This is a genomic window from Streptosporangium sp. H13245 (genome assembly GCF_055690525.1).
Map to the genome: position 1 here is coordinate 1 of NZ_JBSZKT010000042.1, position 56940 is coordinate 56940.

Below are 56940 nucleotides of genomic sequence, written 5' to 3' on the forward strand. Positions count from 1 at the left end.
CGATGTGTTGTCGGGGGTGTTCACCAAGGGCACCATGCGCAACGTGGGCGGCATCGGCCGCGACGCGGCAGGCAAAACCGGCACCACCGACGCCTACGCCACGGCGTGGTTCGCCGGGTTCACCCCCGACCTGGCCGCAGCGGTCAGCATCGGCGACCCACGCGGCTCACAGAAACACAAACTGACCGGCGTCACGATCGGCGGTCGCTACTACGGCATCGTCGCCGGTGCCAGCATTCCGGGCCCGATCTGGAAGGACACGATGCTGGCGGCGCTGAGGAACGTCGAGCCGACGCCCTTCACCCCGCTCGACACCGAACGGTTCGGCGGGTGCGGCCAGAGCTGCCAGCCCGCGCCGCCCCAGCGTGACGACACCGCGGACGAGGGCGGCGTCGAGGTCAACGGTCCCGACGATCCCGGCGGCTTCGACAACCAGGACGGCTAGGAAGCCTCGCGAACCCTCCCACCACTGATTGGAGTCGAACACCGTGAGTCACACTCCCCCCGACCACGACCGGCTGGAAGTAACCGACTCCCCGAGGCCGGGGTGGACCGAGATCGGCGTCGGCCTGGTCGTCCTGGTCGTCGTCGCCTTCGGAGTCCCGCTGCTGTTGCTCGCGCCCCTCGACTTCAGCCCGGCGGTGGGCGGCCTGGTCGAGGCCACGCTCTCCGGCGTCGCGGGGATCGCGGCGTTCGCGGCGGCGGCGCTGGTGCGGGTCCGTTCCTGGCGGGCCTTCGGCGTGTGCCGCGTCTCGTGGCGCTGGCTGCTGATCGGGCTGGCCGGAGGACTGGTCGCACTCGCGGCGAAGATCGTGATCGTCCCGGCCTTCGTCGCCCTCACCGGCGCCCCCACGGACACGCAGGCCGGCTACGAGGCCAGCGCCGGCGGCGGGGCACTGTTCCTGCTCCTGTCCTTCCTGTTCCTCGCCGTCCTCACGCCCATCGGCGAGGAGCTGTTCTTCCGCGGTGTCCTCACCACGGCACTTCTGCGCTACGGCCCGTTCGTCGCGGTCGTCGGCAGCGCCGTGATCTTCGCCCTGCTCCACGGCGTCAACGTGGTCCTTCCCGTGGCTCTCATCGTCGGACTCATCGCCGCCGAACTCCGACGCCGCAGCGGATCGATCTGGCCCGGCGTTATCGTCCACGCCGTGAACAACACCTTCACCGTCATCACCTACGCACTGCTCCCCACCCTGACCTGACCCACGCGACCACTCTCACCCGAAGGCCGACAGAGTGCGTCGTAGGCTGCTGATCGTGATCAGAGCTGTGGTGTTCGACGTCGGTGAGTGTCTGGTGGACGAGACGCGTGAGTACGGCACGTGGGCCGACTGGCTGGGCGTTCCCCGGCATACCTTCGCCGCGACCTTTGGCGCGGTGATCGCGCGTGGGCTGGACTACCGGGAGACGTTCCAGATTTTTCGTCCGGGCTTCGACCTGTACGAGGAGCGGGAGAGGCGTGCCTCCGAGGGACGGCCGGAGTGGTTCGGTGAGGATGACCTCTATCCGGATGTACGACCGTCGCTGAAACAACTCCGCGCCAACGGCCTGTGGGTGGGCATCGCGGGGAACCGCATCTCCGCCGTCAACGCCGCAGCGCGATGAGAGTGGTCTTCCACCCGTAGAGCCGGTCGTCCAGGTGCTGGACACATTCCTGATCGGCCCACGGCTGGAGCGCCCGGCGCACGTCGCGGACGCGCTCCATGCCGGTGGCGTACCAGGTGATCGCCTTCATCCCCGAGGGCGGAGGCGCTCGTGCCAGGGGTGGGTGCCGTGCTCGGTGGCCAGGGCCTCGTCCAGCCAGGTCCGCTGCGCCTCGTCCAGCCGGGGCAGGACCTCGGTGAAGTCGAGCTCGTCCTTGGGGCGTCGTCCCTTGGCCTTGTACAGGAGCTGGATCTCCGGCGCGATGCGCGAGAAGCCGTCCTCGGCGACCGTGAACGACGCCAGCGAGCGGCGGATCCTCGGGTCCCGCCGGTAGACCCAGTCGTGCCCGTCGGCCTCGTCGAGCATCAGCTGGATCCGCCACGGCCCTTCCGCGTCCTCACGGACCCAGATGTCGTGGACACCGTCGGGAAGGATCTCGTCCGGCGGCCATCGGCGCAGCGTGCCCGGCGGGTCGGCGGCCCAGCAGTCCCACCCCGCGAGCAGCTCGCGCGCCGCGGCCTGGTCACGGCGGAGGAGGCCCACGTCGATGTCCCCGTGCTCGCGGTAGACGTGACCGACCTCCAGCTCGATCGCGTATCCCCCGGCGATCCACCAGGGTGTCCCCAGCTCGCGGAACAGCTCGACGACCTCGGCCCGCGAAGCCGGTTCCCACGGTCCCCACGGTGTTTCCGTACGTGGCATACCGCCATTGTCACCGACCCGAGCCGGGCGGGGAACGAGGCGTCACGCCGGGTCGGGGAGCGACAGGTGCCATCTGAGCCATTCGACGACGTTCTTGACGAAGGTCACCCGGTTGGCGATCTGCCGGATCTCGTGGCCCTCGTCTTCGAACAGCAGCAGCTCGCAGGGCACCTCGCGGGCTCGTGCCGCCCGGAGCACCTGCTCGGCCTCGTACAGGGGGACGTTGGTGTCGCGGGCGCCGTGCACGACCAGCAGCGGGGCGGCCAGCCGGTCGAAGGAGTGCAGGGGTGACAGGGCCCGCAGCAGGTCGCGGTCGGCGACGGGGTGGCCGTACTCGCTGACGGCCGCCGCGGCGATCCACGGCTCGGTGCGCTCGTAGAAGGTCTCGAAGTCGGCCATGCCGCAGACGTCGACCCCGGTGCGGAAGAGGCGCGGGTGGGTGACGAGAGCGGCCAGCGTCAGGTAGCCGCCGTACGAGCGTCCCATGCAGGCGATCCTGCCCGGGTCGGCGATGCCCGCCCGCGCCAGCTCCAGGGCGCAGTCGGCGACGTCGTTGATCGCGTCGAAGCGGAGGGCGTGGTTGTCGGCGTTGCGGAAGGCCCGCCCGAACCCCGACGAGCCCCGGATGTTCGGGGCGAGCACCCCGATCCCGGCGGCGAGCAGGTTCTGGAACAGCGGGTTGAAGGTGGGCCTCTCCTGGCTCTCCGGGCCGCCGTGCAGGTAGACGACGAAGGGTGCCGGGCCCCGGGCGCCGGGGACGCGGTAGAGCCAGCCGGTCAGCTCCATGCCGTCGCCCGCCTGGAAGCGCACCAGCTCCGCTCCGGCCGCCTCGGGGATCCGCCCGGAGCCCGCGATCCGCCGGTAGCCGCCGGTCGCCAGATCGCAGAGCAGCACGTGGGAGGGGTGGCCGGGTCCCTCGGCCGCCAGGACGGCCAGGCTGCCGTCCAGCGACACCCTGATCGAGGACACCACCTCGGCGGGCAGGGGCGGGAGCGGGCGCGTCTCGCCGGTGTCCAGCTCGATCACCGCCAGCTCCGAGCGGCCGGAGTCGTTCCACACCAGGACGGCGAGGCGGCCGTCGGCGCTGAGCGCGAACTGGTCCAGCTCGGCGTCGGAGCGTTCGGCCAGCACGACGCCCGCGCCGTCCTCGCCCACCGCGACCAGCGCGGCCCGGTCGCGGCCGACGTCGGACAGCAGGTAGGCGGTCCTCCCGTCGGGAGACAGGATGCCGTAGTCGGTGGTGCCGGTCAGCCCGGCCAGCAGCGGCCGTTCCCCGGGGCCCGGCAGGTCACCCGCGGCCTCGTCGGGAAGGCTCGCGGGCAGGCCGGGCGGGACGTCGGCGAGATCGCCGAGAGGGAGGTCGAAGCGGACCCCCGCGGGAGGGTCGGCGGGCAGGCCGGGCGAGACACCGGCCGGATCGCCGGGGGGAAGGCCGAAGCGGACCACGGCGGGAAGGTCGGCGGGGGACGCACCCGATCCACCCGATCCACCCGGCGGGCCTGCGGTGAGGTCGCCGGGGTGGGACAGTCCGGAGACGAGGCCGCCGGGATGGGCCGGAGGGGAGCCCGCCGGATCGCCGGGGAGGGCCGGACCGGGGACGGGGGCACCGGGAAGGGCAGGGAGGTGGCCTGCGGGATCGTCACCGGGGAAGGCGGGAAGACGCTCCGTGGGAGTGTCGGAGGTGCCGGGGAGGTGACCTGCGGCGGTGCCGGGGAAAGCAGGAAGGTGACCCGTGGAGGTGCCGGGGAAAGCAGGGCGATGACTCGCGGAGGTGCCGGGGAGGGCGGGGAGGTCGGCCACGTACATCCGGCGCACGCCGCGTGGGCCGCGCCGCAGCAGCATCCGCCGGTGGTCGCGGCTGACCGAGGCCGGGTGCATGAGCGCCCCGCCCGCGATGACCTCCCGGCTTCCGGTGCCCGCGTCGATCAGCACCGCGTCCGTACGGCCCGACGAGGAGACCTCCGCGACGAGGAGGACCTCTCCGTGGCCGGTCCAGCGCACGAACGCCGCCGACCCGCCCTCGGGCGCGGCGAGCGGGCGCAGGTCGCCGCCGTCGGGCCTGACCGTCCAGACCTGCGTGTGCTCCCCGCCGCCCGGTACGACGAGGACGGCGAGCCGCCGGGCGTCGGGGGACCAGCTCACGTCGGCGACGGGCTCGGATCCCGTGTCGACCGGCCAGGCCTCCGGATCCTCCTCCGGCGGCTCCTGCGAGGTCTCCCCAGGGAGCCACGCCTCCAGGTCCCTGCCGAGGGGCTGGATCCAGACGCGCGGCGAGCCGTCCCGGTCGCCGACGAAGGCGACGGCGCTCAGGTCGGGCGCCAGCGCGGGCGCCCGGCAGCTCCAGGCGGTCAGGCCCGTGCCCATCGAGGGACGGGAACGGGCGCCGAGAATTTCGGTCATCAAACTCCTTGTGCCTGCAACCACAGCTCCAGGAGTCCGAGTTGCCACAACGCGTTGGCACCCAGGGTAGTGCGGTGTTCGTCCGGAGCCGCGAGCAGCTTGTCGACGTACGGCTGGTCGAACAGCCCGCGCGACCTCGCGGCCGGGCCGGTCAGCGCGTCCCTGACGAGCTCCAGAAACGGGCCGTGGATGTGCCTGATGGCCGGGACCGGAAAGTATCCCTTGGGCCGGTCGATGATCTCGGCGGGCAGCAGCTTGCGGGCCGCGTCCTTCAGGACGCCCTTGCCGCCGGAGGCGAGCTTGAGCTCGGGCGGGCAGGCCGCCGCCAGCTCGACCAGCTCGTGGTCGAGGAACGGGGTCCTGGCCTCCAGCCCGAAGGCCATGGTCATGTTGTCCACCCGCTTGACCGGGTCGTCGACGAGCATGACGTTCGTGTCCAGGCGCAGCGCCGCGTCGAGCGCAGTGTCCGCGCCGGGCCGCGCGAGGTGGCGCCGGACGAAATCGCCGCTGACGTCCTCGTCCAGCATGTACTCGGGTGACAGGATCGCGCCCAGCGTCCCGTGCGAGCGGTCGAAGAACTCCCTCTCGTACGTGGCGGCGGCCTGCTCGCGCGGCACTCCGGCGAGCGGCGGGTACCAGCTGTAACCGGCGAACACCTCGTCGGCGCCCTGGCCGGACTGGACGACCTTGACGTGCCTGGACACCTCCTCCGACAGCAGGTGGAAGGCGACGCAGTCGTGGCTGACCATCGGCTCGCTCATCGCCGACACCGCGCGTTCCAGGGCGGGCAGCATGCGGGTGTCGTCGACGACGATGCGCCGGTGGTCGGTGCCGAACTCCCTGGAGACCAGGTCGGAGTAGGCGAACTCGTCCCCCCGCTCCCCTCCCGCCGTGGGGAACCCGATGCTGAAGGTCGACAGGCCCGCCTGCCCCTCCTCGGCCAGCAGCGCGACGATCAGACTGGAGTCCAGGCCCCCGGAGAGCAGCACGCCCACCGGCACGTCCGCGACCATGCGCCTGCGTACGGCCGTCCGCAGCAGGTCGAGCACGGCCTCGCGCCACTCGTCCGGGGTCAGCCCGGCGTACTCGGGCAGGGCCGACCGGGTGTGCAGCGGCTGCCAGTAGAGGTGGTCGGTGACGGTGCCGTCGGGCTCGACGGTGCGTACGGTGGCCGGGGGGAGCTTGCGCACCCCGGCGAGGATGGTGCGCTCGGCGGGCACCACCGAGTGGAAGGTCATGTAGTGGTGCAGGGCCACCCGGTCGATGCCGGTGTCCACCCCTCCCCCGGCGAGCAGCGCGGGCAGCGACGAGGCGAAGCGCAGCCGTCCGGCGTCCTGGGTGACGTACAGCGGCTTGATCCCCAGCCGGTCGCGGCCGAGGGTGAGCCTGCCGGTGTCGCGCTCGGCGACCGCGAAGGCGAACATGCCCTTGAAGCGGTCGACGCAGCCGCGCCCCCAGCGGTGGAAGGACTTCACCAGCACCTCGGTGTCCGAGGTGGAGAAGAAGCGGTATCCCAGGCCCTCCAGCTCCCGGCGCAGCTCACGGTAGTTGTACAGGCACCCGTTGAAGACCCCCGTCAGGCCCAGGTCGCTGTCGACCATCGGCTGGGCGCCCCGGTCCGACAGGTCGATGATCCTCAGGCGCCGGTGGCCGAGGGCGACCGGGCCCATCGACCACAGGCCCGCGCCGTCGGGTCCCCTGTCGTGCATCACGTCGTTCATCCGGGCCACGGCGGCGACGTCCGCCGGGCGGCCGTCGAACCGGAGCTCACCGCTCAGACCACACATCGAACCCCCCCGATGACCGGCTCACCGCTCCGGTCACCCATCGCACACGTCTCACTCGCCGGGCTCACGCCTGAGCTCACCGCCCGGGCCGCGCCTCGACGGGTCCCCTCGGAAGCCAGGTGTCCTTGGAACCACCCCCCTGGGAGGAGTTGACGATCATGCTTCCGGCCGGGGCGACGCGGGTCAGCGCCGTCGGCGGCACCGTCACCGTCTCACCGAAGCAGACGAAGGCCCGCAGGTCGACCACGCGCGGGCTCAGCCGCTCCCCGTCGAAGGTCGGGTGCGTCGACAGCCGGATCGTCTCCTGGGCGACCCAGCCCTCGGGCGCGGCGAGGATCGTCTTCCTGACCTGTTCGAGCTCCTCGGCGGAGGCGTCGGGGCCGACGACCACGCCCTGCCCGCCGAAGCCGTCCACCGGCTTGACGACCAGCTCGGCCAGCCGGTCGAGCACCTGCTCGCGGTCCGTGGCGTCGCGGCACAGGTAGGTGGTGACGTTGTCGATGAGGGGCCGCTCCCCCAGGTAGTACTCGATGAGGCGCGGCACGTACCGGTACAGGCACTTGTCGTCGGCGACGCCGTTGCCCGGCGCGTTGGCCAGGACGAGCGCGGAACGCTCGACGGCGTCCATGATCTCCAGCCCGAGGCGGCCGTCGAGCAGCTCGCTCTCGTCGATCCTGCGGTAGAGGACGTCGATCCTGCGTCCCTCGATCTCCAGGTGACCGTTCTTGAAGGACAGGTCCGCCGGTACGGCCAGGGTCACCCCCAGCTCCTCGGCGAGCATTTTGTGCTCGTAGTAGGCGGAGTCCTCGGGGCCTCCCGAGACCACGGCGAGGGCCGACGGGTCGCCGGAGCCCGCCGCGAGCAGTGCCTCCCGCAGCGTCCGCAGGCCCTCCCTCGGGTCGGCGACCCCGTCGCCGGGATCGAGTTCCGGCATCAGCTCGGTGATCAGCCGCCTGTTGGTCACGGCGTACCCGAGGCCCGAGGGCACCCGGAGGTTGTCCTCAAGGACCGCCCAGCGTCCGACGTTGTCGCGGACCAGGTCCAGCCCGGCCACGGCGCAGCGCACGGTGCCCTGCGGCACCCTGCGGCCCGGCTTGCGGTAGCCGGGGGACTCGTCGACCACCCACGCGGGGATCGTGCCGTCCCGGATGATCTCGCGTCCGTCGTAGATGTCGTGCAGGAACGCCTCCAGCGCCCGTACCCGCTGCGGCAGGGCCCGCTGGATCCCGGCCCACTCCCCGGCCTGGACCAGCCGGGGGATCAGGTCGAACGGGTAGATCCGGCTCTCGCCGCCCCCCTCGACCTGGAAGGTCATCCCGTTGCGGCGCTGGTAGGCGTCGCGCTTCTCCTCCCGGTCGCGCAGTCCCTCGGCGCCCAGGCGGTCGAGGACCCGCAGCACCGGCTGGTAGGACTCGCGCACCGTGCCCTCGATGATCGCCTCGTCGCCGGGGGCCTCGTACCCGTCGAGGAGGCTGGTGTGCATCCTCGGCATCGGCCCGCCGAAGGCGGTCTCCCACTCCTCGGACCGCGTCTCGGCGATGACGAGGTCGACCACGTCGGCGAGCCGGCCGCTGCGGGCGTACGCCTCGCGCTGGCGGGCCGCGGAGCTTCCCCTGGCGAGTGACTCCCTGGCCAGGGAGGTGACGAGCTCCCAGTCGCCGCACTGCTCCAGCTGCGGGCGCAGGCCGTTCACCATCCGCCGGATCACCTCGGCGGCCGGTCCCGGGGTGCCGTCGACCGGGTCGACGAGGTCGCCCTCCAGCCCGGAGCGCGAGGCCCGCCACGACGCGGCGCGGACCATCTCCAGCCGGACCGTGCGCTCGGGGCCGTTCTGCGCGGCCTCCAGCTCCCTGGCCACCAGCGCCCTGAACAGCCCGGCGATCAGCACGATGTCGCCCACGCGGGGGCAGGCGTCGCAGACCCGCAGCTCGATGGTGGGCAGGTGCGCCGAGGGCCGGATGTCGAAGTAGATCATGCCGGGGTCGGTGATCACCCCGGAGGCGACGAGCTCCCGCACCACCTGGTCGTACTCGGCGGCCGACTCGAACCTGGGCACGGGCCCGGCGGTGGGCCAGCGCTGCCACAGCAGCGGGCGGTAGCTGGCGTACCCGGTGTCGGATCCCAGCCAGTACGGCGAGCTGGAGCTGAGGGCGAGCAGCGGGGGGATCCAGGGGGCGAGGCGGTGGGCGACGGCCACGGCCAGGTCGCGGTCCTCGACGTCGGCGTGGAACTGCGTCCCGCAGATCAGCTGCTCGCGGGTGAGCAGCTGGTAGTCGGCGAGCATCTGCTCGTAGCGGGGATCGGGGGAGATCTTCAGCGCCTCCAGGTCCACCAGCGGCACGCTGCCCGCCGCCACGATTCCCAGGCCCAGGCCGTCCGCCGCCTGGATCACCGTGCGGCGCAGCGCGGTCAGGTCGTGCCCGAGGTCCTCCAGGTGCATGAAGGGCCTGCTGTTGGCCTCGACCACCGAACGCTGCAGCTCGTGGGTGAAGCGCTCCGCCGGCAACTGCTCCAGCAGGACTCCGGCCCGTGGGACGAGGTGCCGGGTGTCGACATCGACGACGTGGAACTCCTCTTCGACACCGACCGCGATCGGCCCCGCCAGACCCGCCATTTCATCACTCCTGAAGTACGCCGGTTGATCGGGTTTTTTATTCTTTGCCCGAAAAAAGGAGTTCCGCACTTCACGGGGCACTTTGGGCGAAAGTGAAACCGTGAACCCGCTCCCCGCGATCGAGACAGAACCGCTTCCCTCCCGGCGAAGGAACTCACCTTTTCCGCCCGGAAGATCTCATGGGGAATCGGGCGGTGCACCGCCGGTGACCGGCGTCGAGGCCCTGTCACGCCCGGTTCGGCGAGCGGGGGTGATCTGGAGGGGGCACCCCGGAGCCTACGCGGCCGGGGACCCGTCGCGTCCTGACGGACCGGCGTCCCCGGACTCGCCCGGCGGACCGGATGGGTCCAAGGGACCCGAGGCACCCGAGGGACCGGATGGATCCGCGAGCGAATCGGCCTCGTCCGGCCGCGGTTCGATCATGCGCGGCGGCCGGGGCGCGTCCTCCGGAGGCTCGAACGTGTCGGGAAACGCGTGGATCCCGAGCGTCTCCGGCCGGTCGCCCGACGGGCCGGGCGGATCGAGGAGCTGCCGCATGGGCGGGCTGTCGAGGAACGTGGAGACCGCGTCGACCACCCCCTCCCCCAGCGGCCGGAACGCGTCGACCATGGCCTGGGCGGGCGGGCCGAGGCGGGTGCCGACCTCCTGGATGAGGTCTTCCAGCACCTGCGGCAGCGGCGGCACCGGCAGGCCGAGCTGGGGCTTCGGCCGCGCCTTCTCCGGCGGCGTCCAGCGCATCGAGTCGTCGCTCATGGCGAGCCATTCGTCGACGGCGCCGTCGATGGAGTCGAGCACGTGATCGGAATCGTCTGGCATGGCGGCTCCCCTCATGACCGGGATCCGATAAGACGACGGTACCTCGCCCCGCCTCCCCCGGGCAGGGGCGGGTGGGAACCGCCACCGGCGGCGGACCGGGCCGCCGTCGTGATATCCGTTCCCGACCGGCGGACCGGCACCTGTACGGCGGCTGTACGGCAGCCGTACGGCGGCGGAAGTCCGATCATCAAAGCCCGTCAATCTGGCATAACCCCCTCAACAGGGGGAATAAGCTGTCGATGCTCTCTCAAACTCGTCCTGCCGGTAGTGACACGCTCACATTCCTCGGTGCGATCATGCGTAACCCCCACCAGCTGGGGGCGATCGCCCCCAGTTCGAAGGCCGTCGCACGCCTGGCGGCCTCGATCGTTCCCACCACCCCCGGAGCCGTGGTCGTCGAACTCGGCGCCGGCGGCGGAGTGATCAGCGACGCGATCCGCGACCGCCTCCCCCCGGGGGGACGGCAGCTCGCCGTGGAGGTCAACGAGGGCATGGTGGACCACCTGCGGCGCAGCAGGCCCTGGCTGGAAGTGATCCCCGGCGACGCGGGTGACCTCGGCAAACTGCTGCGGGAGGCCGGTCTGTCCCAGGCCGACGCGATCGTCTCCTCCCTTCCCTGGACCCTGTTCGAGGAGGCCCAGCAGCGGCGCGTACTGGAGGAGATCGCGGCCTGTCTCGCCCCCGGCGGCGCCTTCAGCACCATCACGACGCTGACCGTGATGCCGTTCCAGCGCTTCCGGCACTTCCGCGGCGTGATGAACAGCACGTTCGCCACCGTCGCCACCCTGGGCCCGATCTGGCGCAACGTACCGCCCGCCCTGGTGTACGCCGGGGTGATGGCGGGTGACGAACTGGCCGGGGAGGCGGCCGGCGGCTGGGCGGCCGGTGACACCGGCGAGTGAGCGGCCCGCCGGGGATCCATCCGGCGGGCGGACGAGCGAGAAGCGGCGAACGGGGATGACCGGCCCGGGATCCGTCCGGCGGGCAGGGCGGTCGGGCACATGACGGCCTCGCGGTGACGGCGGGCCGCCGTCACCGCGAGGTCAGGACCGGCCCCGCCCAGGTGAGGTCGTCCAGGTTGACCACGATGGCGTCCTGGGTGCTGCGGGCGATGACCACGATCGCCTCCAGCTCGGGGTCGGGGTTCTCCTCCCGGTGGGGAACGAAGGGCGGCACGAAGATGTAGTCGCCCGGTTCGGCGTCGATGCGTACCTCGACGGGCTCCTCCCCCTCGATGTCGGCGAAGACGAACGAGGGGTTGCCGCTGACGACGTAGATGGCGGTCTCGGAGTCACCGTGGTGGTGGTTCGCCGAGACGGTGGCGGGCGCCACGTGCGTCTGGCCCATCCACAGGCGGCTGGAGCCGACGGTGGCGCCGCTGATGGCCGCGCGGCGGCGCATGCCCCCGGTCTGGGCGGTCTCGGAGGTGAGACCGCCGGGCGCGATGTGGTGCAGGCGCCGGTGGAACGGGTCTTCGGGAAGGACGATCGGCATCAGTCGCTCCTGGTTCGGTCGGAAGGGCGCGGCGCGAGCGCGCCGAAACTCCCATCGTGGTACAGCAGCGGGGGGCGGGCGGGATCGGCGTGCCCCTCCACGACCCGGCCCACGACCAGCCGGTGGTCACCCGCGATGAACGCTCCTGCGTACGGCAGAGCAGCCACGCGGCCGTCCCGTACAGCAGCGGCTCCCCTCCGGGGAGAGATTCCCAGCGGTCCCGGTCGGCGAACCTGTCGGCGACCGTCCTGGCGAACAGCTCGGCCACGTCCCGCTGGTCCCCGGCGAGGACGTGGACGACGAACCCGTCCGCGTCGCGGATCGCCGGTCGCGCTCACGCGCCCACGCCCGCGGGCTCGCGCCGCCCGGCACCCTGCCGGAGCAGCGGGACCAGCTCGTCCCCCCACCGCACGACGTCGTCCACCGGGTCGAAGCCGCGGATGAGGAAGGTCGTGACGCCGAGGTCGTGATACCTCAGCAGCGCCTCGGCGACCTGCTCGGGGATGCCGACCACGGCCGTGGAGTTGCCGCCGGGACCGATCAGGTTGGTCACGCCGTACCAGAGCCGCTCGTCGTGCACCTCCCGCTCGGCGCCCTGCTCCTGGAGCCTGGCGGCCCCGACGGAGGTGGACTCGCTCTTCCCCTTCCCCCAGCGCAGCCCGCCGCCGGAGGTCCGCCCGGCGGTCGCGGCCCGGATCCGCTCGGCCTCCTGCCAGGCCTCGGCCTCGGTGGCGGCGACGATCGGCCGGGTGGACAGGCTGAAGGTGATCTCGCGGCCGTGCCTGGCCGCCTCCTCCCTGACGCGCCGGATCCGCTCGGCGGTCTCGGCCCGCCACCCGCAGGGGCACCCAGGCGATCGAACGCGCCATCGCGGTGCTGCGCGCGTTCGAGCGGTCGACGACCCTCTCCCCCACCGAGGTGGCCCAGCGGCTCCACCCGTCGGTCAGTACGGCTGGGCGACGACCGGCTCCCCGAGCTGACCGCCCGGCTCACCGCCACCGCCCAGCGGCTCGGCTCCGGCCACGACCTCCGCGTCGCCTCGCCCGCGCCGCACATCTCACACGCCTCCGCGGGCGGCTCCTGAACCGCCTTCCCGCACTTGACGGCGGTCGCTCCGGCGTCGTTCTCGCGTGCGGGGGCCTTCGGGGTGGATCGGTGCCGGTCTCGCGTTCCCGCGGGCAGGGGCTACCGAGATGATCGGGGCCGGACCCCGCCCTCCGCGGCTCCCTGGAACCTTACAGATAGCCAAATCCCAACCCCTGATCTTGCATAGGCGTGTCACCCCATCCTCGATCTGTTCATGATCACACTGACAAAACAGGGGGATTTCCTTGGGAAAGCTGAAGTACGTCGCCGCCGCGCTGCTCCTGTCCGCCGCGACGGCCACGGTGTCCACCTCACCGGCGCACGCGACCGGCGGTGACGTCTCCACGCTCGGTATATGCACCGATGCGGGCATAGACATCTGTGGCGTCATCTACAACCACCCCGGTTCGAACGCCTCGCTGCGCGTCACCAACAACTGGATCGGGACGCCCGACAACTGGGTGTGGGTGCCGCCGGGGCGGAGCTCCAAGGACGTCGGCGTCGTCGACGCGGACGGGTTCTTCGTCTACACCAACTGCCGGGCCAAGGACGCGGTGAACACCTGGCTGAAGTACCCGGGTCCGCAGTGGTACAAGGTGACGGACATTCAGCACGCCCGCATCGCCGTAACCTGCTGACCTGCTGATCGGCTGAACGGTACGCGGCAGGCCCGACCTGGGACGAGGTTCGCCCCGGGCCGGGCCGGCGCGAGCCGCACCCGGGGCGCTTCACTGGTCGTCGAGAAAGAGCTCTTCGATCCTCAGGTCGAACAGCCTGGCGAGACGAAAGGCGACCGGAAGGCTCGGGTCGAACTTCCCCGTCTCGATCGCGTTGATCGCCTGCCTTGACACACCGGCGCGCTGGGCCAGGTCGGCCTGCGTCCAGGCGCGTTCGGCCCGGAGGTCCCTGATGCGGTTCCTCATCGGTACCTGATCTTGCCGACGGCGATGGCGACCAGGTAGACGACCCCCAGGAGCGCGGGGAGGACCGCGACGTCGACGTCGTGGACGACGAGGTCGGCGGCGTCCGCGACGACGTAGGCGAATCCGCCGACCCACCCCGCCCCGAGGGTGACCGCCAGCGCATCCTGCAGGATCTTCCGGTGCAGCTCATCCTGTCCTCGGAGAAAGCCCGCGAAGGCGATGATCCATCCGATGCCAACGGCAAGGTTGGCGGCGACCGCGGCCCAGCTCGCCATCGGCTGCCGCGAGTCCCACAGGTCTCCGGGACCGAACTTGGCCAGGGCGAGGGTCGCCAGCCAGGCGAGTGTCCAGAGTCCGAGTCGGACGGTTGTCCTGATCGAGTCCCGATAGGCCCCGGTCTCGTCGTGTACGTGCACGGGTTGCCCTCCCTGCGGTCCGGTGGCGCTGCGACGAAAAGTCAAGTACACCTGACAAGCTAGAAGGCACCTGCCGGGATGTCAAGTACACCTGACACCGGCCAAGCCTGCCCAGGTCCGGGCGGCATAGGACCGCCCCGCGTCCCGATCACATCGACTCGCCGCCCGCTACTCGCCGCACTCGCCGCCTGATGCCTGCTTGAGCTGACCGGTGCTCCCACTGGCCGGTCAATGTCCTCTGGCCGTCCTCGATCGGCGCCGCACCCACATCCGTTGCCCGGCCGACTCCGGGCCACATCACCGGATGTGGTGACGGCCGGGGGCCACGGACCGGTCGGGCAGTCCTGTCGCGTGGCGCAGCCGGGCGAACTCCACCGCCAGCGCGGCGGGCGGGAAGTGGGCGTTGCGTCCGCTGGGGTTGGGCAGTATCCACACCCGGGCCCCGCCCATCGTCTCTGCCTGGGCTCCGACGCGGGCCTGGGGCACGCCGAACGCGACGCGGTATCCGCTCACGCCGAGAAACGCCACCCAGCGGGGAGAGAGGGCGTGCAGGCGCCGCGTCAGGTCGCGGCCACCGTCGGCCAGTTCGCGCGGTGTCAGCTGGTCGGCCCGGGAGGTGGGGCGGCGCACGATGCTGGTGATGCCCAGTCCCAGTTCCAGCAGGTCCCGTTCCTGCTGCGGACGCAGGACGGCCGGGGTGAACCCGCAGGCGTGCAGGGCCGGCCAGAACCGGTTCCCCGGGGTCGCGAAGCTGTGCCCGGCCGCGACGGAGACCGGTGCGGGATTGATGCCGACGAAGACGACGGTCAGCCCCTCGGCGAGGACGTCCGCCAGCTCTTGGTCACTCATGGCTTCCCCGGTCCGGTGTCCGACGGTGTTGAGCGTGCCGAAGTTCAGGCCGGTGCGGGTGCCCTCGTCGAGGATCCCGGCCGCGTGGACGGCGGCCCTTCGTCACACCCGGGTCCGGCGTGGTCAGAACAGCGTCGCCTGGCGCGGTGGTTCCGGCTGGCCGCGACGGCCGTGCAGGGCGAACTTGTCATCGGTGGCCCTGTCCGGCAACGGCAGCCCGTACCGGGTCAGGAGGGGGAACAGGCGGGCACGCATGTCCTCGCGGTACTCCGGGAGGACCTCCGAGCCCTTCGCGTACAGCGTGGTGTAGGTCTCCAGGAGCTCGGGACGGTGGGTGCGCAGCCAGGCGAAGAACACCTCCTTCACACCCGAGGCGAGATACAGCGGTGTCCAGTGCACGCCCGTCGCACCGGCCCCCGCCACGGCCCTGACCATCTCCTCCAGCTGGGCGGGGCTGTCGCTCAGTCCGGGCAGCACGGGGGCGAAGAAGACCGTGCAGTCCAGGCCCGCCTCGCGGATCGCCCGCACGGTGTCCAGGCGGGCCCGGGTGGTCGCCGTGCCCGGCTCGACGGACTGTTGCAGCTCGGTGTCCGGCAGGGACACCGAGACGCCCAGGTGCACCGCCGTCACGGCGCTCGCCGCGACCAGCAGGGGCAGGTCCTGGCGGATCAGCGTGCCTTTCGTCAGGATCGAGAACGGCACGCGCGCGGCGGTGAGCGCCTCGATGATGCCGGGCATCAGCCGGTAGCGGCCTTCCGCCCGCTGGTACACATCGGTGTTCGTGCCGAACGCGACGCGCGGCGGCAGTTTCCGCTTGCGGGCCAGCTCTCCCCTGAGCACCTCGACGATGTTGACCTTCACGATGATCTCGCGGTCGAAGTCCTCGGCCATGTTCAGGCTGAGCCGGGTGTGGGTGGGCCTGGCGAAGCAGTACTGGCACGCGTGCGAACACCCCCGGTAGGGGTTGAGGGTCCATTCGCCCGGCAGCATCCGCGCGTCGTCGGGAACCTTGTTCAGCGCGCTCTTGGCCAGGATCTCGTGGAAGGTCACGCCCTGGAACTCCGGGGTGCGCACGCTGCGGACGAGGGTCGACAGGCGGGCGAGCCCCGGCAGCGCGGCGTCGTCCACGGCGTCCCTGCGCTGGCGGTCCCACCGCATCGGCGCGGGCCCGTCGCCGGAGGCGTGGTCCTTCTTCGGGGAGGTCATGACGCCTTTCGTCTCCACTTTCCGTCGGCCCGGCGCACGGCGCGCGTCCCGCCCTGCCGCGTTCCCCAGCGGGAGAAAACCGCACGATGTTGCGAGCCTAAGCCTTTAGCTCACAACATCGCAAGCGGTATGTCCCGGTCTGGTTGCGCCCCTTCCGGCTACGGCCGCATCCCTGTACGGTGCATGGACATGGATGGAGCAGGCGGGTCGCCGCCGGAGCCGGAGACACCGGGGAACGCCGTGGAAACCAGGGAGACCACGGAGGCCGTAGAGACCCTCTTACGGTTCGTGAACACCCGGGCCGACGGCTCCGGCCGCGTCGAGCGGTTCGCCTCGGCGTCCGGCTTCGGCGCCTGGGCACGCCGGGAGGGCCTGCTCGACACGGACACGATCGTGACGGACTCGGACGCGTCCGCCGCACGGGAGCTGCGGGACGCGCTGGTCACGATATTCCTGGCCCACGCGCAGGCCCCCGGCCTCGACGACGGCGTGATCGAGGGCGCGCACCGCTACCTGCGCCAGGCCGGTGGGCGCTATCTCCTGGCAACGGTCATCACCGTCCGGGGAGCGCGGTTGCTGCCCGCGGCCACGGGTGTCCCCGGAGCGCTGGGCGCCGTCCTCGCCACGGTGACGACACTGGCGCGGCGGGGGGACTGGGAGCGGATCAAGGCGTGCTCCAACCCCCCGTGCCACGCCGGTTTCGTCGACCGCACCCGTAACCGGCGTGCCCGCTACTGCGGCCCCGGCTGCGGTTCGCAGGTGTCGATGCGGGCCTTCCGCCAGCGGCGGCGCCTCGATCGGCCCTGACCTCCCACCGACAAAAGCGGACACCTCTGTCTCAAACCACACAAGCGCCCCCCGGCCTGGAAAGACCGGGGGGCGCCTATCGCCGCGCTAGCAGGCGGCGCGGTCGTGCGGTCCCTGCCAGCCGGGGACGGTACGCCAGTCGCTGGAGACGACGGTCGCGCCCAGGCAGCCGAGCTGCCGGGTCCGGTCGAGTGCCTGCTGCGGGGTCGGGTTGTAGGTGTCCAGGGCGGGGGCGACGCTGTGAGCGTCGGTGACCGTGGTGAAGTAGTCGCGGTAGAACGTCCGCGCCTGGGCCGACAGCCCGGCGAAGGTCGTCGCACCGCCGTCGAAGACCACGAACCAGGGGCGCAGCGACTCCTCGTAGCTCTGGCGCGGGTCGGCACCGCCGTTGCCGTACGACCCCTGGGGAACCGGGAACACCTGCGCGTCCGCAGGGTGGTCGCGCAGGTGGCGGGCGTACTCCAGCTCGGTGGGCAGGCTGTCGTTCTCGACGGTGCCCCTGATGACGTAGACCAGGATCTTGCCGCGCGTGTCGGACGGCCAGGCACCGGCTTTGGCCGCCGCGTCGGGGGTGGGGTGGCCGCCCTTGAGCGTGGACGGTGTGATCATCGCCCCGGCGAAGCGGTCGCGCAGGACGGTGTCGAGCTCGTCGGGTCCCTTACCCCGGTTGTCGTGGAACCCGTCCTTCATCTCCAGCTTGACGACGAGAAGCTCGTGGCCGGGGTTGGCGTCGTGCCACGCCTTGATGTTGTCCAGGCAGCGGTTGAACGGCTGGCTGCGGGCGGAGTCGCGCAGTTCTCCGGCGGTCGTGCCCTGCTCGCAGTTGTTGTCGTTGCCGAAGGGGTTGGAGTGGCTGACGGTCCACTGGCCGAAGAAGGTCCACAGGTCGATCTCGATCATCCGGTTACCGGCGTCGAGCGCGTCGATCAGGTAGGGGTAGGCCGTCCTCTCGTAGGCGTTGTGGACGCCGCCGAAGGTGAGGCCGTTCAGGGTGGCGGCGCTCGCGTGGGCGGGGGCGCCGACGATCGAGGCGGTCATGGACGCGACCAGCGCGGCCACCACGGCGAGACGGGCGGGGAGACGGGTGGCGAACCGGGTGGGAAACCGGACGGGGAAACGCAAAGCGGCCTCCGAAGGGGGGTGGGGAAGCGTGCCCGCAGGCTGTGCGGTTTTCAAATTTCATGACAAATCCTGACTCAGGTCTGTCGAGTCATGCAAGATCAATCTCGGCTGGTCGACAGAAATAAACCCCCGCGTCGCCTGGTTGCCGCCTACATGGCTGTTGACGACATCCGCGGGACGGCCCGCGGCTCCTCCGAGGTACCCCTGTCGATCCTGGAGCTGGCAACCGTCGGCGCCGGTGTGACGCCCACCGAGACCCTGGAGGCGAGCACCGAGCTGGCCAGGCGCGCGGAGGAGTGGGGTTACCACCGGATCTGGGTGGCCGAGCACCACGGCATGCCGTCCGTGGCCAGTTCCTCGCCCGCCGTGTTGATCGCCCACCTGGCCGCCGCGACCAGGAGCATCCGGCTGGGCTCTGGCGGCGTCATGCTGCCCAACCACGCCCCGCTGATCGTCGCCGAGCAGTTCGGCACCCTGCACGCGCTGCATCCGGGCCGCATCGACCTCGGGCTCGGCCGGGCCCCCGGCACCGACCCCGCCACGGCGAGGGCGCTGCGCGGGCGGCACGGCCTGGACGCCGACGACTTCCCCGAGCAGCTGGCCGAGCTGACGGCCTTCCTCGACGGCACGTTCCCGCAGGGCCACCCGCTGGAGCGGGTCGTCGCGGTGCCCCGCTCCCCCGAGTCTGGCCGCCCGCCGATCTGGCTGCTCGGCTCCAGCGGCTTCAGCGCCCAGCTCGCCGGGATGCTCGGCCTGCCGTTCGCCTTCGCGCACCACTTCAGCGGGAACAACACCATCCCGGCCCTGGAGCTGTACCGGTCGTCCTTCGAGCCCTCCGCCGTCCTCGACCGGCCGTACGCGATGATCGGCGTCTCCGCGATCGCCGCCGAGACCCCTGAGCAGGCGTTGCGCCTGGCCAGGTCCGGCGGGCTGTCCATGCTGCGGCTGCGGCGCGGGGCACCGCAGCCGATCCCCACCCCCGAGGAGGCCGAGAGCTACCCGTACAGCCCGTTGGAGCGGGACTTCCTCGACGACTACCTGTCCAAGGTGGTGCTGGGGGACGTCGCCGGGGTGCGGCAGGGGCTGGAGGATCTCCGCAAGCGCACCGAGGCCGACGAGTTGATGATCACGACGATGGTCCACGACTCCGCCGCCAGGATCCGCTCCTACGAGCTCGTCGCCCAGGCGTACGACCTCACCCGGGGTCACTGACCCCGCTCTCCGCGTTGTCGCGGGCTCTCCCAGCTGGGCGGATAAAACCGTCAATCTCCACCGAAAATGCACAGGAAACCGTTACGCTCCGGGGGCATGATCGGATCGAGATGGGTGAGCCTGCTGGTCTGGCTGGCGGTGCTGCCCTTCGCGGCCTGGGCGGTGCTCAGGATCGGCGGGTGGACCCCGCTCTGGCAGTGGGTCGCCCTGGTGGCGTTCACGCCGTACGTGGCGGCGGCCTCGACGGTCCCGCTGCTCCTGGCGCTGGGGCTGCGCCGCTGGACGGCCGCGGTCCTCGCCCTGGTCACGAGCGCGACGCTGGCGACGGCCGTGCTCCCCCGCTACTTCGGCGACGACGACCAGCCCCCGGCCGACGGGGGGCGGCTCCGGGTGCTCGCCGCGAACCTCGCCGTCGGCGCGGGCGACACCGACGTCCTGATGAGGCTCGTACGCTCCCTCGACCCGGACGTGCTCGCCCTCCAGGAGGTCACCCCGGCCGCCCGCGACCGTCTGGAGGCGGCCGGGTTGCGCGAGCGCATGCCCCACACCGTGGACCGCGCGGTCGACGGCGTGTGGGGCTCGGGCATCTACTCCAAGCACCCCATCACCGAGAGGCCGCTGATCGCGCTGGGCAGGTTCCGGCAGGCGCGAGGGGTGATCGAGCACCCGAGCGGCCACGCGATCGAGGTCGTCTCGGTCCACCCCTGCGCGCCCCGGTACGGCGACAGGGTCCCGTGCTGGGAACAGGGACTGCGGGCGCTGCCCAGGGCGGGCGGGCAGCTGCGGGTGCTCGCCGGGGACTTCAACGCCACCCTCGACCACCGGCTGGTCCGCGACCTGCTCGACAGCGGCTACCGCGACGCGGCCGACGTCACCGGGCACGGCCTGACGGCCACCTGGCCGCAGCAGGGCTGGGAGCCCGTTCCCGGCGTGACGATCGACCACGTGCTCGCCGACTCGCGCATGGCGATCAGGACCTTCGGCGTCCACCGCCTCCCGTACACCGACCACCGCCCGGTCTTCTCCGAGCTGGGCCTGCCCCGCTTCGCGAAACGCTGACCCCGGCGCCGGGGGCGGGCTCCGACCGGCGTGAACCCGCCCCCACCGGCCCGTCTCACGGGTCGCCGAGCGAGGTCCGGACGGTCGCGGCCCTCCGCGCGCGGGACCCGCCGAGGAACAGGACGAGGGCGAGGACGGCGTACGGCACCGCGGAGACGGCGAAGATCACGTCATCGCCGGTCACCGACGAGGCCGCGGCGTAGCCGCCGTAGACGAGGACGGCGCCCAGCTCGGTGCCGAGCCCGGCCAGCGAGGTCACGGTGGCGCGGGCCCGGCCCGTGATGCTCTCCTGCAACCGCACGTCGGCCAGCACGCTCGCCATCTGGAAGACGCAGAAGGCCACCGCGAGGGCGACGAACCCCGCCGCGACGCCGCTGACCGCGCCCGCGCCGAGCGCCAGCGCCCCGAACGCGAGGAGCGCGGCGAACTCCCGGTCCGTGAAACTCCGCCCGGCCGCCGCGAGCACGCCACCGGCCGCGATCCCCACCGAGACCAGGAGCACCAGGAGCGGTACGACGTGCGTGGCGACACCGGTGCCGATCGCGAGCAGCGGGGTGTACTCCTCCAGCGAACCCCACAGGGCCGTCACCGCGGGGACCAGCAGCAGCGCCCGGCGCGTCGACCGGTCGGCGCGCGCCGCCCGCAGCCCCTCGCGCAGGATCGCGACATAGCCCCCCTCCGGCTCCTCCTCACCGGGGTTCTCGCCGTCCCCATCGGGGCGTACGCGATGCTCGGGGAAGGCGAGCGCGGTCACCGCGGCGAGCACGCACGCCAGGACGCTGCCGACCGCGACCAGCGGGTAGCCGCCCAGGGCGAACACCGGGGCGGCCACGGCCATGGACGCCATCGCGGCGCCCGTACCGATCGCGCGGGTACGACCCATGATCGCGGCATAGCGGCCGGTCGCGCCCAGCTGGTCCAGCTCGGTGTAGACGAGCGCCTCCAGCGCGCCCGACTGCAGCGCGCCCGAGGCGCCCCACAGCACGAAGCCCACGGCGAACGCCCAGTAGGAGGGGGCCACGGCCCACAGGCCGAAACCCGCGGCGGCGAGCAGCGGCGCGAGGGCGAGCAGCGCACGCCGCGACACGGCGTCGGCCCACACCCCCGAGGGAACCTCCAGCACGACGGAGGTGACCGACCAGATCGCCAGGAGCGAGGAGATCTCGGCGGTCGACAGACCCGTGTCCACGAACAACAACGCGTAGAACGGGTAGAACAGGACGAACTCATCAAGGAGGGTGTAGGCGTAAAGCGTCGCGGCCAGGCGTTTCGTACGACCTTCGGGCGCGCGAAGAGAAGAGGAAGTGGTCATGAGGTCCTTCTCGCGGGGGCTGTGCGGACTCGGGATGCTCGGCATCTCCGGGGGTCCACGGCAGCTCGCGCCGGACCGACCGATCGTTGAGGATCAATGTCGCCAGGTCATACCGCCGACCTTACAACCGCCCCGCCCGCCACGGCCTCCCCTTTTTCTGACCTTTTCCCGGATCTCCTGGCTTCTTCGGGCTTCGGACTTCTGACGGGAAACCGGACGGGAAAACGGACGGGGGCGGGTCAGAACTCGTCGTGCCCGGAGACCTGGCCGATCGGGAAGATGTGCCTGCTCGCGGCGCAGATGGTCTCCAGGACGTGGACGGGCGTGTCCTCGTCGGAGTACCCGGCGCGAAGGACCTGGACGACCCACTCCCCCGGTTCGAGCTCCAGGGTCTCGTACTCGAAGGACGTCGGCGGGCGGGCCGTCAGGTTCTCCTCGGCGTGGCCGAAGGTGTGGCCGAGGGCGATCAGCGCCGACTGGAGTGACGGTTCGACGAACCCGGGCTCGGCGAGGCGGGTCCCGCCGAACAGGTCCGCCCGGAAGTAACTGGTGGCGACGCGCACCGGGATCCCGTCGGCCGTCATCATCTTCCGGCGGGCGATCACCTCGGCGCCGGGTTCGACACGCAGGCAGGCGGCCACGTGTTCACCGGCCGGTTCAGGGCCCACGTAGAGCATCCTGCGGTCCGGCGTGACGCCCTGCCGCTCCGCCTCGGCGAGGAACAGGGACGCGGAACCCCGTACGGCGGGATCGGTCGGCAGCGCCCGCCGCACCAGGACCCTCGGCGCGCGGACCGCGGGTCCCTCGGGGGCGCGCGCCGCGGGGCCCTTCCTCATCTGGGAGATGCGGCCCGGGGACACGCCCAGGCTCGCCCCTATCTCCTCCAGGCTCATCCCGGCGTCACGGGCCTCGGCGATCGCCTGGCGGCGCATCTTCGCCGCCTCCGCGACGAGTCCCTGCTCCTCGGTCATGAGACGGCTCAGAACCCGCGCGCGCTCGATAGGGTCGCTCAGCTCGGAGACGTCGTGCAACGTCTTCAGATCCATCGGGGGGCCGCCTCCTCGCGCTCGACACCACCGAAAATTTTAGTCCCCCTATTTCGGCGCCGCGACAGTGCCCGTCTCAGCGGGCCGAAAACGAGACGCGGGCCGTTTACTCCGGGAGGGGATTCGCGGTCAACGGGCACTCTGGCCTGCCGGTTACAGCATGCCGACCGTCAAATCAGTTGCCGACGCCGTACCGGGGTGCGGAAACTGGAGGGTCGCCCGTGTCACGCGGGTGGCGGTGATCCGACGGGGCGGCCACCGGGAGCGGTGGCACGGGTGAGACCGGTTGAGAGGGGATGGCGTTCCGGCCTGCCCTGCCCCGGACGGCTCTCACCCCGTCAGAACACCGTGAGGAGCGTGCCGCCTGCCGATGCCCCCTGACACCGGAACCACCACAGCCAGTGCCAACAACGCCGACAATACCGACAACACAGACACTTCGGCCAGCACCACAGCGTCCCCGTCGTCCCCGGCCTCGCGGTCCCTCCCCGCGCGCCGGGCCGGAGCGGGCTCCCTGTGGCGGCTGAAGTCCTACCTCCGCCCGCACGTCGCCCGCCTGGCCGCCATCTGGGTGCTGTCCTTCACCGCGGTCGCGATCGGCATCGCCATCCCGCTGATCGGCAAGGAGATCATCGACGGCCCCGTCGCCCGGGGCGACGCCGGGGCCGTGCCACCCCTTGCGCTGCTCGCCCTGGGCCTGGGCGCGCTGGAGGCGCTGCTCGTCTTCCTGAGGCGGTGGCTGCTCGCCCCCGCCGTCCTCGGCCTGGAGACCAGCATCCGCGACGACCTCTACGGCCACCTCCAGCGGCTGCCGATGGGGTTCCACGCCTCCTGGCAGTCGGGCCAGCTGCTGTCCCGGGCGACGACCGACCTGTCGACGATCCGGCGCTTCCTCGGCTTCGGCCTGCTCTTCCTCGTCCTGACCACCGTCCAGATCGTGACGGTGACCGGGCTGCTGCTCCACATGTACTGGCCGCTCGGGCTGCTGGTCGTCGCCTCGGCGGTGCCGATCGTGGTCACCACCCTGCGCTTCGAGCGCGAGTACATCACCATCTCCCGCCGGGTCCAGGACGAGCAGGGCGACCTCGCCACGGTCGTCGAGGAGTCGGCGGCGGGCATCCGTACGATCAAGGCGTTCGGCCGGGGCCCGTACGTCTCCGGCGTCTTCGAGGAGGGAGCGCTGAAGGTCTACGGCACCTCAATGGAGAAGGTCCGCCTGTCGGCCAGGTTCTTCACCTTCCTAGAGGTGATCCCGAACATCACCCTCGCGCTCGTGCTGCTGCTCGGCGCCCTGGCGGTCGGCTCCGGCACGCTGACGCTGGGCACGCTGGTGGCCTTCGCCACCCTGATGCTGCAGCTGGTCTGGCCCGTCTCCGCGCTCGGCTTCATCCTGACGATGGGCCAGGAGGCGATGACCGCGGCGGACCGGGTGATGGAGGTGCTCGACACCAAGCCGGAGATCGTCGGGGGCACCGGCGCGATCGAACGACCCCGGGGACACCTGCGCTTCGAGGGGGCCGGGTTCACCTTCCCCGGCGACGAGAGACCGGTGCTCCACGACGTCTGGCTGGAGGTACGGCCGGGAGAGACGGTGGCGGTCGTGGGCGCGACGGGTTCCGGCAAGACCACGCTGACCTCCCTGGTGCCGAGGCTGCACGACGTCAGCGCGGGCCGGGTCACCATCGACGGGGTCGACGTCCGCGACCTGCCGCTGCCCACGCTGCGCTCGCTGGTCGCCACGGCCTTCGAGGAACCGACGCTGTTCTCGATGAGCGTCAGGGAGAACCTCACGCTGGGACGGCACGACGCGAGCGAGGAGGAGATCGCGCAGGCGCTGCGGATCGCCCAGGCCGGGTTCGTCCACGCGCTGCCGTGGGGGCTGGAGACCAGGATCGGCGAGCAGGGCATGTCCCTGTCCGGCGGCCAGCGCCAGCGGCTCGCGCTGGCCCGCGCGGTTCTCAGCCGTCCCGGGATCCTGGTGCTGGACGACACGCTGTCGGCCCTGGACGTCGAGACCGAGGCGCTGGTGGAGGAGGCGCTCCGGCACGTGCTGCGGGAGGCGACCGGGATCGTCGTCGCCCACCGGGCCTCCACCGTGCTCCTCGCCGACAGGGTGGCCCTGCTGCTCGACGGCACGATCGCGCACGTCGGCGAGCACCACGAGCTCATGGCGGGCGTGCCCGAGTATCGCGCGCTGCTGTCGGCGGACCCGGACGCGGAGGAGGCACGGCTGTGAGCGTGACCGAACCTTCCGGGCCTCCCGCGTCCTCTGGGGCTTCCGGCGCCGGGGTGCTGGAGTGGCGGGGAGTCGCGGCGGAGAACCAGGACGAGCTGTCGGCGCAGGTGTCGTTCCTGCTGCGCGACAGGTCCAGGCGGCTGCTCGGCGACCTGCTGCGTCCGTACCGCAGGGAGATCCTCCTGCTCGTCGCGATCATCGTGACCTGCAACGTCGCCTCGCTCGCCATCCCCTACCTGGTCAAGGTGGGCATCGACGCGGGCATCCCGCCGATGGTCGCGGGTGAGGGGCCTCGGACGCTGGTGACGGTCGTCGCGGCGATCCTGGCGGCGGCGGTCGTCCAGCTGGTGACCCGGCGGATATTCCTCAGGATGGCCGGGCGCATCGGGCAGGGCATCCTGCTGGAGCTGCGGCGGCGGGTGTTCGTCCACTTCCAGCGGCTGTCGCTGTCGTTCCACGAGGACTACACCTCGGGCCGGGTCGTCTCCCGGCTCACCTCGGACATCGACGCCATCTCCGAGATGCTGCAGTCGGGTTTCGACGACCTCGTCACCGCCGTGCTGACGCTGGTCGGCACGGCGGTCCTGCTGCTCGTCCTGGACGTCCACCTCGGCGTGGTCGCGCTGCTGCCGCTGCCGGTCCTGATCCTGTTCACCGGCTGGTTCCGGCGGCAGTCGAGCATCACCTACCGCAGGACCCGGGAGACCGTGGCCCTGGTGATCGTCCACTTCGTGGAGTCGATGGCCGGAATGCGCGCGGTCCAGGCGTTCCGCGGGGAACCCCGCAACCAGGCCATCTTCTCCCAGTTGAACGTCGACTACCGCGACGCCAACCTGCGGAGCATGCACCTGATCGCGATCTTCTCCCCGGGCGTCAAGCTGATCGGGAACGTGACGGTCGCGGCCGTCCTGTTCTACGGTGGCACGCTCGCGATCCAGGGCGAGGTGACGGTGGGCGTGCTGGCCGCCTTCCTGCTCTACCTGCGACAGTTCTACGAGCCGATGCAAGAAATTTCGCAGTTTTACAATACGTTCCAGTCCGCCGGGGCCGCGCTGGAGAAGCTCTCCGGCGTGCTGCAGGAGCGTCCCGTGGTGGCCGAGCCCGACGAGCCGGTGACGCTGGAACGGCCACGCGGCAGGATCGAGTTCCAGGACGTGGAGTTCTCCTACCTGGACGGCACCCCCGTGCTGCCCCGGCTGGACCTGGTGGTCCCCGCCGGGCAGACCGTGGCGCTGGTCGGCACCACGGGAGCGGGCAAGACCACGCTCGCGAAGCTGGTCTCCAGGTTCTACGACCCGGTGGCGGGGCGGGTGCTGCTGGACGGGGTCGATCTGCGCGACCTCGGCGAGGAGACGCGGCACGACGCGGTCGTCCTGGTCACCCAGGAGAACTTCCTTTTCAGCGGGTCGGTGGCGGACAACATCAGGTTCGGCCGGCCGGGCGCGAGCATGGCCGACGTCGTGGCGGCGGCCCGCTCGATCGGCGCCGACGCGTTCGTCTCCGCGCTTCCCGAGGGGTACGACACCCAGGTCGGCAAGCACGGCGGCCGGTTGTCGGCCGGGCAGCGGCAGCTGGTGGCGTTCGCCAGGGCGTTCCTCGCCGACCCGGCGGTGCTGATCCTCGACGAGGCGACGTCCAGCCTGGACGTCTCCAGCGAGCGGCTGGTGCAGCGGGCGATGCGGACGGTCCTCGCGGACCGGACGGCTCTGATCATCGCGCACCGCCTGTCGACCGTCGAGATCGCCGACCGGGTGCTGGTGATGGACGGCGGCAGGATCATGGAGGACGGCCCTCCCGGCGAGCTCATCGGGAGGGCGGGCCGCTACGCCGACCTGCACCGCGCCTGGCTCGACAGCATCTCCGACCACCGGGACCAGAACGGCTGACCCGGCTGACCTGTCCGGCGGCCGGGACGGCTCCGTACTCCCGCGTTCCGCGCCCGGCCCTCTCTCCGGGTCCCGGCCCCCGCGTCGTCTCCCATCAGGGCGGCGCGGGGGCCGGGCCCGTCGGCAAAGGCCCCGGCGGCAACCGGCCAGACGGCAAACGATCCGCTCGCCAAACGCCTCGTCGGCAACCGGTGGCGGCAACCGGCCTGGCGACAAGCGGCACGCTCGGCGACCGGCCTGACGCCGGACGGCCCGTCGGCGAAAGACTCCATCGGCACAGGACCCGGCGGCAAACGGCTCGGTCGCCGAGCGCGTGTCGGCGGGCGACCGGAACCGACCGGTGAGGCGGCTCGCTCCCCTCCGGCGCGCAGAAGGCTCCGCTCAGTCCAGGTCAGCGCGACGCGTCCGCGACCACCGATCCATAACGATCGAATTCGATCCGATATTGACGCTATTTGTCATTGAATGTATCAACGTGGTTAACGACATCTCACCGGGCCGCCGATCTCGCCGAACGCCCGGGACACCCCCTCGGAGTAGCCATGTCGCGTACCCCCATGCCCTTCTCACCCCGGTGTGTCGCCGTCCTGGTGGCCGCCCTGCTGGTCCTCGCGCTGGGCGGCCTCCCGTTCCGGCCGGCCGCCGCGACCTCGACGACCTCGGGCGGCACCGGCGGCACCGCTGGCACCGCTGGCACCGCCGTGGCCGCCTGGGCGCCGAAGACCCCGCCGCTGAGCACCCCCTGGACCTCGCAGGTCCCGGTGAACAACCCGCTGCCGGAGTATCCCCGCCCGCAGCTGACCAGGCCCGACTGGCAGAACCTCAACGGGATCTGGGACTTCGCCGTCACCGGCCGCGACGCGGGGCAGCCGTCCACCTGGACCGAGCAGATCCGGGTGCCCTACCCCGCAGAGTCGGCACTGTCCGGAATCATGCGCAAGATCACCGGCAATGACCGGCTCTGGTACCGGCGTACCTTCACCGTCCCGGCGGGCTGGAGCGGGAAGCGGGTCCAGCTGAACTTCGGCGCCGTCGACTGGCAGACCACCGTGTGGGTCAACGGCACCCAGGCGGGCCCCGTCCACACCGGCGGCTACGACTCCTTCCGCCACGACATCACGCCCCTGCTCAACGGTGGCGTCAACACCGTCGTCGTCTCGGTCTACGACGCGACCGGCGGCTCGCAGGTGGTCGGCAAGCAGACGCTCAACCCGAGCGCCATCTTCTACACCGCCACGTCCGGCATCTGGCAGACGGTCTGGCTGGAGCCGACCCCCGCCGCGCACGTCACCCGGCTGGACATCACCCCCGACGTGCCCGCCGGGCAGCTGCGCGTCGTCGTCAGGGGGGCGGGGACCGGCGGCCACACCGCGCGGGTGACCGCCTCCGCCGGAGGCGCCGTCGTGGGTACGGCCTCCGGGGCCGTCGGCGCGGAGATCCGGGTCGCGATCCCCAACGCGCGCCTGTGGAGCCCCGACGACCCGTTCCTGTACGACCTCAGGGTGGAGCTCGTGAGCGGCGCCACGGTCGTCGACACGGTCGGCGGCTACAGCGGGATGCGCTCGATCGGGCTGGCCTCGGTCGGCGGGGTGCTGCGGCCGGTGCTCAACGGCTCGTACGTGTTCCAGATGGGCACCCTCGACCAGGGCTTCTGGCCCGACGGCATCCACACCGCGCCCACCGACGCCGCGCTCAGGTTCGACCTCCAGGCCCACAAGGACATGGGGTTCAACACCGTACGCAAGCACATCAAGGTCGAGCCGCAGCGCTGGTACTACTGGGCCGACCGGCTGGGGCTCCTCGTCTGGCAGGACATGCCGTCCGGATCCTCCGACACCCTCGGCAGGCAGTACCACGAGGCCGAGATGCGCCGCATGATCGACCAGCTGCGCAGCACCACGTCGATCGTGATGTGGGTCCCGTTCAACGAGGGCTGGGGCGAGTACGAACCGGCGGCCAACGCCGACCTCGTCAAGAGCCTCGACCCGTCCAGGCTGGTCAACAACAACTCCGGGTCCAACTGCTGCGGCTGGGACGGCGGCAACGGCGACGTCATCGACGACCACATCTATCCGGGTCCCGGCAGCCCCCAGCAGCCGAGCGCCACCCGGGCCGCGGTGCTCGGGGAGTACGGCGGCATCCGCAAGCAGTTGCAGGGTCACACCTGGACCCCGGTGGCCTCCTCCGACACCAACGACGTGACGGCCGGGTACCTCAACATGCTCGGCGGGGTCCAGACCCGGATGACCAGGTTCGGCCTGTCCGCGGCGATCTACACCCAGATCACCGACGTGGAGAACGAGCTCAACGGCCTCTACACCTACGACCGCCAGGTGGTGAAGGTCGACGTCGGCCGGATCAGGACCGCACAGCAGGCGCTCATCGCCCTGTCCAGAGGGACGCGTCCCCTGACGTCCGGCGCGGCCGTCTCGCTGCGGGTCACCACGCCGGGCTACACCGACCGGTACCTGCGCCACCAGGCCGACCTGGCCAGGACCGACGTGGTCGGCTCGGGCAGCGACGCCGTGCTCAGGCAGGACTCGACCTTCCTGGTACGGCCGGGCCTGGCGGAGGGGAGCTGCTACTCGTTCGAGTCGCGCAACTTCCCCGGCCACTTCCTGCGCCACCGGGACTTCCGGGTGCGCAAGGACCCCAACGACGGCTCGGCGCTGTTCAGGGCCGACGCGACGTTCTGCGCCGAGGGACCGCCCGGCGCGCTGCGGCTGTCGTCGTACAACGTCCCCGGCACCTACCTGCGCCACATCGCCGAGGAGGTGTACATCGCGGGCAACGGCGGCTCGCACCCCTGGGACAGCACGGCCGCCTACCTGGCCGACACCACCTGGGCCGTCAGCGCCCCCTGGGCCCCCTGACCCTCCGGGTTCCACGCCGGAACCCACCTGAACCGGAGTACGGCGTCCGGGATTTCCGGCACACGATTTCCGACCGACCCTGAACCCCGGAAACGATGCCCGCGTATCTCTGGACGGAACGGCACGAATGGTCCTCTCGCCCGCAGGAAAGGGGCAGTGATCTCGATGAGCACCCGGCGGTCGCGCAAACGACGGTCTCTGACCGCCACCTTGCTGGTCTCCGCCATACTGGTCGCCGGGTGCTCGTCAGCGGCCGTGCCCACCGGAACCACCGTCCAGGCGGTCGGGTTAGCCGGGGATCGGGCCGACGCCGACGTCCGTTTCTCCCAGGAGATGATCCCCCACCACCGCCAGACGATCCAGCTCGCCGACCTGGTGTCCGGCCGGAGCGAGAACCCGTACGTGCGCGACCTCGCCGCGAAGATCAAGGAGAAGGAGTCCGCCGACATCGACCTGATGTCCGGCTGGCTGCGGTCGTGGAAGGTCGAGGTACCCCCGGAGGGCGACCACGCCACGCACACCATGCCGGGCATGCTGTCCGCCACCCAGATCTCGTCCCTGGAGGGACGGTCGGGTGCCGCCTTCGACAAGCTGTGGCTGAGCGTGCTGGGCAAGCATCTCAACAGCGGCGTGCAGATGGCCCAGGTCGCGATCGCGCTGGGCAGGCACCAGCCCACCACCCATCTGGCGGAGAAGATGGTCACCGAGCAGCGCGCCCAGATCACCGAGATCGGCAAGAAGCTCGCCTGAGGCGGGCCGGGTACGCGGCACGCGCCGTACGGACGTCTCACGGGAAGGCGTCTCAGGACATCTCCTGCCAAACCATGCGGTTGTGACAGGAAACGCCCCGAGAGGGAAGCCAGGTACGTGTCCCCGGATGGCCTGCCCGCCTTGGCCGAGCTGGGACCGGCGCTTGGACCCCGGTCACCTCTGACGCCCCTCACTCTTCTCCTGAAGATCGCAGTATCCTGATGACTGCGCCGTACCCGCTCGGGACTGCGACGGCGCGGCATCCCGAGGCCGCGCGGTCACCGTGTTCGGCGCGGCCGAGGCACTCGGCTTCCGGCCGCAGGGTGCCGGGCCCCCGCAGCGGACCGCCGACGCCGCCCCCTACGTGATCCTGGTCGTCGCCGGTACGGCGGCACGCCGCCCAACCCCCATTGGAGGCCTCATGAGCATGACCGGGAGACGACCCGTTCTCGCCGACTCCGTCCGGATCACCGATGACGGCGTGGAGATCCTCGACCGCCGCGTCTACCCCTTCGAGCACCGCTGGGTGCACTGCGCCACCAGCGAGGACGTCGCGGTGGCCATCGAGCAGATGGTCACGCAGAGCACGGGGCCGTCCTTCGCGGCGACCGCCGGGATGGCGCTCGCCGCCCGCGAGGCGCGCCACGAGCCGCCGCTCCTGGCCGCGGCGCGGCTGCGCGCGGCGGGCGACCGGCTGATCTCGACCCGGCCCACGAACAACCACATCCGCGACGCCGTCCACGCGGTCCTGGCCTCCACCGTGGACGGGCCGCTGCCCGAGTCCTCGGGCGAGGAGCTGGTGGAGGCCATACGCCTGGCCGCCGCCGAGCACGACGCGGCCTACTGGGCGAGCAGCGCGGCCCTGGGCAGGCACGCGGCGGCACTGCTGGAGGACGGCGCCCGCGTCCTCACCCACTGCTGGGCCGACGCCTACCTGATCGCGACCGTCGAGGCCGCGCAGGAGGCGGGCAAGCGGCTGGAGTTCGTCTGCACCGAGACCCGGCCCTATCTGCAGGGGGCGCGGCTGACCGCGCCGACGCTGGTGGAGATGGGCTACCGGCCCACCTTGATCACCGACGGGATGGTCGCCTCGGTGCTGGCCAACGGACTCGCCGACGTGGCGCTGACCGCGGCGGACCGGGTGACGATGGACGGGCACGTGGTGAACAAGGTCGGCACGCTCGGGGTGGCGCTCGCCGCCCGCGCCTTCGACGTCCCGTACTACGTGCTGATCCCCGCGCCCGACCCGCAGGCACCGGGGATCGACGACGTCGTCATCGAGCAGCGGAACGGCGACGAGGTGCTGCACGTCCTGGGGGCGCGCACCGCGGGCGAGGGCGTCACCGGCCACTACCCCGCCTTCGACGCCACCCCGCCGCACCTGGTGACCGGAATCGCGACCGAGCGCGGCGTCTTCAGGGCCGAGCGGGTGTCCGAGCACTTCGGGTCGCCGTAGCGTTCGGACGGAGGGAGAACCGGTGGGTGAGGTCCGCTGTCCTCATGTGCCCGCAGACGATCGTCCTCGGTCCGCTTCCTCCGTCCGGGTACGGCTCAGCCGCGCTCTGGCTTCCGCGAGTGTCTCCGCCTGCCGAGTCCAGTCCCCGCCGTCAAGGCTGAGTCCGACCGTGTCGGCTCCGGCCTCCGAGTAGGCGTGGAGGCGTTCCGCCACCTGCTCCGGGCCGCCGGTGACCGGGACGGCCTCCGCTTCCTCCGGCGCCATGCGATGCACGTCCACCAGCACGCGGACGAAGGACTCGATGGCGGCCGGGTTGTCGACGAGGATCGCATGACCTCCCACGGAGATCGACGGGACCGGGCGTCCGAGCTCGTGGGCGATCTCACGTAGCCGTACCGCCTTCGTGGCCAGGGCCGCGGGGCTGATCAAGGAGGGTGCCCAGCCGTCACCGTGAAGGACGGCACGGCGCATCGCCGCCTCGGAGTTCCCCCCGACGAGGATGGGCGGGACCGGAGCGGCGGGGCCGAGGGTGACCTCACCCTCGCCCAGCTTGGTCGCCTCACCACGGATAAGGCCCGGCAACGCCCGCAACGCCTCGTCGGTCCAGCGCCCCCGACCTTGGGGTGGCGCCCCGACCGCACGCCAGAACGGCGAACCCGGGAAGCCCCCGATCCCGACGCCAAGGACAACCCGGTTGCCTGACAGGTGCTGAAGTGTCTGCATCTGCGTAGCGACCCAGGCGGTAGGGCGCAGCGGGAGGCTGAGCACGCCGAACTCCAGACCGATCCTGTCGGTCACGGTCGCGACGGCCGCCAGGACAAGCGTGGCGTCGAAGCCCGGCGTCCCGTCTCCGACGATGAAATCGGCCATGCTGACCGCGTCGTAGCCGAGGGTTTCAAGGTGACGCGCCATCGCGATGTCAGGCACACCGGCCTGCGTCATGGGCAGGGTGGTGCTGATCCGCATCATGATCCTCCTGAGCGTCCGGATCGGAACTGCGGACCACGCTAGAAGCTGAAGCGGAGTTGAAGTCAAGCGCGCCGGTTGTCGCACTCACGGCCGGGTTCGGCTCCGGCGGTGCGTCCGCGGCCGTGGGCGCCTGTCCGAGCGCCACGAGGCCATGGCCCTGTGGGCGATGATCGTCCCCGTGGGGCGACGACTCGCCCGATCCGCCTGGCGATCAGCTTGCACACGGGCGCCAAGCCTTCTCGCGGGACCGCACGCCCCGGGTCTTCTCGCGGGAGCGGGAGTGGGAACGGGAGGGACCACGCGGTACGGCACGAAGGCCCCTCTCACTTCGGTGAGAGGGGCCTTCGTGCGTACGGGCACGGCGCCCGGGGGCGCCGCCGGGTTCAGCTGGCGGTACCGGCGGTCTCCTGCTCCGCGGCGCGGCGCCTCTCCTCTTCCTCGATCGCCTCGACCGTCTCGTTGTCGCGGTCACGGCGGTACTCGCGGACCGAGTAGGCGATGGCGGCGGCCCAGATGACGGCGATGGTGATGTAGGCGATGGTCTGGACGCCGCTGGAGGCGTCGATCCAGTCGCTGCGCAGCAGGGTCCTGACGTTGGTCAGGATGATGACGCCGCCGACGGCGGAGCCCAGGATGCGCGGCGGGATGTGGCGGACCAGCCAGGCGGCGATGGGGGCCGCGATGACGCCGCCGATCAGCAGGACGGCGACCCAGGAGAAGTTGATGCTCTCGGAGCCGATGCCGTAGAAGAAGCCGATGCTGGCGGCGACGGCGACCAGGAACTCGCTGGCGTCGATGGAACCGATCACCTTGCGCGGCGCCAGACGGCCGCTGGCGAGGATCGCCGGGGTGCCGACCGGGCCCCAGCCGCCGCCACCGGTGGCGTCGACGAATCCGGCGACCACACCGAGGGGCGCGAGGAAGCGCTTGCGCAGCGGCTTGCCCAGGTTGCCGCGCGGGAGGCCGAAGGCCGTGAAGCGGATCAGGACGTAGAGCCCCAGCACGAGCAGGATGATCGACATGACCGGGGCCGCGACCTCGGTGGAGAGACCGGACAGGAAGGTCGCTCCCGCGAACGCGCCGACGGCGCCGGGGATACCGATCTTCGCGACGACTTTCCAGTCGATGTTGTTGAAACGCCAGTGGGAGATGCCGGAGGCGAGGGTGGTGCCGATCTCGGCGAGGTGAACGGTGGCCGAGGCGGCAGCGGGGTTGGTGCCGATGGCCAGGAGCAGCGTCGTCGAGGTGACACCGTAGGCCATGCCGAGGCTGCCGTCGACGAGCTGTGCCGCGAAGCCGACCAGGCCTAAGAGGATGAGCGCACGCACAACGCCCCCCTTCCTGTTTTTCCTACTCTGTTGATAGGAATTATGGTGATTGAATGCCAAGGCGACGTCAAGTCACGTTTCGAGCAAGGCGTCTCAAGGTATGGGAATCTTCATCCCACCCGCGGGGTCAGGCCCTGCGTCGCCTGCCCGCCTCGGCCACCGGCGACAGGAGGGCGGCCAGGCTGACGGTGTCGACGATGGCGCTGATGGAAGTCTCGATGTTCAGCCACACGGTACGCAGCCGCACCGCCTCCCCGAAGTACGCCACGTCGCCGGTCGGCAGCCCCCGTACCGAGGTCAGCTCGCCCGCGACGGCGCGCAGGACGTCCCCGACGGAGATGTCGACGGGCGGCCGGGTGAGCGTGAAGCCGCCCTCGTGACCCCGCTGGGCGAAGACGAGGTCGGCGCGGCGCAGATCGGTCAGGATGCCGCGCAGGAAACTCGCCGGGATCTCCTGCGCCTGGGCCATCGTCTCCGACTTGACCGGAGCGGGATCGCTCAGCGCGATGACCAGCATCGCCCTTATGGCGTAGTCGCTCCGAGCCGTGATGTGCATCCGAAAGTCCCCCCGACGGTGTGCCTCTGCCTCTGGCCGATGACCTCATGTGGGCTGGTCTCGATTAAATCTACTATCTCTATAGGTTAACTGTGAATTATTCTCGCGGTCAGGTGCGCCCGCGAGAGCCCCGCTCAGGCCCTCGCGTGTCGTACAGGCTGTGTCGTACAGCTCTTGCGTGTCGGGCGGCCCCGCTACGGGGGCCGCCGATCACACGAAGCGCCGGACGAAGGTCAGGGCCGTGTCGGCGACCTCGCGCCAGCCGCTGTCGATGGTGAGCGAGTGCCCCCGGCCGGGAATCTCGACGATCTCGGTGACCGCCGCCTCGTTGCGCTTCTGCTTCTTGTAGGAGGCGTTGGCGATCGCCCAGGGGACGGTGTTGTCCTTCTCCCCCGAGATGATCAGCAGCGGGCCGCGCTCGGGATTCCTGCTGTTGACCTTGGTCTCGCTCCAGGGGTTGAAGTTCGCGGTGGCGGCCTGGAACAGCGGGGCGCCGGGAGCCGCGACGGAGAAGGTCTCGTACAGCTCCTTGGCCTCCTCCTCGGTGACGGCGTTGGCGAAGGCGTAGCGGAACTGCTCGTAGGTGAGCGGGACGGCGCGGTGGATGTTGGCCGGGTTGCCCAGTACGGGCGCGGAGGCGCGCAGGGCGGAGACGGGCAGCGGCAGCACGCCGCGGAAGGGGGCGGGGTCGATCGCGACGGAGGCGCCCGACAGGCCCCGTCCGGCCAGGATCTGGGTGAGCAGGCCGCCGAAGGAGTGGCCGACGACGGCGGGCCTGCGCTCCAGCTTGCCGATCAGGTCGGCCAGGTGGTCGGCGATCTGGCCCACGGTCTTGTCGGCGAAGACCTCGGGATGGGCCTTGGCCTCGGCCACGGTGTCGGGGTCGTCGGGCCAGCCGAGCGTCACCGGCGCGTAGCCCGCCTCGGCGAAGACGGTGGCCCACCGGTCCCAGCTGCTGGGCAGCAGCCACAGCCCGTGGACGAAGACGACCGGGGTCCGGCCGGAGGAGTTGGCCTGCTCGATCTGCTGGACGTCATGCGATACGGACATGCGTGGGGCTCCTTCTGTTTCTGTGACGGTCTGTTTCTGTGACGGTCGCCGGTCGGAGACGGGCCTGGAAAACAAGCCCGGAGGACGGGGTCCAGGACACAGGCCCGGGACACGAGCCCAGGAAACGGGCTCAGGGCGGGGATTCAGGGCACGGGCTCGGGACTGGGCGAGCACGAGGCGCGGGAAGGCGATGGCCTGGTCGACGGCGGCCCCGGCGGTGTGCGTCCCGCGCGGGGCGTTCAGAGGTAGCGTACAGCGGTGGCCGCCGGTGCCCGGCGGAGGAGGTCCGCCGAGGTCAGTGGCCGACGGAGTCGGAGTCGGTCGCGGCGGCCTCGCCCCGGTCGAGGGAGGACAGTTCCGCGACCTCCTCGGAGGTGAGGGTGAAGTCGAAGATCTCGGCGTTCGCCCTCATCCGCTCGGGGCTGGACGACTTCGGCACCGTGATCAGGCCGAGCTCGATGTGCCAGCGCAGCACGACCTGGGCGGGGGTCCTGCCGTGCCGCTCGGCAGCGGCCGTGACGACCGGCTGTTCCAGCAGGTCGCCACCCTGCCCGATGGGACCCCAGGACTGGGTGGCGATCCCGTGCTCGGCGCCGTAGGCACGGGGCTCGTCGCGGGTGTGGAACGGGTTGAGCTGGATCTGGTTCACGTCGGGCACCACGCCGGTCTCGTCCAGCAGCCGGTCGATGTGCGCCGGTTTGAAGTTCGACACGCCGATCGCCCGTACGCGGCCGTCCCGCAGCAGCTTGACCAGGCCCTTCCACGCCTCCACGTAGCGGTCCTCGCGCGGCAGCGGCCAGTGGATCAGGTAGAGGTCGGCGTAGTCGAGGCCGAGCCGGTCCAGGCTGGCCTGGTACGCCTCCTGCGCGGCGTCGTACCCGTGCCATTCGCCGTTCAGCTTGGTGGTGACGAACAGTTCCTCCCTCGGCACGCCACTCGCCCGCAGCCCGCGCCCCACCCCGGTCTCGTTGCGGTACGCGTAGGCGGTGTCCACCAGCCGGTAGCCCATCTCGACGGCGGCGGCGACCGCCACCTCCGCCTCCTCGTCCGACATGGGCCAGGTGCCCAGGCCGACCTGCGGGATGTTCGCGCCGTTCACCAGCTTCACCGTGGGAATGTCCAAATTAGTCATGGTTGACAGCCTTCCACGCCGGACCGGCCGGGCCCCCGCCGGGGAGCGGTCACGCCGTGCGCGCCACCTCGGGGAGACGGTCGCGGACGAGGAACGTCCCGGCCAGCGCCACCAGGGCCAGGACGGCGAGGACGGCCCCGTAGTACGTGGTGATCTCGACGAGGGGCAGGCGGCCCGCGGCGATCCCGGCGACGGTGGCGGGGATGCTCATGGCGAGGTAGCTGACGATGAAGAAGGCGGCCATCAGCCCGGCCCGCTCGTGCGGGGCCGCGGCCGGGAGCAGGGTGCGCGCGGCGCTCTGGAAGCCCGCGCCGAAGCCCAGCCCGGCGACGACCGTACCCCCGAAGAACAGCACTCCCGAGCCGGTGTTCACGCCGAGCAGGGTCACGATCACCCCGAGGGCGAGGAGTACGGAGGCCACCCGCATGGCGCGCGGGGCGGGGACCGCACGCAGGGCGAGGATCGCGACGGTTCCGCTGAAGGTCAGCGCGAAGACCAGCAGCCCGCCCACCACGATCGAGCCCGAGCCGGTGACGCCGCGCGCCAGGGACGGCCCCAGGGACAGGTAGAACCCGCCGAGCGCCCACCCGGCCACGGTGATCGGGGTGACCATCAGCAGGGTCCGGCGCGCCCCGGCGGGCACGCTGACGTGCGGGCGCAGCGAGGCCAGCGCGCCCGCCTTGCGGCTGACGGACTCGGGCAGGAGGAGGATCCCGGCGCCCTGCAGCACGAACGCGACGATCAGGACGACGAACACCGTCCGCGTCGGGGCGGGAAGATACTGCACGAGCAGGCTCGACCCCAGGCCGCCCACCGCCAGGCCCAGGGCGGGGGCCACGCTGTTGACCAGCGGGCCGCGGGTCCGGTCGGCGTCCAGCAGGCCCGCTCCCAGCGCCCCGGTCGCGGCACCGGTCGCGAAACCCTGGAGGACGCGCGCGGCCACCAGGGCGGGCACCCCGTCGGCGAAGGCGAAGACCGCCATCGCGACCGTTTCGAGCGCCACCGCCCCGAGGATCACCGGGCGGCGCCCGACGTGGTCCGACAGGGATCCGACGGTGAGCAGGGCCACCAGCAGGCTGACGGCGTAGATCGCGTAGACGGCGGTCAGGACGCTGGAGGAGAAGCCCCAGTGCCCCTGGTACACCGCGTACAGCGGGGTGGGCGCGCTGGCGGCGGCCATGAACGTCGTCAGGGTCGTCGCCAGGAGCATCACGGCCACGCCGGTCCCCGAGCGGGCCCGGCGGGCAGGCGGCCTCGAAGCCGAGGGGGACGTCGCGGGGGAAACGGTGGTCATGAGGGGCTCCCGAGGCTTTAAAGCAAAAGATTTGCGTTAGAAACGTACACACCGCGGACCACTGAAGCAAATATTTTGCGTTAAGCTCGGCCCATGACTACGAGGCAGGCGGTCCGTACCGGGGGCCGGAGCGCACGGGTGCAGCAGGCCGTCCACGACGCGGTCCGTCAGCTCCTGACCGAGCGCGACCGGGCTGACCTGACCGTGCCGCTCGTCGCCGCCCGCGCGGGCGTGACCCCCTCGACCGTCTACCGCAGGTGGGGTGACCTGCAGGAACTGCTGGCCGACGTCGCCCTTGAGCACATGCGGCCCGACGGCCCCCCGACCGACCTCGGGAGCCTGCGCGACGACCTCGCGGCCTGGGCGGAGGAGTGGCTGGAGGAGATGTCCTCCCCCACCGGGCGCGCGGTCGCCCGCGACGTGGTCGCCGGTGACGACGGCGGCAGGAGCACCGGGCAGTGCTGCGCGTACGCCAGCGGTCAGATCGAGACCATCCTCACCCGCGCCGCCGGGCGCGGCGAGGACGTGCCCGCGCTGGACGCGGTGCGGGACCACGTGCTCGCGCCGATGATGTACCGGGTCCTGTTCATGAGCGACACCCTCGCGCCCGGCTACGGCCGCGCCCTGGTCCACACCCTGCTGGACGCCCGATGAGGGTCGAGTAGCCGCTGAAGGTCTGGGGTGAACGACACCGCTGGCCCCCGATGAGGGTTGAGTAGGGGCCTACTCAGGTCTCCCGCGCCCCGTACGGCCCATCATCGCCGTACCGGGCGAAGGAGCGGTTCACGACGGGGGCCGTCCTTGACGAGGCGCGAACCCCGTGAGGCGCGTCCCGTCCCGGTGGAGAACCAGCATCCCTCTCCCCGGTAAGGAAGTGATCATGGAGGAGGCGCCCACACTGCGTGCGCGGCTGGAGAAAAGGGCCGCGGGCGAGCACTGGGTGATCCTGGAGGTGCCGCACCGGGACCCGGCACGGCGATGGAGCGCGTCCTGGCCCGCCCGGCTGTTCGGCGTACCGGACAAGGCGACGCCGACCGGCGAGCCCCCCGGAGACGGGTTCACCACAGCCGGTTTCACCGAGTATGGGGGCACTGCGGACGGGGTCACCGCAGACGGGTTCGGCGCGGACAGGTTCCCCGAGTACGGATTCACCTCGGACGAGTTCACCTCGGACGGGTTCACCGTGCCTGGTGAGGTGTTGCGCGCGGTCGGCGGGGCGCTGGGGGCGGACGAGGGCGGGAACTCCCGGCTCTGGCTCGACGTCCGGAGCCCGCGCGACCACCTGCGCCTGTTTCCCTGGGAACGGCTGCTGTCGACGTCGCTGGCCAGGACCGTCCTGCGCACGCCGTACCTCACGCCGCGCCCGCCGACGCCCGGCGGCCACCTGCGGGTGGTGCTCTGCGCGGGCGGTCCCGTGTTCGCGCCCGACCTGGCGGACATCGCCGAGCAGTGGCACGACGGCACCGGCCACCGGGTGAGCGTGCACGTGTTCACCGGCCGGGACAGCGCGGGGCGGGTACGCGGGCTCGTGGCGCGTCGTCCCGGCATCGTGGTCCACGACCCGCCTGTGGCCCTGGCACCGCGTCCCGGTGACCCGTGGCTCAACTGGATCGGGGCGGCACTGGCGGGGAGGTCCGCGGACGTGGTTCACCTCGTGGGCCCGGGTCGGCTCTCCGGCGACCGGGGCGAGCTGGTGTTCCCCGGTTCTCCCACGGGCGACGGCGTGGCACGCGCTCTGGACGGGGCACGGCTCGCGCGGTTCGCCGATGACATGGGCGCCCGGTTCCTGGCCCTGACGTCGCCGCCGTCCGCCGGTTCCCCCACCGGGCTCGTCGAGCTGGCCGACACCGTCGCCCGGACGCGGCCCGCGACGGTGCTGGTGCACGACCTCGGCCTGGACCGCACCGGCGAGCTTCCCCGCGTCCTGCGGATGCTCTTCCGGGACGGCGCTCCCGTCGGCCCTGCCCCCGCCGTCACCTGCTGGGCGCGTCCCGCCGACCGCGAGGTCGTGCCCCGGCCGTCGGAGACGGAGGACGGGCACCCGGAACCATTCCACTCCGCGGCCCGAGGAGGCGCCTGAATACACGTCACGCCCTGACATCCGCGGATGAAACACGGTTGACCAGGTGATGCCTCTCACAAAACATGCGACACACGTGCCAACGCATATTTTGGGTAACTCTTCAAGGATTGATTGCCGATCTTCGTTTTGTCAGGCTCTACGCCGTACCGTCCTGACTGGGGAGACAGGGTGGTGCCTTGTGAGAGACCGGAGGGGTCTGTCGTGCACGTCTCGCTCGCGGCGCCGGTGGCGCCGATCGCCGCGCACCAACTGCTGATCTTCTTACTCCAGGTCGGGCTGCTCCTGCTGCTCGCCCTCGTCTTCGGCCGTCTCGCCAGGCGGCTCGGCATGCCCGCCGTCGTCGGCGAGCTGTTCGTCGGCGTACTCCTGGGCCCGTCGTTCCTCGCGCACGTCGCGCCGGGCCTGTCCACCTGGCTGTTCCCGCAGGACAGCGCCCAGTTCCACCTGCTCGACGCGGTCGGGCAGATCGGCGTGCTGCTGCTCGTCGGCATCACCGGAATCCACATGGACATGGGGCTGATCCGGCGCCGGGGCGCGACGGCCGCCGGTGTCAGCGCCGGTGGGCTGCTGGTACCGCTCGCGTTCGGTGTCGGCGCCGGTTTCCTGCTCCCGGCCACGCTCATTCCCACCGGAACGGAGACGCTGGTCTTCGCGCTCTTCCTCGGCGTCGCGATGTGCGTCAGCGCCATCCCGGTCATCGCCAAGACCCTCATGGACATGGGTCTGCTCCACCGCAACGTCGGGCAGCTCACGCTGGCCGCGGGAATGATCGACGACGCGTTCGGCTGGTTCATGCTGTCGATCGTGTCGGCGATGGCCACCACCGGCCTGCGCGCCGGGAACGTGCTGGTCTCGCTCGCCTGCCTGCTGGCGGTCGTGGTCTTCGCGCTCACCGTGGGCCGCCCGCTGGTACGGCACGCGTTCCGGCTCACCTCCCGGAACCAGGACGACCCCGGCTCGGCCGTCGCGACCGCCGCCGTGCTGCTCCTGCTCTCCGCCGCCGCCACGCACGCGATGGGACTGGAGGCCGTCTTCGGCGCCTTCGTGTGCGGCATCCTGATCGGCTCCGCGGGCGGCGTCAACCCCGCGCGGCTCGCCCCGCTGCGTACGGTGGTGCTCTCCGGCTTCGCGCCGATCTTCTTCGCCACCGCCGGGCTGCGCATGGACCTGACGTCCCTGACCGACCCGCTGGTCCTGCTCGCCGGGCTCGGCATCCTGGCCGTGGCCATCATCGGCAAGTTCGTCGGGGCGTACGCGGGAGCGCGCGCCAGCAAGCTCAACCGGTGGGAAGCCCTGGCGCTGGGCGCGGGGCTCAACGCGCGGGGCGTGATCGAGGTGGTCGTGGCCATGGTGGGCCTGCGGCTGGGCATCCTCAGCGTCGAGGTCTACACGATCATCGTGCTGGTGGCGATCGTGACCTCGCTCATGGCGCCGCCGATCCTGCGCTGGGCCATGGCCAGGGTGGAGCAGACCGCCGAGGAGGAGCTGCGCGGAAACGAGCAGCTCGCCTGGGCGAAACAGTCCCCGGCGAACGGCCCGGAGCCGCTGTAGCGGCACCGCGTACCGAGACACGCGGTACGGCGATGCGCGGCGGGGATTCACGGCACCGCGCATCGCACGGAAAGAAGCCGGGGCGGGAGGGCGGTTCGCGATACGGCGGGGGACCGGGACGGAGGACGGTTCACGGCACGGTGAACGGGATCGGGGACAGAAGGCGGTTCGCAAGCGGGCCGCAACCGGGCCCTCCTATAAAGAGGCGCGTTCCCGTATGGTCCCTCGGGCGGGGGTGTCACCCGCACCGGTCTGTCCACGAACTCCCGCCCGGCCACGCCTCTCCCCCGCCGGTCGGATCCGCGCGCCTCGGGGGAGACATTGAGAGAGACATGTCCAGCCTTATCCGCCTGCTCTCCGGGGCCGCGATCCTGTCGGCCGCCCTGCTGCCCACCCCGGCGGCATCGGCCCGCGTCGCTCAGAACACCGTCGTAGACATCCGGGCGACCTCGGGAGCCGAGGCCGGGTGCAGGCCGGGAAGCGGTCCCAAGCTGGCGGGCAGGGACCTCACCCGGGTCGCGCTGCCCGCCGACCTGTCCTGCGCCGACCTGCGGAAGGCCAAGCTGGACGGCCTGGTCGTGCGCAGCATCCTCACCGGGGCCGACCTGCGGGGCGCCTCGCTCAAGGGCACCCGCCTCGGGAACGCCGAGATGGCAGGGGCCAGGCTGCGCGGGGCCGACCTGTCGGAGGCGGAGCTGTACTACGCGAACCTGCGCGGCGCCGACCTGCGTGAGGCGACCCTGGACGACTCCCTGCCCTACTACGCGCACTTCGAGGGGGCCGACCTGAGCGGGGCCACGATGGTGCGCGCCAAGACGTACTCGGCCCAGTTCGACGACGCGAAGCTGGTCGGCGTCGACCTGACCGACGCCGACGCCTACGGTACGGACATGCGCCGGGCCGACCTCACCGGCCTCAAGGCGGCCAAGACCCGCCTGTACAACTCCACGATGATCAAAACCGTGTTCCGGAACGCCGACCTGCGCGGCGCGCAGCTGCGCGGGTCGGTGCTGGACGGCGCGACCTTCCGGGGCGCCGACCTCGGCGGGGCCGAGCTGGGCGACGTCACGGGCGCGCGGCTGACGGGCAGCAAGGGCGTACCCAGGGACCTACCGGCCCCCGACCCGGCGTGCGAGCCGGGCAGCGGGCAGAAGTACGCGGGCTGGGACCTGACCTCGGTCACCGACTTCCCCCGTGACCTGAGCTGCGCCGACCTGACCGGCGCGAAGCTGGACGGGGTCAACATGGGCCTCGTCAAGCTGAACCGGGCGATCCTGCGCGACGTCTCGGCCACCGGGGCCACGATCCGCTATCTCAAGGGTGCCGACCTGCGCGGTGCGCGCCTGGAGCGCGCCAAGCTCGGCAGCGCGGAGCTGATGGGGGCCGACCTGACGGGGGCGCGCATGGCGAGAGCGGAGCTCGGCAGCGCCAAACTGGCCGGGGCGAACCTGTCGAAGGCGGACCTGTCGGGAGCGGAGTTCGGCAGCGCCGACCTGACGGAGGCGAAGTTGAACGGCGCCGACCTGCGCGACGCGGACTTCGGCAGCGCCAGGGCCGACCAGGCCGACTTCACCGGCGCCAGGATGGAGCGGGCCGACCTGAGCAGCGGCAAGTTCCAGGGCGCGGTCTTCCGTGGGGCGACGCTGACCGACGCCGACCTGAGCTTCGCCGAGCTGCGGGGCGCCGTCTTCACGGACACCGAGGTCACCGGTGTGGATACCGACTTCGCCGAGGACGCCGACCTGTCGGGGTCGTCCAGCCGCCTGGCGATCGGCTGGGTGATCTTCTTTTCCCTGGCGGGCCTGGTCGCGCTCTGGGTGCTGGTCATGGTGGTGGCGCGCGGGCTGCGGCGCGGGAAGGCCGCCAGGTTGGAGGCGGCCGGGCGGGCGGCCCGCCTGGAGAAGCTCAGGCGGTCGCAGGAGGAGAACGTGACGCGGCTGGGCGAGGAGATCGACCGCCTGGCCGACGAGGGCGAGGGTGGTGGCGGCGTCAACTGGCAGCGGGCCCTGGACGCCTACGACGAGGCCAAGAACGCGCTGGCCGTCGCCCGCGACATCGACGAGGTCAAGGCCGTCGACCTCATCGTGGCCCGAGGACGCGACGCCCTGAGAGGACGCCCCTCGAAGTAGGCACCGGCCTCCTGCCGGACACCCGCTGAATGCCACAGGAGGCCAGGAGGCACCCCGGAAGCACACAAGCCAGGAATCCCCCGGCCTCCTGACGGAAACGCGCGGAGTGCCACAGGAGGTCGGGCACCCCCCCGAAGCACACAGGATAGGAACCTCGCGTGGTACCCCGCGAGAGATCAGGAACCGGCCTCCTGACGGACACCCGCCGAGTGCCACAGGAGACCAGGCACCACCCCGGCAACCTCGTCAGGGCTGGAAGCGGTATCCCATGCCGGGCTCGGTGAGCAGGTGGACCGGGCGGGCCGGGTCCCGTTCCAGCTTCTTGCGCATCTGGGCCAGGTACTGACGCAGGTAGTGGGTCTCCCTGAGATATTTGGCACCCCAGACCTCCGTCAGCAGCTGCCGCTGGGTGATGAGCTTGCCGGGGTTGCGGACCAGGATCTCCAGCAGGTGCCACTCGGTGGGCGTCAGCCGTACGCCGTCGGAGACGGTCTTGTCGACCAGGTCCACGACCCGGTCGCCGATGTGGATCTGGGCGAGTTCCGCGTCGTGCAGCGCGCTGCGCCGGGAGACGGCCCGGATGCGGGCGAGGAGCTCGTCGATGCCGAACGGCTTGGTGACGTAGTCGTCGGCTCCGGCGTCCAGCGCGTCGACCTTGTCGGATCCTCCCGTACGGCCGGAGAGCACGATGATCGGGACGGTGGTCCAGCCGCGCAGGCCGTGGATGACGTCGACCCCGTCGAGGTCGGGCAGGCCGAGGTCGAGCACGACCAGGTCGGGGTGCCAGTCGGCGGCCTGGCGCAGGGCCCCGCCGCCGTCGGGGGCCACGGCCACGTCGTAGTGGCGCGCGGCGAGGTTGATGCGCAGGGCGCGCAGGAGCTGGGGCTCGTCGTCGACGACGAGGACGCGGGTCATGGTCGTTCCACCACGGGACGCGTCCACGAGCGGGAGGAAACGAGAGGCGTCAGGTTCATGGCCGTTCCAGCGTCCACGAGCGGGAGGAAAGCGGGAATCATCGCCGTTCCACCATCCGCGCGCACAGGGAAAGAGGGAATCATGGCTGTTCCACCGCCCGTGAGCGGGAGGAAATGGGAAGTGTCAGGATCATGGTGAGTCCACCCCCTGGTGTCTCGTCCGGTAGCAGGGTTCCGGCCATCGCCTCGGCGAGTCCTCGGGAGAGCGCGAGGCCCAGGCCGACGCCGGTGTGGTTGTCGCGGTCGCCGAGCCGCTGGAAGGGCATGAAGACCCGGTCGTAGGCGTCGGGCGGGATGCCCGTCCCCCGGTCGACGACGCGGATCTCCACCTGGTCGCCGTACTCGCTGGCCGTGACGAGGACCTTGCGGCCCTCGGGGCTGTAGCGGACGGCGTTGGACATGAGGTTGACCAGGATCCGTTCCAGCAGTGCCTGGTCGGCGACGACCTCGGGCAGCTCGACGGAGAGGTCCGTCTCGATCCGCCCGGACAGGGGGCCGAGGTCGTCGACGGCGCGCGGCACGATGTCCTCAAGCGCGGTCGGCTCCAGCGTGAGCCCGAGCACCCCCGCCTGGAGGCGGCTCATGTCGAGCAGGTTCGCGACGAGGCGGTCCAGCTTGGCCAGGGACTCGTCGGCGGTGGCGAGCAACTCCTCCCTGTCCTCGGGGGACCAGTCGATGCCGGTGTTGCGCAGGCTCTCCACGGCGGCCTTGGCCGAGGCGAGCGGGGTGCGCAGGTCGTGGCTGACGGCGGCGAGCAACGCGGTACGCATCCTGTCGGCCTCGGCCAGCGGCCTGGCCTGCTCCGCCTCCTCCGACAGCCGGTCCTGCCGCAGCGCCACCGCCGCCTCGGCGGCGAACGCCTCCAGCACCCGCCGGTCGGACGCCTCCAGCAGTCTGCCCCGGATGGCCAGGACGAGCCGCTCGTCGATGACCACGTCGGTGTCCGCGCCCCCCGGGCAGGTGCAGGGCGCGTCACCGGCGGTGGCCACGATCCGCCACGCCTCGGGGTCGGACTGGTCGTCGGGCCCCTGGTCGCCGGTGCGTTCCAGCAGGGTGACCGAGGCGAGCCCGAAGGTCTCCCTCAGGCGGGCGAGCAGCGAGGCGAGCGCGTGCTCGCCACGGAGCACGTGCCCGGCCAGGGTGGAGAGGACCTCCGCGTCGGCGCGGGCGCGGGCCGCCTCCCGGGTGCGGCGGGCGGCGACGTCCACGACCGCGCTCACCATGACGGCCACCAGCACGTAGACGCTGAGCGCGAACAGGTTCTCCGGGTCGGCGATGGTGAAGCGGTCGACGGGCGCCGTAAAGAAGTAGTTGAGCAGCAGGAAGCCGAGCACGGCGGCGGTGACGGCCGGCCACATGCCTCCCACCAGGGCGACGATCACCACCATGAGCAGGAAGAGCAGTATGTCGCTCGGCAGGTTCACGTCGTCGCGGAAGGGGAGCAGCGCCAGGGTGAGGAGCGGCAGCCCGAGGATCGCGAGGAGCCAGCCCGCCACCCGGCGGGTGCGGGTCAGCGCGGCCCGCGACGGGGCGCGGTCGCGTCCCCTCCTCACCCCGTCGTGGGTGATCATGTGGACGTCGATGGATCCGGACCGCGCGGTCGTGGTCACCCCGACCCCCCGGGAGAGGATCTGGGCGAACCGGCCGCGCCGGGAGGCCCCCAGCACCAGCTGGGTGGCGTTGACGCCGCGGGCGAAGTCCAGCAGGGCGGTCGGTACGTCGTCGCCGACGACCTGGTGGTAGGTGCCACCCATGTCCTCCACCAGGGTGCGCTGGCGGGCGGTGCTCGCGGGGTCGGCCCCGGCCAGGCCGTCGGCGCGCGTGACGTGCACGGCCAGCAGGTCGGCCCCCTTGCTCCTGTCCGCGATCCTGGCGGCCCGCCGTACCAGCGTGTCGCCCTCCGGGCCGCCGGTCAGCGCGACCACGACGCGCTCGCGGGCCTCCCAGGTGCCCGCGATGCCGTGCTCGGCGCGGTAGCGGTCGAGCTGGTCGTCGACCTTGCCCGCCACCCACAGCAGCGCCAGCTCGCGCAGCGCGGTCAGGTTGCCGACCCTGAAGTAGTTCGACAGCGCCGCGTCGACCTTCTCCGGCGCGTACACGTTGCCGTGGGCCATCCGCCGCCGCAGCGCCTCAGGGGCCATGTCCACCAGCTCCACCTGGTCGGCGCGGCGCACCACCTCGTCGGGTACCGTCTCGCGCTGGACCACCCCGGTGATCTCCTCGACCACGTCGTTGAGCGACTCCAGGTGCTGGATGTTGACGGTGGAGATGACGTCGATGCCCGCGTCGAGGATCTCCTCGATGTCCTGCCAGCGTTTGGCGTTGCGCGAGCCCGGCACGTTGGTGTGGGCCAGCTCGTCGACCAGGGCGACCCTGGGCCTCCTGGCGATGACGGCGTCCACGTCCAGCTCGGTGAACACGCTCCCCCGGTGGACCATGCTCCTGCGCGGGACGACCTCCATGTCGTCGAGCAGTTCCGCGGTGCGGGGGCGGCCGTGGGTCTCGACGAGACCCACGGCGACGTCGGTGCCCCTGTCGAGGCGGCGGCGGCCCTCGCAGAGCATCGTGTACGTCTTGCCGACGCCCGGTGCCGCCCCGAGGTAGATGCGCAGCCGCCCCCGCCCCCTTCTCATCGGTCGAGCGCCAGGTTGAGTTCCAGGACGTTCACCGCCGGTTCGCCCATGAAACCGAGGGCGCGGCCGGTGGTGTTCGCCGCGATCAGCTGTCTCACCCTCTCCACGGGCACGCCGCGCTCCCTCGCCACCCGGGCCGCCTGGAGGTCGGCGTACGCGACGGAGATGTCCGGGTCGAGGCCGGAGCCGCTGGCGGTGACCGCGTCGGCGGGCACCACGGCCCTGGCCGTGCCGCGGACCGGGACGGTGCGCCCGGCCGCGTAGTCCTCGCCGGGCCTGGCGCACTCGACCCGCACGCCCCGGTACTCGGCGGCGAACGGGGTCGCGGGGCAGGTCTGGTTGACGCTGACGGCCCGGGTGGGGGTGCCGACGACGGGGAAGACCTTCAGCACGGCGCCGACCCCGTCGGGCGTGCAGTACGGCCGGGCGCCGCTCACCCCCTCCAGCTCCCCGACGGCCCTGGAGCGGGCGCAGACCTGGGTGAGCAGGCTCTGTCTCCCGTCGGCCCCCGGGACGTCCACGACGTCCTCGGGCCCGAGGTTGCTCGCGGCGGTGGAGAGCATGTCGTAGCCGTCACCGGCCACCGAGGGGCGGCTCTGGAAGTAGCGGCCGACCGGTCTGCCGTCGGCGTCGGTGAAGCGCTGGCCGACGATCGCGCTGCCCACGTCCCTGCCGTCCTTCTGGACGAGGGAGCCGTTGGCCCCGGCGTTGAACACGGTCTGGGCGACGCCGGTGACCACCAGCGGGTAGACGGCCCCGGTGACCAGGGTGAGGACGAGCAGCGCGCGGAGCGCGGCGAGATGCTGGCGGATCCAGCTGGGCAGGCGTTCCATTACGACATCCCCGGAAGGAACTGGACGAGAAGGTCTATGAGCTTGATGCCGACGAAGGGCACGACGATGCCGCCCAGGCCGTAGACGTAGAGGTTGCGGCTGAGCAGCTTCGACGCGCTGGAGGGGCGGTAGCGCACGCCGCGCAGGGCGAGCGGGATCAACGCCACGATGACGACCGCGTTGAAGACGACCGCCGACAGGATCGCCGACTGCGGGCTGGACAGGCGCATCACGTTCAGCGCGTCCAGGCCCGGGTAGACCGCCGCGAACATCGCGGGAATGATCGCGAAGTACTTGGCGACGTCGTTCGCGATCGAGAAGGTCGTGAGCGCGCCGCGGGTGATGAGCAGCTGCTTGCCGATCTCGACGATCTCGATGAGCTTGGTCGGGTTGGAGTCGAGGTCGACCATGTTCCCGGCCTCCTTGGCGGCCGAGGTGCCGGTGTTCATCGCCACCCCGACGTCGGCCTGCGCGAGCGCGGGCGCGTCGTTGGTGCCGTCGCCGGTCATCGCGACCAGCCTGCCGCCCTCCTGCTCCGACCTGATCAGGGCGAGCTTGTCCTCGGGCGTGGCCTCGGCGAGGAAGTCGTCCACGCCCGCCTCGTCGGCGATGGCCTTCGCCGTCAGCGGGTTGTCGCCCGTGATCATGACGGTGCGGATGCCCATCCTGCGCATCTCGTCGAAGCGCTCGCGCATGCCCTGCTTGACGACGTCCTTGAGGTGGACGACTCCCAGGACGCGCGCCTTCCCCTCGACGACCTCCCCGACGACCAGCGGGGTGCCGCCCGAGCCGGAGACGGCGTCGACGATGCCGCCGACCTCGTCGGTGGGGTGGCCGCCGTGCTCGCGTACCCACTTCATCACGGCGGTGGCGGCGCCCTTGCGGACCCGGCGGCCGTCGAGGTCGACGCCGCTCATCCGGGTCTGCGCGGTGAACCCGATCCACTCGGCGTGGGCGAGCTCTCCGGGGCCGCGCTCTCTCAGGCCGTACGCCTGCTTGGCGTAGACCACGATGGAGCGGCCCTCGGGGGTCTCGTCGGCGAGGCTGGCCAGCTGCGCGGCCGTCGCCAGCTCGTCGGCGGAGACGCCGGGGGCGGTGAGGAACTCCGACGCCTGCCGGTTGCCCAGCGTGATGGTGCCGGTCTTGTCCAGCAGCAGGGTGTTGACGTCCCCGGCGGCCTCGACCGCGCGGCCGCTCATCGCGAGGACGTTGCGCTGGACCAGCCGGTCCATGCCCGCGATGCCGATCGCCGACAGCAGCGCCCCGATGGTGGTCGGGATGAGACAGACCAGCAGCGCGACCAGTACGACGCCGGTGACGCCGTCCCCGGTGAGGGCGAGCGAGTCCGGTACGCCGGGGTTCTGGGCCTTGGCGTAGATCGCCAGCGGCTGCATGGTCGCGGTGGCGACCAGGAAGATGATCGTCAGGGCGGCGAGCAGGATGTTGAGGGCGATCTCGTTGGGCGTCTTCTGCCGGTCGGCGCCCTCGACCAGGGCGATCATCCGGTCGATGAAGCTCTCGCCGGGCCGCTGGGTGATCTGGACGACGATCCGGTCGCTCAGCACCTTGGTGCCGCCGGTCACCGCCGACCTGTCGCCGCCCGACTCGCGGATGACCGGGGCGGACTCGCCGGTGATGGCCGACTCGTCCACCGAGGCGATGCCGTCGACCACGTCGCCGTCACCGGGGATGATCTCCCCGGCCTCCACGACGACGAAGTCGCCGCGCAGGAGTTCGGGGGCTCCGACGACGTCCCACTCGGTGGAGTCGCGCCCGCGCAGCCGCCGGGCCGTGGTGTCGCGCTTGGCGGCGCGCAGGGTCGCCGCCTGGGCCTTGCCGCGCCCCTCGGCGACGGCCTCGGCCAGGTTGGCGAAGATCACCGTCAGCCAGAGCCACACCACGGTGGCCCAGGCGAAGAAGGATGGTTCGAGTACGGCGAGCACCGTGGTGAAGGCCGCGCCGATCTCGACGATCAGCATCACCGGGTTGCGCCAGAGCGTGGCCGGGTTGAGCTTCCTGGCAGCCTCGGGCAGCGAGGTGACCAGCTGCCGGGGATCGAGCAGGCCGCCGCCCACCTTTCCGTCCCCGGGGGCGGGGGTACGCGGCTGGGGGGACATCACTGGATTCCTTCCGCGAGCGGGCCGAGCGCCAGGGCGGGCAGGAAGGTCAGCGCGACGAGGATCACCGTCACGCCGACGACCATGCCGACGAACTGCGGGCGGTGCGTGGGCAGCGTGCCCGCCGAGACGGGCACCGGTGCCTGCCCGGCCAGGGATCCGGCCAGGGCGAGAACGAAGATGATCGGCAGGAACCGGCCGAAGGCCATGCACAGGCCGAGCGCCACGTCGTACCACGGCGTGTTGACGGTGAGGCCGCCGAACGCGGAGCCGTTGTTGTTGGACGCGCTGGTGAAGGCGTACAGCACCTCGGAGAAGCCGTGCGGGCCGCTGTTGAGCATGCTCGCCCGCCGCTCGGCCGAGCCCATCGCCAGCGCCGTGCCGGTCAGCACGAGCAGCGGGGTGACCAGGAAGTACATCGCGGCGAACTTGATCTCGCGGGAGCCGATCCGCTTGCCCAGGTACTCGGGGGTGCGGCCGACCATGAGCCCGGCCACGAAGACCGTGATCACGGCGAGGACAAGCATGCCGTACAGGCCCGCGCCCGCGCCGCCGGGGGCGACCTCGCCGAGCATCATGTTGAACATCGTGAGCATGCCGCCGAGCGCGGTGAACGAGTCGTGGAAGGAGTTGACCGCGCCGGTGGAGGTGAGCGTGGTGGCGGCGGCGAAGGTACCGGAGTTGGGCACGCCGAAGCGCACGTCCTTGCCCTCCATCGCCGCGCCCACCGCCTGCGGGACCGTGCCGCCGTGGGCGATCTCCAGCCCGGTCAGCAGCGCGACGCTCGCCAGCGCCAGGGTCCCCATGATCGCGACGATCGCGTAGCCCTGCCGGGTGTCGCCGACCATCCGGCCGAACGTGCGGGGCAGCGCGAACGGGATGAGGAAGATCGCGAAGATCTCGACCCAGTTGGTCCAGGCGGTGGCGTTCTCGAACGGGTGGGCCGAGTTGGTGTTGTAGAACCCGCCGCCGTTGTTGCCCAGCTCCTTGATGATCTCCTGGCTGGCCACCGGGCCGCCGGTGATCGCCTGGGTGCCGCCGGTCAGGGTGGTCACCTCGTGCGGGGCGGCGAAGTTCTGGACCAGGCCGCCCGCCAGCAGCACGACCGCGCCGACGACGGCGATCGGCAGCAGGATGCGGACGGTGCCGCGGACCAGGTCCACCCAGAAGTTGCCGAGCTCGTCGGTCTTCTTGCGGGCGAAGCCGCGGACCAGCGTGATCGCCACCGCCATGCCCACCGCGGCGGACACGAAGTTCTGCACCGCCAGGCCGGACATCTGCACCAGGTGGCCCATGGTCGACTCACCCGAGTACGCCTGCCAGTTGGTGTTGGTGACGAAGCTGACGGCGGTGTTCCAGGCGACGTGGTCGGGCACCGGGGCGAGGCCCAGCGACAGGAACAGCCTGTCCTGCAGCCGCTGCAGCCCGTAGAGGAACAGGATGGAGATCGCCGAGAACGCCAGCAGGGCGCGGGCGTAGACGCCCCACCGCTGCTCGGCGTCCGGCCGGACGCCGACGAGCCGGTAGATCACCCGTTCGACGGCGAGGTGTCTCGTGCCGGTGTAGACGCGGTACATATAATCGCCCAGCGGCCGGTGGACCAGCGCGAGGGCGGCGACTAGGGATCCGACGAACAGGATCCCCGCCGTGGCCGAGGAGATCATCAGAAGCGCTCCGGGAAGAGCAGGGCCGCGACCATGAAGATCACCAGACCGGCGACCACGACCAGACCTGCGGCGTTGACGGCACTCACAACCGTTCCACCGCCCTGACGACCAGCCCGAGGATCACGAAAACCGTGATCGTCAGGGCGACGAAGATGACGTCTGCCATCCCCACTCCTCGAATCCGGGGTTTGTCCGCCACCGTCCGACGGGCGGGGCATACGTAAGGAAACCCCTGTTTTCCGCCCTTCCTGCGGGTCTTGACGGCTTCCATACGCCCCACGGCCAAGGCTTGACGTCTCCCCTACGCCCCCTTGCGCGAACCCCGGCCGATCTTCCGGGCGTCAATCAGATCCCCGCACCCCGCAACCAAGATCATTTCAATGTGCGACCAGAGAGGTACCCGGACGACGATGAGGCGCTACACCCTCACCGGCACCCCCGGCTCCGGCAAGACCACGATCCCGCGGCACCTGGCGACCCTCGGATACGCATGTGGAAAGTCCTGGTTCCGCGAACCGGTCCCGGTCGACGAGGCGACCGGTGATCCACCTGGCTCCTGTGCGCCGGTCATCCGCCATCTGTCAACCACGTCCCGGGACTGAGGCGTCAAGCGTCTCCCGGGCACGACGGGCCGCTAGGCCGGACCGGCGAGGCCGATCAGGTTGCCCTCGGGGTCGGTGAAGTGGCCGACCACGAGATCCCTGCCCGGAACCCGCTCGGGGCCCGTCCGGCGGATCCCCCCGAGGCTCTCCGCCTTCCGCAGCGCGGCCCCGACGTCGGGAACGCCGACGTAGAAGGTGACGTGGCTGTCGTGGCCCGGACCTCCGCCGACGCCGCCCGGAATCCCGGCCCCGTCGCCGGTCACGCCGGTGTCGGTGAAGCCGTAGTCACCCTGCTGGGACACCGCCGGCGCGACCGGGCCGCCGGTGTCGAACTCCCACCCGAACAGCTCGCCGTAGTAGTCGCGGAGCCTCGCCGGGTCGGTCCCGATGACCTCGAAGTGCACAACTGGCCGCCCCATGGTGTTCCCTCCCTGTTCTGGCTGGACATCCGGGACCGTACACAATTAAGTTGCTTAAAACAACCATGCGGTTGTATTTTCGAACCAAGAGGTGGAGGGAGCGCGTCGTGCCGACGAGCCGTAGCTACGGGGATGCTTGCGGGATCGCCCGCGCCCTCGATGTCATGGGGGAACGGTGGGCGCTGCTGGTCGTACGCGAGCTACTGCTCGGGCCGGAGCGTTTCTCCGACCTGCGCCGCGCCCTGCCCGGAGCGAGCTCGAACCTGGTCGCCGACCGGCTCCGCGAACTCGACGGCAACGGCGTGGTCCGCCGCCGCAAGCTCCCGCCCCCGGCCAACTCCTGGGTGTACGAGCTGACCGACCGAGGGCGGGAGTTGGAGTCGATCGTGCTCGCCCTGGGCGGCTGGGGCGTCCGCGTCCCGCCGCCGCCCGGGCCCACCACGCTCAGCGCCACCTCGGTCCTGCTCTTCCTCCGCTCCTCCGCGCGCCCCGACCCGGCCGCACCGGCTACCACCTACCGCCTTGAGCTCGACGACCGTGTGTGGGCCGTCCGGTCGGCGTCCGGCCAGGTCGACATCCAGCCCGGCGAGCCGGCCACGGCGGCCGCGTCCCTCCGCACGGACCCCGGGACGCTGAACACCCTGCTCGGCGACCCGGACGCCCTCGACGCCTTCGTGTCCGACGGGAGCGCCGCCACCGCAGGCGACCTGGCGGCTCTTCACCGGCTCCTGCGGGCGGTCACCAGCCCATCTTCCGCCGGGTAGCCACCTCTCCTACGCCTTCGCCGTCCGCGTCCTGGACGCTATCGCCACAACCAACCGCCACCGTCGCGGTTTCGACTCCCGCATACCGATCAGCCCGCTTCAGTCCTGGTTCGCCAGGTGGGGCGCCGGACAGAGGTCGGGACCTGGACGAGCGGCTGGGTGGCGAGTGCGTTGCGGATTCGTCATCCGGCTGGTCTCCGTGGGCTGCGATCCGGCCACGGCCGTGCCCTTCGTCGGCCGATCGCACTGACGACGGCCCGGGTCTTCGTAAAAGATCTTCTTTCTCCTCGAACCCCTCCTAAAGTGGTAGGCGACGGGAGCCACGGGGCGGCTCCTGACACACAGCTCCGGACCGTGGAAAACGTGTCCGCGGCGGCAGGCGGGTGGGGGAACGTGGCGAGAGTCGAGGACGTGCGGTTCGGGGTTCTGGGGCCGCTGGAGGTGACACGCGACGGCCGGGTGGTCCCGGTCTCGGCGGTCAAGCAGCGGGTCGTGCTGGCGACGCTTCTCCTGCACGCCAACCGGCCCGTCTCGCTCGACCTGCTGATCGAGCGGATCTGGGACGGCGCCGTGGTGCGGGACGGCGCGCGCGCGGCGGTGCAGGCCCATGTCGGACGGCTGCGCGGCACCCTCCAGGCGGGCCTCGACGGCCCGTCCCCGATCCGGACCCGTGACCACGGGTACAGCATCGAGGTGACCCCGGACACCCTCGACGTCGCCCGGTTCCAGGACCTCGTGAGCCGCGCGGCGGAGGCGGGCGCCCCCGAGGAGGAGGACGCCCTGCTCAGGCGGGCTCTCACGCTGAGCCGGGGTCCCATCCTGGCCAACGTGCCGTCGGCCTCCCTGCACCAGACCGAGGTGGCGTGGCTGGCCGAGGAGCACCTGCGGGTGCGGGAGCGCTGGTTCGACGTGGCCCTCCGGCTCGGCCGCCACGACGAGCTGGTCAGCGAGATCCGTACGGTCACGGCCGCGCACCCGTTACGCGAACGGTTCTGGGCCCAGCTCATGCTCGCGCTGCACCGATGCGGACGGCAGGCCGAGGCGCTGCGGGCGTACGGGAGCGTCGTCGCGCTGCTCCGCGAGGAGCTGGGCATAGACCCCGGCGGCGAGTTGCGCCGCCTGCACCGGGCCATCCTCTCCGACGACCCGGAGCTGGCCCTCTCCCCCTCCCCCGGCACGTCCGGGACGACGATCACTCCTCTCGCGCCCGGGGTGGCGCGGGCGGGCGGCCGTGAGGGTCCTCCGGTCCCCGCGGAGCTTCCGGTGAACGTGACCACCTTCGTCGGCCGCCGCAGTGAGCTTCGCTTTCTTCGCGACGTGCTCACCGGGGACGGGCCGGGGCCCAGGAGGGTCGCCATCGTCGGCGCGGGCGGGACGGGCAAGTCGGCGCTCGCCGTCCACGCCGCGCATAGTGTCGCCGAACGGTTCCCCGACGGCCTGCTCTACGTCAACCTGCACGGTGCCACCCCCAACGCGAAACCGTTGAAACCGCAGGAGGTGCTCCGGCGGTTCCTGCGCTCCCTCGGCGTGGCCGACTCCGCCGTCCCCACCGAGGTGGAGGAGACCGCGGGGCGTTTCCGGTCCTTCACCAACGACAGGCGGGTGCTCGTCGTCCTGGACAACGCCCGTGACGCGGCACAGGTACGGCTGCTGCTGCCCGGCGGTCCCGGCTGCGGTGTGCTGATCACCAGCCGCAGGGCGCTCGGCTCCCTGGACGGTGTGGCGCACCAGCGGCTGGGCATGCTGCCGGACGAGGAAGCCCTGTCACTGTTCGCCCGCCTGGTCGGTTCCGCCCGGGTGGCCGAGGAGCCGGGACCCGCCGCCGAGGTCGTACGGCAGTGCGGGAACCTTCCACTCGCCGTGCGCATCGTCGCGGCCCGGCTCACCAACCGGCCCGCCTGGCCGATCTCCGCCCTCGTGGGCCGGCTCACCGCCGAACACCACCGCCTGTCGGAACTCAGGGTGGACGACCACGCCGTCCGGGCGAGTTTCATGGTCAGCTACCACGACCTGACGGCGAACCCGGAAAGCGCCGACGCCGCCCGCGTCTTCCGCCTGCTCGGCGTGCTGGGCCTTCCCGACGTCTCCGTCCCGGTGGCCGCGGCCCTGGCCGCCGTCCCGGACGAGCGGGCCGAGGAGCTCCTCGACCAGCTCGTGGACATGCAGCTGGTGGAGACCCCCTCCCCCGGCCGGTACGCCATGCACGACCTGCTGCGCCTGTTCGCCCGCGAGAGGGCCGGGGAGCAGGAGAGCCGCGAGCACCGGGTGCGGGCCGTCGAACGCGTGTGGCACCACTACGTCTCCACCGCGCGCACCGCCACCGACCTGGCCCACCCGAAGGCGAGATGGCGTACGGAAGTAGGCGTCCAGGTGCCGGCCCGTCAGCACGCGGAGCTGGCGACCAGGGAGGACGTCTACCTGTGGACCGACGCGGAGGCGTGCAACGTGCTCGCCGTCATCGCCCAGGCGACCGGGGCGGCCGACCACGAGGTGGTCACCGCGCTCTCCGCCGCCTTCGCCTTCCCGCTGTACGACCGGGGCCGGTGGGGAGACCAGCTGGAGCTCTTCACGACGGCGGTCCGCTCGGCCGAGAGCTCCGGTGAGCCGGCTCATCTCGCCCTCGCCTACAGCGACCGGGGCCGGGTCCTGTCGCGGCTGGGCCACCTGCACGAGGCGATCGACGATCTGCGGCGGTCGCTGGAGGTCTACCGCCAGATAGGCAACCATCATCGCGCGGCCACCCAGCTCGAAGCGCTCGGCGGCGCCTACCGGCGGCTGGGCGACTTCGAGAACGCGATCGGCCACTACCACCGGGCGCTCGAAGGGTTCCGCGAGCACCGCGACCACTACCAGCAGGGCGGGGCCCTGTCCAACCTCGGGGTCACCTACCAGCAGGCCGGGCGCTACCGGGAGGCGATCGACACCCACACCCGCTCGATCGCCTTCCTCCGTGAGAGCGGGGACACCCTGGCGGCGGCGGCAGCCCTGGGCAACCTCGCCGAGGGGCACCGGCTGGCGGGCGAGGCGAAGCAGTCGGCCGTGCTCTTCGAGGAGACCCTCGCCCTCGACCATCAGGAAGGGCTCGCGGGCACCTACTGGGAGGCCGAACACCTGTGGGGGTTCGGACGAGCCCTGCACGACCT

Annotated in this window: 46 protein-coding genes and 3 pseudogenes (1 of these 49 only partly in view); 19 read left to right on the forward strand and 30 right to left on the reverse strand. The window is 71.5% G+C overall.

All coding sequences use genetic code 11. From position 1 onward, the window contains the following. The 3 genes and pseudogenes from ACW9TB_RS34430 to ACW9TB_RS34440 form a co-directional block, all read left to right on the forward strand. Positions 1-445: pseudogene (locus tag ACW9TB_RS34430) on the forward strand (transglycosylase domain-containing protein); the annotation flags it as partial. Positions 446-488: 43 nt separating this feature from the next. Next, positions 489-1202 carry a lysostaphin resistance A-like protein gene (locus tag ACW9TB_RS34435; protein WP_472752294.1) on the forward strand — a complete coding sequence of 238 codons (714 nt, stop codon included), beginning with the start codon at positions 489-491 and terminating at the stop codon, positions 1200-1202. Between the two features lie 55 nt (positions 1203-1257). Beyond that, positions 1258-1605: an HAD family hydrolase gene (locus tag ACW9TB_RS34440; RefSeq protein WP_472752295.1), complete on the forward strand. Its 348-nt coding sequence runs from the start codon at positions 1258-1260 to the stop codon at positions 1603-1605. Here the strand turns inward: ACW9TB_RS34440 and ACW9TB_RS34445 are convergent. The 6 genes from ACW9TB_RS34445 to ACW9TB_RS34470 form a co-directional block, all read right to left on the reverse strand. Further along, on the reverse strand, positions 1586-1735 hold the full coding sequence (locus ACW9TB_RS34445) for a hypothetical protein (protein WP_472752296.1): 150 nt from the start codon (positions 1733-1735) through the stop codon (positions 1586-1588). The two genes, ACW9TB_RS34440 and ACW9TB_RS34445, sit on opposite strands and share 20 nt — an antisense overlap. Next, entirely contained in the window at positions 1732-2346 is a 615-nt protein-coding gene (locus ACW9TB_RS34450; RefSeq protein WP_472752297.1) for a nucleotidyltransferase domain-containing protein, read from the reverse strand. Before ACW9TB_RS34450 ends, ACW9TB_RS34445 begins: the two co-directional genes overlap by 4 nt. 42 nt (positions 2347-2388) lie before the next feature. Then, positions 2389-4746, reverse strand: coding sequence for a S9 family peptidase (locus ACW9TB_RS34455; RefSeq protein ID WP_472752298.1), 2358 nt, complete (start codon positions 4744-4746; stop codon positions 2389-2391). Then, a complete protein-coding gene (locus tag ACW9TB_RS34460; RefSeq protein WP_472752299.1) occupies positions 4746-6533 on the reverse strand; it encodes an N-acetylglutaminylglutamine amidotransferase in 1788 nt (595 codons plus the stop codon). Before ACW9TB_RS34460 ends, ACW9TB_RS34455 begins: the two co-directional genes overlap by 1 nt. A gap of 76 nt (positions 6534-6609) precedes the next feature. Next, positions 6610-9147, reverse strand: coding sequence for a glutamate--cysteine ligase (locus tag ACW9TB_RS34465; protein WP_472752300.1), 2538 nt, complete (start codon positions 9145-9147; stop codon positions 6610-6612). A gap of 276 nt (positions 9148-9423) precedes the next feature. After that, positions 9424-9963, reverse strand: coding sequence for a hypothetical protein (locus ACW9TB_RS34470; protein WP_472752301.1), 540 nt, complete (start codon positions 9961-9963; stop codon positions 9424-9426). Positions 9964-10259: 296 nt separating this feature from the next. Between ACW9TB_RS34470 and ACW9TB_RS34475 the strand changes: the two genes are divergently transcribed. Further along, entirely contained in the window at positions 10260-10865 is a 606-nt protein-coding gene (locus ACW9TB_RS34475; protein WP_472752302.1) for a class I SAM-dependent methyltransferase, read from the forward strand. Between the two features lie 130 nt (positions 10866-10995). Here ACW9TB_RS34475 and ACW9TB_RS34480 read toward each other — a convergent pair whose 3' ends face one another. From ACW9TB_RS34480 to ACW9TB_RS34495, 4 genes and pseudogenes are all read right to left on the reverse strand, one after another. Then, complete coding sequence (locus ACW9TB_RS34480) at positions 10996-11457, reverse strand: cupin domain-containing protein (protein WP_472752303.1); 462 nt, start codon at positions 11455-11457, stop codon at positions 10996-10998. After that, a complete protein-coding gene (locus ACW9TB_RS34485) occupies positions 11457-11624 on the reverse strand; it encodes a flavin reductase family protein (protein ID WP_472752304.1) in 168 nt (55 codons plus the stop codon). Before ACW9TB_RS34485 ends, ACW9TB_RS34480 begins: the two co-directional genes overlap by 1 nt. 29 nt (positions 11625-11653) lie before the next feature. Next, positions 11654-11725 (reverse strand): annotated as a pseudogene (locus ACW9TB_RS34490) (hypothetical protein); the annotation flags it as partial. Positions 11726-11791: 66 nt separating this feature from the next. Next, a pseudogene (locus ACW9TB_RS34495) lies at positions 11792-12274 on the reverse strand (LLM class flavin-dependent oxidoreductase); the annotation flags it as partial. Between the two features lie 514 nt (positions 12275-12788). On the opposite strand from ACW9TB_RS34495, the gene ACW9TB_RS34500 reads away from it, so the two are divergent. Beyond that, positions 12789-13181 (forward strand): hypothetical protein, encoded by a 393-nt coding sequence (locus ACW9TB_RS34500; RefSeq protein ID WP_472752305.1) that lies wholly within the window; start codon positions 12789-12791, stop codon positions 13179-13181. A 90-nt stretch (positions 13182-13271) separates the two neighbouring features. On the opposite strand, the gene ACW9TB_RS34505 is transcribed toward ACW9TB_RS34500, so the two are convergent. The 4 genes from ACW9TB_RS34505 to ACW9TB_RS34520 form a co-directional block, all read right to left on the reverse strand. Beyond that, a complete protein-coding gene (locus ACW9TB_RS34505; protein ID WP_472752306.1) occupies positions 13272-13466 on the reverse strand; it encodes a helix-turn-helix transcriptional regulator in 195 nt (64 codons plus the stop codon). Then, positions 13463-13882: a hypothetical protein gene (locus ACW9TB_RS34510; protein ID WP_472752307.1), complete on the reverse strand. Its 420-nt coding sequence runs from the start codon at positions 13880-13882 to the stop codon at positions 13463-13465. The genes ACW9TB_RS34505 and ACW9TB_RS34510 overlap by 4 nt, the downstream gene beginning before the upstream one ends. A gap of 297 nt (positions 13883-14179) precedes the next feature. Then, complete coding sequence (gene mug, locus ACW9TB_RS34515; protein WP_472752308.1) at positions 14180-14731, reverse strand: G/U mismatch-specific DNA glycosylase; 552 nt, start codon at positions 14729-14731, stop codon at positions 14180-14182. Positions 14732-14854: 123 nt separating this feature from the next. Further along, positions 14855-15937 carry a radical SAM protein gene (locus ACW9TB_RS34520; protein WP_472752309.1) on the reverse strand — a complete coding sequence of 361 codons (1083 nt, stop codon included), beginning with the start codon at positions 15935-15937 and terminating at the stop codon, positions 14855-14857. A gap of 288 nt (positions 15938-16225) precedes the next feature. Here ACW9TB_RS34520 and ACW9TB_RS34525 point away from each other — a divergent pair, with 288 nt between their 5' ends. Further along, positions 16226-16744, forward strand: a complete 519-nt coding sequence (locus ACW9TB_RS34525) for a CGNR zinc finger domain-containing protein (RefSeq protein ID WP_472752310.1) — start codon at positions 16226-16228, stop codon at positions 16742-16744. Positions 16745-16831: 87 nt separating this feature from the next. On the opposite strand, the gene ACW9TB_RS34530 is transcribed toward ACW9TB_RS34525, so the two are convergent. Beyond that, a complete protein-coding gene (locus ACW9TB_RS34530; protein ID WP_472752311.1) occupies positions 16832-17866 on the reverse strand; it encodes a Ca2+-dependent phosphoinositide-specific phospholipase C in 1035 nt (344 codons plus the stop codon). A gap of 153 nt (positions 17867-18019) precedes the next feature. Between ACW9TB_RS34530 and ACW9TB_RS34535 the strand changes: the two genes are divergently transcribed. Beyond that, complete coding sequence (locus tag ACW9TB_RS34535) at positions 18020-19078, forward strand: LLM class flavin-dependent oxidoreductase (RefSeq protein WP_472752312.1); 1059 nt, start codon at positions 18020-18022, stop codon at positions 19076-19078. 96 nt (positions 19079-19174) lie between these two features. Beyond that, a complete protein-coding gene (locus ACW9TB_RS34540) occupies positions 19175-20137 on the forward strand; it encodes an endonuclease/exonuclease/phosphatase family protein (RefSeq protein ID WP_472752313.1) in 963 nt (320 codons plus the stop codon). 55 nt (positions 20138-20192) lie between these two features. Here the strand turns inward: ACW9TB_RS34540 and ACW9TB_RS34545 are convergent, their stop codons facing one another. Together ACW9TB_RS34545 and ACW9TB_RS34550 are read right to left on the reverse strand one after the other, a co-directional pair. Further along, positions 20193-21449 (reverse strand): MFS transporter, encoded by a 1257-nt coding sequence (locus ACW9TB_RS34545; RefSeq protein ID WP_472752314.1) that lies wholly within the window; start codon positions 21447-21449, stop codon positions 20193-20195. Positions 21450-21688: 239 nt separating this feature from the next. Further along, positions 21689-22495 carry a UTRA domain-containing protein gene (locus ACW9TB_RS34550; RefSeq protein WP_472752315.1) on the reverse strand — a complete coding sequence of 269 codons (807 nt, stop codon included), beginning with the start codon at positions 22493-22495 and terminating at the stop codon, positions 21689-21691. A gap of 370 nt (positions 22496-22865) precedes the next feature. On the opposite strand from ACW9TB_RS34550, the gene ACW9TB_RS34555 reads away from it, so the two are divergent. The 5 genes from ACW9TB_RS34555 to ACW9TB_RS34575 all read left to right on the forward strand — a co-directional run bounded on the left by ACW9TB_RS34555 (position 22866) and on the right by ACW9TB_RS34575 (position 31696). Further along, a complete protein-coding gene (locus tag ACW9TB_RS34555; RefSeq protein ID WP_472752316.1) occupies positions 22866-24731 on the forward strand; it encodes an ABC transporter ATP-binding protein in 1866 nt (621 codons plus the stop codon). A 2-nt stretch (positions 24732-24733) separates the two neighbouring features. Then, positions 24734-26617: an ABC transporter ATP-binding protein gene (locus ACW9TB_RS34560; protein ID WP_472752317.1), complete on the forward strand. Its 1884-nt coding sequence runs from the start codon at positions 24734-24736 to the stop codon at positions 26615-26617. A 542-nt stretch (positions 26618-27159) separates the two neighbouring features. Further along, a complete protein-coding gene (locus tag ACW9TB_RS34565) occupies positions 27160-29490 on the forward strand; it encodes an AbfB domain-containing protein (RefSeq protein WP_472752318.1) in 2331 nt (776 codons plus the stop codon). 165 nt (positions 29491-29655) lie between these two features. After that, positions 29656-30240 carry a DUF305 domain-containing protein gene (locus ACW9TB_RS34570; protein ID WP_472752319.1) on the forward strand — a complete coding sequence of 195 codons (585 nt, stop codon included), beginning with the start codon at positions 29656-29658 and terminating at the stop codon, positions 30238-30240. Between the two features lie 427 nt (positions 30241-30667). Further along, positions 30668-31696, forward strand: a complete 1029-nt coding sequence (locus tag ACW9TB_RS34575; RefSeq protein WP_472752320.1) for an S-methyl-5-thioribose-1-phosphate isomerase — start codon at positions 30668-30670, stop codon at positions 31694-31696. Between the two features lie 42 nt (positions 31697-31738). Here the strand turns inward: ACW9TB_RS34575 and ACW9TB_RS34580 are convergent, their stop codons facing one another. The 6 genes from ACW9TB_RS34580 to ACW9TB_RS34605 all read right to left on the reverse strand — a co-directional run bounded on the left by ACW9TB_RS34580 (position 31739) and on the right by ACW9TB_RS34605 (position 38025). Next, the gene (locus ACW9TB_RS34580; RefSeq protein ID WP_472752321.1) at positions 31739-32665 is read right to left on the reverse strand and encodes an LLM class flavin-dependent oxidoreductase; all 927 of its coding nucleotides are present in this window, start codon (positions 32663-32665) and stop codon (positions 31739-31741) included. A 383-nt stretch (positions 32666-33048) separates the two neighbouring features. Next, complete coding sequence (locus ACW9TB_RS34585) at positions 33049-33993, reverse strand: sulfite exporter TauE/SafE family protein (protein ID WP_472752322.1); 945 nt, start codon at positions 33991-33993, stop codon at positions 33049-33051. Positions 33994-34120: 127 nt separating this feature from the next. Further along, positions 34121-34549: an RrF2 family transcriptional regulator gene (locus tag ACW9TB_RS34590; protein ID WP_344919484.1), complete on the reverse strand. Its 429-nt coding sequence runs from the start codon at positions 34547-34549 to the stop codon at positions 34121-34123. A gap of 210 nt (positions 34550-34759) precedes the next feature. Further along, positions 34760-35599: an alpha/beta hydrolase gene (locus tag ACW9TB_RS34595; RefSeq protein ID WP_472752323.1), complete on the reverse strand. Its 840-nt coding sequence runs from the start codon at positions 35597-35599 to the stop codon at positions 34760-34762. 295 nt (positions 35600-35894) lie between these two features. Continuing rightward, on the reverse strand, positions 35895-36731 hold the full coding sequence (locus ACW9TB_RS34600; RefSeq protein WP_472752324.1) for an aldo/keto reductase: 837 nt from the start codon (positions 36729-36731) through the stop codon (positions 35895-35897). A gap of 49 nt (positions 36732-36780) precedes the next feature. Beyond that, positions 36781-38025, reverse strand: a complete 1245-nt coding sequence (locus ACW9TB_RS34605; RefSeq protein ID WP_472752325.1) for an MFS transporter — start codon at positions 38023-38025, stop codon at positions 36781-36783. A 93-nt stretch (positions 38026-38118) separates the two neighbouring features. On the opposite strand from ACW9TB_RS34605, the gene ACW9TB_RS34610 reads away from it, so the two are divergent. The 4 genes from ACW9TB_RS34610 to ACW9TB_RS34625 all read left to right on the forward strand — a co-directional run bounded on the left by ACW9TB_RS34610 (position 38119) and on the right by ACW9TB_RS34625 (position 43788). Next, a complete protein-coding gene (locus ACW9TB_RS34610) occupies positions 38119-38679 on the forward strand; it encodes a TetR/AcrR family transcriptional regulator (RefSeq protein WP_472752326.1) in 561 nt (186 codons plus the stop codon). Between the two features lie 226 nt (positions 38680-38905). Further along, the gene (locus ACW9TB_RS34615) at positions 38906-40105 is read left to right on the forward strand and encodes a hypothetical protein (protein ID WP_472752327.1); all 1200 of its coding nucleotides are present in this window, start codon (positions 38906-38908) and stop codon (positions 40103-40105) included. Positions 40106-40309: 204 nt separating this feature from the next. Continuing rightward, a complete protein-coding gene (locus ACW9TB_RS34620; protein ID WP_472752328.1) occupies positions 40310-41659 on the forward strand; it encodes a cation:proton antiporter in 1350 nt (449 codons plus the stop codon). A gap of 332 nt (positions 41660-41991) precedes the next feature. Next, positions 41992-43788, forward strand: coding sequence for a pentapeptide repeat-containing protein (locus ACW9TB_RS34625; protein WP_472752329.1), 1797 nt, complete (start codon positions 41992-41994; stop codon positions 43786-43788). A gap of 246 nt (positions 43789-44034) precedes the next feature. On the opposite strand, the gene ACW9TB_RS34630 is transcribed toward ACW9TB_RS34625, so the two are convergent. The 7 genes from ACW9TB_RS34630 to ACW9TB_RS34660 all read right to left on the reverse strand — a co-directional run bounded on the left by ACW9TB_RS34630 (position 44035) and on the right by ACW9TB_RS34660 (position 53033). Then, complete coding sequence (locus ACW9TB_RS34630) at positions 44035-44703, reverse strand: response regulator (RefSeq protein ID WP_472752330.1); 669 nt, start codon at positions 44701-44703, stop codon at positions 44035-44037. Between the two features lie 139 nt (positions 44704-44842). Further along, positions 44843-47395 carry a DUF4118 domain-containing protein gene (locus ACW9TB_RS34635; RefSeq protein WP_472752331.1) on the reverse strand — a complete coding sequence of 851 codons (2553 nt, stop codon included), beginning with the start codon at positions 47393-47395 and terminating at the stop codon, positions 44843-44845. Then, on the reverse strand, positions 47392-48228 hold the full coding sequence (locus ACW9TB_RS34640; protein WP_472752332.1) for a potassium-transporting ATPase subunit C: 837 nt from the start codon (positions 48226-48228) through the stop codon (positions 47392-47394). The genes ACW9TB_RS34635 and ACW9TB_RS34640 overlap by 4 nt, the downstream gene beginning before the upstream one ends. Next, positions 48228-50345, reverse strand: coding sequence for a potassium-transporting ATPase subunit KdpB (gene kdpB / locus ACW9TB_RS34645; RefSeq protein WP_472752333.1), 2118 nt, complete (start codon positions 50343-50345; stop codon positions 48228-48230). The genes ACW9TB_RS34640 and kdpB overlap by 1 nt, the downstream gene beginning before the upstream one ends. Continuing rightward, complete coding sequence (gene kdpA / locus ACW9TB_RS34650; RefSeq protein WP_472752334.1) at positions 50345-52009, reverse strand: potassium-transporting ATPase subunit KdpA; 1665 nt, start codon at positions 52007-52009, stop codon at positions 50345-50347. Before kdpA ends, kdpB begins: the two co-directional genes overlap by 1 nt. After that, entirely contained in the window at positions 52009-52098 is a 90-nt protein-coding gene (kdpF, locus tag ACW9TB_RS34655) for a K(+)-transporting ATPase subunit F (RefSeq protein ID WP_327588424.1), read from the reverse strand. Before kdpF ends, kdpA begins: the two co-directional genes overlap by 1 nt. 548 nt (positions 52099-52646) lie before the next feature. Beyond that, complete coding sequence (locus tag ACW9TB_RS34660) at positions 52647-53033, reverse strand: VOC family protein (protein ID WP_472752335.1); 387 nt, start codon at positions 53031-53033, stop codon at positions 52647-52649. Between the two features lie 107 nt (positions 53034-53140). Between ACW9TB_RS34660 and ACW9TB_RS34665 the strand changes: the two genes are divergently transcribed. Beyond that, a complete protein-coding gene (locus ACW9TB_RS34665) occupies positions 53141-53797 on the forward strand; it encodes a winged helix-turn-helix transcriptional regulator (RefSeq protein ID WP_472752336.1) in 657 nt (218 codons plus the stop codon). 393 nt (positions 53798-54190) lie between these two features. Then, on the forward strand, positions 54191-56940 hold the 5' portion of the coding sequence (locus ACW9TB_RS34670) for an AfsR/SARP family transcriptional regulator (protein WP_472752337.1). Its footprint extends 145 nt past the window's final position; 2750 of the gene's 2895 nt are visible here — the first part of the coding sequence; its start codon is at positions 54191-54193; its stop codon lies beyond the right edge, outside the window.

Excerpts from the sequence above, each read along its gene's own strand:
- ACW9TB_RS34445 (WP_472752296.1), bottom strand. The coding sequence starts at position 1,735 with ATGAAGGCGATCACCTGGTACGCCACCGGCATGGAGCGCGTCCGCGAC.
- ACW9TB_RS34450 (WP_472752297.1), bottom strand. The coding sequence starts at position 2,346 with ATGCCACGTACGGAAACACCGTGGGGACCGTGGGAACCGGCTTCGCGG.
- ACW9TB_RS34455 (WP_472752298.1), bottom strand. The coding sequence starts at position 4,746 with ATGACCGAAATTCTCGGCGCCCGTTCCCGTCCCTCGATGGGCACGGGC.
- ACW9TB_RS34460 (WP_472752299.1), bottom strand. The coding sequence starts at position 6,533 with ATGTGTGGTCTGAGCGGTGAGCTCCGGTTCGACGGCCGCCCGGCGGAC.
- ACW9TB_RS34465 (WP_472752300.1), bottom strand. The coding sequence starts at position 9,147 with ATGGCGGGTCTGGCGGGGCCGATCGCGGTCGGTGTCGAAGAGGAGTTC.
- ACW9TB_RS34470 (WP_472752301.1), bottom strand. The coding sequence starts at position 9,963 with ATGCCAGACGATTCCGATCACGTGCTCGACTCCATCGACGGCGCCGTC.
- ACW9TB_RS34475 (WP_472752302.1), top strand. The coding sequence starts at position 10,260 with ATGCGTAACCCCCACCAGCTGGGGGCGATCGCCCCCAGTTCGAAGGCC.
- ACW9TB_RS34480 (WP_472752303.1), bottom strand. The coding sequence starts at position 11,457 with ATGCCGATCGTCCTTCCCGAAGACCCGTTCCACCGGCGCCTGCACCAC.
- ACW9TB_RS34505 (WP_472752306.1), bottom strand. The coding sequence starts at position 13,466 with ATGAGGAACCGCATCAGGGACCTCCGGGCCGAACGCGCCTGGACGCAG.
- mug (WP_472752308.1), bottom strand. The coding sequence starts at position 14,731 with ATGAGTGACCAAGAGCTGGCGGACGTCCTCGCCGAGGGGCTGACCGTC.
- ACW9TB_RS34520 (WP_472752309.1), bottom strand. The coding sequence starts at position 15,937 with ATGACCTCCCCGAAGAAGGACCACGCCTCCGGCGACGGGCCCGCGCCG.
- ACW9TB_RS34535 (WP_472752312.1), top strand. The coding sequence starts at position 18,020 with ATGGCTGTTGACGACATCCGCGGGACGGCCCGCGGCTCCTCCGAGGTA.
- ACW9TB_RS34540 (WP_472752313.1), top strand. The coding sequence starts at position 19,175 with ATGATCGGATCGAGATGGGTGAGCCTGCTGGTCTGGCTGGCGGTGCTG.
- ACW9TB_RS34545 (WP_472752314.1), bottom strand. The coding sequence starts at position 21,449 with ATGACCACTTCCTCTTCTCTTCGCGCGCCCGAAGGTCGTACGAAACGC.
- ACW9TB_RS34550 (WP_472752315.1), bottom strand. The coding sequence starts at position 22,495 with ATGGATCTGAAGACGTTGCACGACGTCTCCGAGCTGAGCGACCCTATC.
- ACW9TB_RS34555 (WP_472752316.1), top strand. The coding sequence starts at position 22,866 with ATGCCCCCTGACACCGGAACCACCACAGCCAGTGCCAACAACGCCGAC.
- ACW9TB_RS34565 (WP_472752318.1), top strand. The coding sequence starts at position 27,160 with ATGTCGCGTACCCCCATGCCCTTCTCACCCCGGTGTGTCGCCGTCCTG.
- ACW9TB_RS34570 (WP_472752319.1), top strand. The coding sequence starts at position 29,656 with ATGAGCACCCGGCGGTCGCGCAAACGACGGTCTCTGACCGCCACCTTG.
- ACW9TB_RS34575 (WP_472752320.1), top strand. The coding sequence starts at position 30,668 with ATGACCGGGAGACGACCCGTTCTCGCCGACTCCGTCCGGATCACCGAT.
- ACW9TB_RS34580 (WP_472752321.1), bottom strand. The coding sequence starts at position 32,665 with ATGATGCGGATCAGCACCACCCTGCCCATGACGCAGGCCGGTGTGCCT.
- ACW9TB_RS34590 (WP_344919484.1), bottom strand. The coding sequence starts at position 34,549 with ATGCACATCACGGCTCGGAGCGACTACGCCATAAGGGCGATGCTGGTC.
- ACW9TB_RS34595 (WP_472752323.1), bottom strand. The coding sequence starts at position 35,599 with ATGTCCGTATCGCATGACGTCCAGCAGATCGAGCAGGCCAACTCCTCC.
- ACW9TB_RS34600 (WP_472752324.1), bottom strand. The coding sequence starts at position 36,731 with ATGACTAATTTGGACATTCCCACGGTGAAGCTGGTGAACGGCGCGAAC.
- ACW9TB_RS34605 (WP_472752325.1), bottom strand. The coding sequence starts at position 38,025 with ATGACCACCGTTTCCCCCGCGACGTCCCCCTCGGCTTCGAGGCCGCCT.
- ACW9TB_RS34610 (WP_472752326.1), top strand. The coding sequence starts at position 38,119 with ATGACTACGAGGCAGGCGGTCCGTACCGGGGGCCGGAGCGCACGGGTG.
- ACW9TB_RS34615 (WP_472752327.1), top strand. The coding sequence starts at position 38,906 with ATGGAGGAGGCGCCCACACTGCGTGCGCGGCTGGAGAAAAGGGCCGCG.
- ACW9TB_RS34625 (WP_472752329.1), top strand. The coding sequence starts at position 41,992 with ATGTCCAGCCTTATCCGCCTGCTCTCCGGGGCCGCGATCCTGTCGGCC.
- ACW9TB_RS34630 (WP_472752330.1), bottom strand. The coding sequence starts at position 44,703 with ATGACCCGCGTCCTCGTCGTCGACGACGAGCCCCAGCTCCTGCGCGCC.
- ACW9TB_RS34635 (WP_472752331.1), bottom strand. The coding sequence starts at position 47,395 with ATGAGAAGGGGGCGGGGGCGGCTGCGCATCTACCTCGGGGCGGCACCG.
- ACW9TB_RS34640 (WP_472752332.1), bottom strand. The coding sequence starts at position 48,228 with ATGGAACGCCTGCCCAGCTGGATCCGCCAGCATCTCGCCGCGCTCCGC.
- kdpB (WP_472752333.1), bottom strand. The coding sequence starts at position 50,345 with ATGTCCCCCCAGCCGCGTACCCCCGCCCCCGGGGACGGAAAGGTGGGC.
- kdpA (WP_472752334.1), bottom strand. The coding sequence starts at position 52,009 with ATGATCTCCTCGGCCACGGCGGGGATCCTGTTCGTCGGATCCCTAGTC.
- ACW9TB_RS34660 (WP_472752335.1), bottom strand. The coding sequence starts at position 53,033 with ATGGGGCGGCCAGTTGTGCACTTCGAGGTCATCGGGACCGACCCGGCG.